Origin of the sequence: Phytoamicus setariae (assembly GCF_016722925.1) — a bacterium.
Lineage (GTDB): Bacteria > Pseudomonadota > Alphaproteobacteria > Rhizobiales > Rhizobiaceae > Rhizobium_E > Rhizobium_E setariae.
In genome coordinates this window covers 230,687-288,357 of record NZ_JAEQNC010000006.1, presented here as the reverse complement: position 1 = coordinate 288,357, position 57,671 = coordinate 230,687, and the positions used below count along the sequence as shown (strand labels likewise).

Genomic DNA, 57,671 nt, shown 5'->3' with positions numbered 1-57,671 from the left:
CGACGTCTGCTCGGTCCGCAATGTCATGACCGCAAACACCGGACAGCTCGTCACCGCCGTAGCGCTGGTGACTGTATCGGGCAAGGTAAACCGCAAGTTCATGCAGGTTTCCGTTCCTCCGGCACGTCTTATCCCTCCGGGCATCCTGATGCAGATCGATGGTGCCAAGGGCCAGAAGCTTGAGTATGGCGTCTGTATGCCGGACCTCTGCATCGCCGAACTGCCACTGACGGATGGCGTTATCGCCAGCCTGAAGAAGGGTAACGAAGTGGTGTTCACGTCGGTGAACTTCCAGCGCATGCCGAACCCGATCAAGATCTCGCTTGAGGGCTTCACCGGCACGTTCGATGGCCCGGCCATGGAGCAGTCCAAGCTGCAGGAGCGCCAGCGCCTGCTGCAGGAAGAAATGCAGAAGAAGGCTGACGAAGCCCGCAAGAAGCTACAGGACGCGCAGAACGCTGCCAAGCAGCAGTAAGCGCGTAGATATTCGATTTAGAAAGGGCCGGGCAGCGATGCTGCCGGGCCCTTTTCATTTAGGACATGTTTTGGCGCTGGGAACTGGCTGGCTTGTGAGGCCAGCCTTGGCAGATCAATGCAGAATCTGGCTGAGGAACAGCTTCGTGCGTTCGTGCTGCGGATTGTCGAAGAACTGGCCCGGTTCGTTCTGCTCGACGATCTGGCCCTGGTCCATGAAGATCACCCGATTCGCCACCTGGCGGGCAAAGCCCATCTCGTGGGTGACGCACAGCATCGTCATGCCTTCTTCGGCAAGCCCGACCATGGTGTCGAGCACTTCCTTGACCATTTCCGGGTCGAGAGCCGATGTCGGTTCGTCAAACAGCATGATCTTCGGACGCATGCATAGGGCGCGGGCAATGGCGACGCGCTGCTGCTGGCCGCCTGAGAGCTGGCCCGGATACTTGTTGGCCTGTTCCGGAATCTTGACGCGTGCGAGGAAATGCATGGCGATCTCCTCGGCCTGCTTCTTCGGCATCTTGCGCACCCAGATCGGCGCCAGCGTGCAGTTCTCCAGAATGGTCAGGTGCGGGAACAGGTTGAAGTGCTGGAACACCATGCCGACCTCGCGGCGCACCTCGTCGATCTTCTTGAGATCATTGGTGAGTTCAATGCCGTCGACGACGATCCGGCCCTTTTGGTGTTCTTCGAGGCGGTTGATGCAGCGGATCATCGTCGACTTGCCGGAACCCGACGGGCCCGCGATGACGATCCGCTCGCCCTTCATGACCTTGAGGTTGATATCCCTCAGCACATGGAATTCGCCGTACCACTTGTTCATCTCGGTGAGTTCGACCGCGACATCCGTCTTGGACACCACCATTTTTTGTGCGGCTGCATTGGCCATGTTGTTTCCCTCTTATCTCTTGTGACCGGTATCGAGACGCCGCTCGATGAATGCTGAATAGCGCGACATGCCGAAGCAGAACAGCCAGAATATGAAGCCTGCAAAAATTAGCCCGGTCAAGGGCGTCACGGGCGTGACCCACTTTGCATTGCCGAAGCTCGCTTTGACCATGCCGAGCAGGTCGTACATGTTGATGATCGACACCAGCGACGTATCCTTGAACATGCCGATGAAGGTGTTGACGATGCCGGGAATAACCAGCTTGATCGCCTGCGGCATGATGATGAACGTCATCTTCTGCGCATAGTTCAGGCCGAGTGCGTCGCCGGCTTCATACTGGCCTTTCGGAATCGCCTGCAGACCGCCGCGAATGACTTCGGCCATGTAGGCAGAGGCGAAAATCGACACACCGACCAGCGCCCGTAGGAACTTGTCGATGTTGTTGCCCGGCGACAGAAACAGCGGCAGAAGCACGCTTGCCATGAAAAGCACGGTGATCAGCGGCACGCCGCGGATCAATTCGATGAAACCGACGCTTGCCATTCTGACGACCGGCATTTTTGAGCGTCGTCCGAGCGCCAACAGGATGCCGAAGGGCAGCGACAGGACGATGCCGATGAAGGACAAGATCAGGGTGACCATCAAGCCACCCCAGTTCGACGTCTCGACATGGGTAAGCCCAAACCGGCCACCAAGCAGCAGGATATAAGCGAGGATCGGCAGGGCGATCAGCAGCAACACGGCATTCAGTCCCTTGCGGGGTACCGAGGGTATCAGGAAAGGGACCAGAAGCCCGACGAACAGGACGGCGATCAAGATGGGACGCCAGAGTTGATCTCGCGGATAGGAGCCAACCATGAACTGGGTAAACCAGTCGCCGACATAGGCCCAGCACGCGCCGCTCCAGCCATCGGGCTGGATTCCGCCCTGGACTTGGGTTGCACAGTAGGTTCGATCAGTCCCGGTCCAGACCGCGGATAGAAACAGCCAATCAATGGAAGACAGGACGAACCAGACCACGATGATGGCTGTCACCACCGTAAGGATGGTGTCGGAGATCGAGGCGAACAGATTCCGCCTGGCCCATCCCCACGCCGAACTGTCGTTGGTCGGTGGCTGGATCGGCGGGAGAAACTGCTTGCGCACATAGGTGATGTTTTCGGTCATCTCAACGCTCCACCAAGGCCATCTTGGCGTTGAACCAGTTCATAAACAGCGATGTCATCAGGCTGATCGACACATAAACCAACATCCAGATCGCAATGATTTCAATGGAGTGGCCGGACTGGTTGAGAATGGTGCCGCCAACAGCCACAAGGTCCGCGTAGCCGATGGCGACCGCGAGCGACGAGTTCTTGGTCAGGTTCAGGTATTGCGAGGTGAGCGGTGGAATGATGATCCGCAGCGCTTGTGGCAGCACCACAAGCCGGGTGGTCAGACGCGGCCGGATGCCGAGTGCATGCGCCGCCTCCGACTGACCGTGGGAGACGCCGCGGATGCCGGCGCGTACGATTTCCGCGATGAAAGCCGCCGTATAGAAGGACAGCGCCATGTAGAGCGACAGGAATTCCGGGCCGACAACCGTGCCGCCCTTCATATTGAACTTGCCGAGGATTGGGGGATCGAAGGAGATCGGCAAACCCGTATTAATGAAGGCAATCAAGGGCAGGCCGATGATCAAGGCGAGATTGATCGCAAGTACCGGAGGGCGCTTTCCAGTTGCCATCTGCTTCTTGTTGGCCCAGCGCGTATAGATAATGGCTCCCACAATGCCAACGGCAAGTGCAATCAGCACAACTCCGAATCCTTCGCTGAAGACGGGCGCCGGCATAAAGATGCCGCGATTGCTGACATAGACCGACAACGGCAACGAAATTGCCTGCTTTACATCAGGAAGCAGCGACAACACGCCCTTGTACCAGAAGAAGATGACGAGCAGCGGCGGGATGTTGCGGAATACCTCGACATAGACGGTCGATAGCCGGGCGATCAGCCAGTTGCTGGAAAGTCTACCCATGCCGACCAGCAAGCCGACCACCGTGGCCGTAGCGATGCCGCAGACCGCGACGATAATGGTATTTACCAGGCCCAGCACCAGAGCTCGAAAATAAGTCGAGTCGCTTGAATAGGCGATCGGCGTCTGGGCGATATCGAAACCGGCGCGGCCATTGAGGAAGCCGAAACCCGCCGTCATGTTCGCCTTGGCAAGGTTCTGCGTCGCGTTGGTCCAGGCGTACCAGACGAGCCAGACGATGAAGACGATAGTCAGCGTCTGGTACACGAACCGACGCAATTCCGGATTGTATAGCAGCGATTGCGCCGGACGGTTTGTACCGCCCCGCTCTGCGGCTCCAATTGCCATGCAAATTCCCCTGTTCCGCAGCCTTTATTTCCAGGCGTTTTTTATCGGAATGAGCGGGAAGGCGGCTGCCGCCTTCCCGTAGTCGTTTCACGCAGAGATCAACGGATCGGCGGTGCGTATTGCAGGCCACCCTTATTCCATTGGGCATTGAGGCCGCGCTGGATCTTCATCGGGCTGCCTTCGCCAACATTGCGCTCGAAGGATTCACCGTAATTGCCTACTGACTTGACGATATTATACGCCCATTTCTCATCGAGGCCGAGGTCCTTGCCGAGCGTCTGGTCTTTTTCTTCACCGAGGAAGCGCTTGATGTCCGGATTTTCCGACTTCACCATTTCATCGAGATTGGCCTGGGTGATGCCGAACTCTTCAGCACTCACCATCGCATAGTGGGCGTATGAGACAACGTCGAACCACTTGGAATCGTTCTGGCGGACGGCCGGACCAAGCGGCTCCTTCGAAATGATCTCAGGCAGAATGATGTGATCGTTGGGGTTGGAAAGCTTCAGACGGATCGAATAGAGGCCGGACTGGTCGGTCGTGTAGACGTCACAACGGCCAGCCTGATAGGCGGCATCGACTTCCTCCTGTTTTTCGAACACAACCGGCTTGTATTCGAGCTTGTTGGCCTTGAAATAGTCGGCAAGGTTCAGTTCAGTGGTGGTGCCGGACTGAACGCAGACGGCGGCGCCAGAGAGTTCGAGCGCCGATTTCACCCCGATGTCCTTGCGGACCATGAAGCCCTGGCCGTCATAATAGTTGACCGCGCGGAAATCGAAGCCGAGTTGGCTGTCGCGGCTGGCGCTCCAGGTCGTGTTGCGCGCCAGCACATCGATTTCACCAGACTGCAGCGCCGGGAAACGGTCCTTGGCGGAAAGAGGCGTATACTTGACTTTGGTCGCGTCACCGAAGACTGCTGCGGCGATTGCCTTGCAGAGGTCAATATCGAGGCCGGACCAGTTGCCGGCGGAATCCTGCGCTCCGAATCCCAGCAGATTGGCGCCGTTGACGCCGCATTGCACGAAACCCTTGGCTTTGACATCATCAAGCGTACCGGCCTGTGCGGAAATCGCGCCGAGCGCGATAACGGCTGCACCGATTGCTCCGGTCAAAAGCTGTTTTGTCATTTTTCCAACCTTTACGTTTGTTGTTGTTCTTCCCCATGGGATTGTCACCGACAATCCCGGCATTTCGTCTGCCCTCCCAGACAGGACGGTGCTGCATTAAGACAGTATTAATTGCGGACTTAGTCAAGACCACCGATCCAGATTGTATGAAAACATGCAGATCTCGGCGCAAAACTCAAAATATGTGCAAATTGATGCGCTGAAATCGCGAAGTTTGACGATGTTTTTTGCTTTTTCCTCGAAAGGCCGCAACGTTCGAGCTTAGGTGCCTTGTTGTGCTTGACCCGGCAATATTGTTGTGGAAAGCCATGAGGCACCACAAACCTACAGGCATGGACATGACTGAAAAACAGCGCGCAAACAACCAGTTCGGCCCCAATACCCGATTGGCACATGATGGCTTCAACCCTCGCGACTATCACGGCTTTGTCAATCCGCCGGTGGTGCATGCTTCCACCGTGCTGTTTCCAGATGCCATGACGATGGACAAGCGCGCGCAGAAATACACCTACGGCACGCGCGGCACACCGACGACCGATGCACTCTGCGAGGCAATTGATGCCCTCGAAGGCTCAGCCGGAACCATTCTGGTGCCCTCTGGGCTTGCAGCCGTCAGCGTGCCATTCCTCGGGCTGGTTTCGGCCGGAGATCATATCCTTGTTGTTGACTCCGTGTATTTTCCGACGCGCCATTTCTGCGACACGATGCTGAAAAAGCTTGGCATCGAGACCGAGTACTACGACCCGGCGATCGGGGCAGGGATCGCGGCTCTGATGCGCCCCAACACCAAGCTCGTACATCTGGAGGCTCCGGGATCGAACACGTTCGAGATGCAGGATGTTCGGGCAATTGCGGACGCGGCACATGCCGGCGGTGCCGCCGTTACCATGGATAACACCTGGGCGACCCCGCTTTACTTCAAGCCGCTCGATTTCGGCGTGGATATATCCATTCACGCAGCCACGAAATACCCATCGGGACATTCCGATATCCTCATGGGCACGGTTTCAGCCAACGAAAAATATTGGCCGATGCTTACCGAGACCACGGTCACGCTCGGCGTTTGCGGTGCTCCTGATGATGCATACCAGATCCTCCGCGGTCTCAGGACAATGGGCATCCGTATGGAAAGGCATCAGGAAAGCGCATTGAAAATCGCGCGCTGGCTAGAAGGCCGGGATGATGTTTTGCAGGTTCTTCACCCCGCACTTGAATCATTTAACGGGCATGAGATCTGGAAACGCGACTTCAAGGGTGCTTCGGGCGTATTCTCGTTCGTGCTGGCCGAGAGCGACCCGGCCAAGTACAAGACAAAGGCGTTCGCATTTCTCGATGCATTGCGGCTTTTCGGCCTTGGCTATTCGTGGGGCGGCTTCGAAAGCCTGGCGCTGATGGTATTGCTGGGCGATCGGACGATCGCCAAGGCGCCGACTGGAGGACCGGTCATCCGGCTGCAAATCGGTCTTGAGGATGTCCCCGATCTTATCGGCGACCTGGAGGCCGGGTTCAAGTCTGCGCGTTCGGCCGTGTCAGGCTGAGCACTCAGTAGAGCCGCTTGAAAGTACTGAACTGAAACTTTTGGATGCTGCCCCACGGCGTAAGATGTTCGTGGCGGCGGCTATCCAACAGGCTCAACCCATCCCCGAGCATTTGTGCCAGACTTTCGGCATCGTGCCGCATGACGGGAAGGCCGCTGCATTTTTCCGGGCCATCAGGCGCGAATGTGCCAATCACAGCGATGCCGCCGACCCGCAAAGCCGCCGAAAGCGTCCGGACGTAAGCCGCTCTTTCCTCCGGCTGGGTAAGAAAATGCAATGCGGCCCGATCATGCCAGATATCGTAAGTCTTTTGGGGCTGCCAGTCAGTGACATCTGCCACGACCCAATCGACAGCATCAGCATTTTCGCCGATGCGCGCTCGAGCTGCCTCAAGCGCGGATTTTGAAAGGTCCAGCACGGTCACCCTGCAGCCGGGCCTTGCAAGCAGCGCGTCAACCAAGCGTGACGCTCCGCCGCCGATGTCGAGCACCGAGGCGGGCGCCGATCCCCAGGCGGCATCGATGACTTCAAGCGAAATCACAGGATTCTCTTCGAACCAGCTGACATCCTTATCGGATTTGGTGGAGTAGACTGTTTCCCAGTGACGCGTTCGCTCAGAAAGATCAGTCATGTTGGTTTTCCCGCTGTCGAGTGCCGGAAGAGGTCTGCCTGTTTTCAGCCTGGCGCCTTGTAGCCGTAGAGCCAATCGAGATCCGCTGCAACATTCTGCGGACCCCGTACCTTCAAGACGAGATCCCGGGCCATTCGCACCGGCCCACGCGCGTGGTAGGCGAATTTGTTGAACGCGCCACGCAAACGGACCCGCGATACCCGCATCTGCCGGTGCCGTTCGAAGAAGTTCAATGCGTCGCCAAGCGAGACGTCGGCGGTGGTGATTCCCGCGAGTTCGTAGGCATCCTCGATTGCCATGGCGGCGCCCTGCGCGGCAAAAGGCGTCATCGCATGGGCTGCATCGCCGATCAGCACCCGCTTTTCGCCATCAGTCCAGCGCCCCTCACTGACACCGAATAGCGGCCACCATGTGGGCCGCGGCGCATAGGCAACAAGGGTACGGATATCCCGGTGCCAGGACGAGAACTGCGACGTCATCTCCGACCGGTTCATCGGATTGCAATCGGCCGCCCAGGTTTCTCCCGGATTCTTGCCGGACGACAGTGCAACGACGTTGAAGGCGCCGGCATCCTGCAGCGGATAGGCGACGATATGCGCCTTGGGTCCGATGAAGGCCGTTACATTGCGGGGATTGAGAAAGGAGGGCGCATCCTTTTCGGGAATGATAAACCGCCAGGCCACCATACCGGAAAACTCTGGCGCACCAGCCTGGGGAATGTGATTTCGGAACTCCGACCAGACGCCGTCGGCGCCAATCATCAGATCGGGTGCCTCACCGGTGATCTGGCGGAAACCGGCTTCGGTGGTAACCCTGGTATCGAGTGAAAGGGTGATCAGCGGCTCCGCGCGCACGGCATCGAGCAGCACCTTCTGCAGCGTTGCCCGGTGGATGGCCGCGTAGGGCGAGCCCCACCGTTCTGTCGAAACCCTGCTTGTCGCAATCGCGCTGATGGGTGCAAGCGTCATACCCGAGACCAGACAGATGTTGTCGGGCTCGCGCCAGAGGGGCCTGAGTGCTTCGGAGAGTCCGAGCTTGTCCAGGACATAGTTCGCATTCGGGGAGAGCTGAAGGCCCGCGCCGACTTCCTGCAAGTGAGCGACGCGCTCGACTACGACGCAACGCACGCCTTTCCTGGCAAAGGCGAGCGCACCAACGAGGCCGGCAATGCCGGCCCCAACAATTGCTACAGATTTCATAGATCCATTCCTCGCTCCCCAGCGGGAAGCTTGAATTCCTTAGGCGGCGCGTTCGGTAAACACGCAGCCGGCCGGTTCGGTCTGGTTGGCCTTCAGGGCTGGGTCGTACTTATAGAGTGTGGAGCAATACGAACAAACTTTCTCGTTGTCGTCACCCATATCGATGAAGATATGCGGATGATCGTAAGGAACCGATGCGCCGGTACACATGAATTCCTTGACCCCGATATTGATCGTCTTGTATCCGCCATCATTCTGAAAGTGCGGGATGCTGTGACCAGCCATTCAAGTCTCCGAAACCGATTATTTTGTGGTGCAACATAGTTATCTTTGGGACGATTGTGTAGGGCCAAAAAGCCGCATATTGCAAGAAGAACTCATGATTTCGAAATGACCGGTGAACAGCATGCATCTCAACGCCCCGCATTACTCGAGTTTCAACCATGATGGGCTCAAGCTTGCCTATTTCGAAGCCGGTGACCCGAATGGCGAACCGGTGCTGCTGATCCATGGCTTTGCATCCTCTTCGGCCTACAACTGGGTGCATCCGGGGTGGCTGCCGACTCTGAGCCAAGCCGGGCGGCGCATCATCGCGATCGACAACCGCGGCCATGGCCGCAGCGACAACCCGCATGATCCGGCTGCGTATCACCCATCATTGATGGCTGGTGATGCCGCTGCGCTACTCAACCATCTCGAAATCGACCGGGCCGATGTGATGGGTTATTCGATGGGCGCCAGAATCTCCGCCTTTCTGACAGTGGAGCACCCTGAGAGGGTTCGATCGCTCGTCTGGGGCGGGCTTGGCATCGGACTGGTCGAGGGCGTGGGGGACTGGGACCCGATTGCCGATGCGCTTCTGGCGCCGTCTCTCGACGACGTGACGCACGAGCGCGGGCGAATGTTCCGAGGGTTTGCCGACAAGACTGGCAGCGATCGTGTCGCCCTGGCGGCATGCATTGCCTCCAACCGCGTGCTGGTCACGGAGGCGGAAATCGCCCGCATTCTCCAGCCGGTGCTGGTCTGTGTCGGCACCAAGGACGACATTGCAGGCAATCCGCATACGCTCGCAGATCTGCTTCCCGACGGTCGCGCAGTCGACATTCCGGGACGCGATCATATGCTCGCTGTCGGCGACAAGGTCTACAAGAAGGCGGTCATCGACTTCTATGAGGATATTGCCGGCTGTTGATGTGGTTCTAGTGGCCCACCAGCCTGTAAATCGCCTATGAGTGACCCCATTTCTAAACCATCGAAAATACCATATATTGTCCTGATATTGTCCTGAGCGAGGACCGAAAAGGAGCGCCGAAAATGGCCGTGAAGCACGAAATCCGATCCAGCGAGCACATCGCATCCGTCGATCCGATCTGGGACAACCTCAGACGCGAAGCGGCGGAAGCGCTGGAGCAGGATTCGGTCCTTGCCACGTTCCTCTACACGACCGTCCTCAATCATCGTCGACTCGAAGACAGCGTAATCTACCGCGTCTGCGAGCGGCTGGACCATCCCGATTTGCCCGCTGTTCTGTTGCAGCAGGCCTTCCAGCAGATGTTGGAAGACGCTCCAGAATGGGGGCAGATTCTGCGCGTAGACATTCAGGCCTATTATGACCGCGACCCGGTTTGCACCCGCTACATCGAGCCGGTTCTGTATTTCAAGGGTTTCCACGCGATACAGACCTATCGCTTGTCGCATTGGCTGATGAACAACGGCCGCAAGGATTTCGCCCTCTATCTGCAGAGCCGTTCGTCGAGCGTATTCCAGACGGATATCAACCCGGCATCGCGGATCGGGCGGGGATTTTTCCTCGACCATGCGACCGGCCTCGTCGTGGGTGAGACCGCCGTCATCGGCGACAACGTTTCGATTCTGCAGGGCGTCACCCTCGGCGGAACCGGCAAGGAAGCCGGAGACCGCCACCCGAAGATCCGTGACGGGGTGCTCATTGGCGCCGGAGCCAAGGTTCTCGGCAATATCGAGATCGGTAGATGCTCGCGCGTCGCAGCCGGCTCGGTGGTGCTGAAACCGGTGCCACCTAAGACCACCGTGGCCGGCGTGCCGGCGCGGGTGGTCGGCGAAGCGGGCTGCTCGGAACCTTCGCGTTCGATGGACCAGATTCTCGCCGCCATGGAGTGATTTTGCATGCATCGGGTTTGGGGTTTACAGCCAACCGCGAGCCATGGCAGAAGCGACCCAATCGGAACCTTGATGGAGAAAACGCGGTGAAACCCGAAGAATTGAAAAAGCTCGACGCCTACCTCAAGCGGACGTTGAACCCCAACATCGTCGTCAAGGCCCGGCCTCGCAAAGACGATTCTGCCGAGGTCTATGCCGGCGACGAGTTTCTTGGCGTCATCTATCGTGACGACGAAGACGGCGACCTGTCCTACAATTTCTCCATGGCGATTCTCGACGTGGATCTCTGATCCGGTGCCATTTTCGCAGACGAACTGACCCTGCCGCGAGGCGGGGTTTTGTTTGCATGCATGTTGCGATGCACACTTCCGCTTGACTTTATTGTGCGCCGCACATATTCATGTCGCATCCGACAAAAGGCAAAAGGGACACGCAAAATGTTCAAATTCGATGATGCCAACCTCGTTGGCAAGGATGCCGTGGATTCGATGCTCAAGAGCTATTCGACCACATCGAAGGGCCTTCAGGCAATCGCGACCGAAACAGCCGATTACACCAAGAAAAGCTTTGAGGCCGGGATCTCCCATGTCGAGAAGCTGATGTCCGCCAAGAGTGTTGAAGCAGCGTTCGAACTGCAGAGCAACTTTGCGAAGGCGGCAATCGAAGGCTACATCACCGAAATGACCAAGCTTGGCGAAATGTACAGTGATCTAGCCAAGGAAGCCTACAAGCCGGTAGAGTCGACCGTCAGCAAGGCGACTGCGACGGTCAAGGCCAACGTCGAAAAGGCAGCTTCAGCAGCAGCCTGATCCGTTCTCCACTTCTGAATTTACGAGCTGGCCGCCCAATGCGGCCGGCTTTTCTTTTGCTCGTAGCTCTGTTCTGTAGGGCTGAATAGCCGAGTATTGCCGGCTTTCTACCTGTTCGACGCTTTCCAAAGCAATCTGTCCATTTCCCGGCAGGTTTGGCGAATTAGTATTGCCGTGCGGCGAAAGGGTCTTAAAATGGCAAAAGACGATACCACATATAGCGCTGGTTAGTGATAAATGAAGCCAAAGACTCGGACATAAATCGGAATTGAAGGCAGACATGAACGACAAGGCATACCGGATGCAGGGTGACGCTGAGCGAAGCGGAGGTTCCGGCAATCGCGGAACGTCCGTGATCACGCGCGTTCAGCCGAAGGTGAAGAAGCCGAGCCTTTACCGGGTGCTGCTGTTGAATGACGACTACACGCCAATGGAATTCGTCATCCACATTCTCGAGCGTTTTTTCCAAAAGGATCGCGAAGGGGCGACCCGGATTATGCTTCAGGTTCATAATCATGGTGTGGGCGAATGCGGTGTCTACACCTATGAGGTGGCGGAAACGAAAGTCATGCAGGTCATGGATTTCGCCAAAGAGCACCAGCATCCGCTTCAATGCGTAATGGAAAAGAAATGAGGTTCTGATCGTGCCCACATTCTCCTCAAGCCTTGAAAAGGCCCTTCATCGGGCACTGACGCTGGCCAACGAGCGCCGGCATGAATATGCAACTCTCGAGCATCTTCTTCTTTCCCTGATCGACGACAATGACGCGGCCGCAGTGATGCGGGCCTGCAACGTCGATCTCGACAAGCTCCGCAAGGCGGTCAACGATTACGTCGACAACGATCTTGCCAATCTCGCGACCGGTTATGACGAGGACTCCAAGCCAACCTCCGGCTTCCAGCGCGTCATCCAGCGGGCGGTAATCCATGTCCAGTCGTCGGGACGCGAGGAGGTCACGGGTGCTAACGTGCTTGTGGCGATTTTCGCCGAGCGCGAAAGCCATGCGGCTTACTTCCTGCAGGAGCAGGACATGACCCGTTACGACGCGGTCAACTATATCTCGCACGGCATTGCCAAGCGTCCTGGCGCTGCGGAAACGCGCGCACCGAAGGGCGTCGAGGAAAGCGAGCAGGAGTCCCGTCCCGCCAAGGATGCCGAAGACGGTCAGAAGAAGCCGCAGGACGCACTGAAAGCCTATTGCGTCAATCTGAACGAGAAGGCCAGGAACGGCCGCATCGATCCGCTGATCGGCCGGCAGGCCGAGGTTAACCGGACGATCCAGATCCTGTGCCGCCGCTCGAAAAACAATCCGCTCTACGTCGGCGATCCCGGCGTCGGCAAGACGGCAATCGCCGAGGGCCTGGCCAAGCGCATCGTTGAGAAACAGGTCCCCGAAGCCTTGCTCGACGCGACGATATTCTCGCTCGACATGGGCACGCTGCTCGCGGGCACTCGCTATCGTGGCGATTTCGAGGAGCGCTTGAAGCAGGTCGTCAAGGAACTCGAGGATTTTCCGGGCGCTGTGCTGTTCATCGATGAAATCCACACGGTCATTGGCGCGGGTGCAACTTCCGGCGGTGCCATGGATGCTTCCAACCTGCTGAAGCCAGCTCTCTCGTCCGGGGCAATCCGCTGCATTGGCTCCACGACCTACAAGGAATACCGGCAGTTCTTCGAGAAGGATCGAGCCCTTGTCCGCCGGTTCCAGAAGATCGACGTCAACGAACCGAATATCGACGACGCTATCGAAATCATGAAGGGCCTGAAGCCCTATTTCGAGGAGTTCCACCACCTGCGCTATTCCAACGAGGCCATCAAGGCTGCAGTGGAATTGTCCGCACGCTATATCACCGACCGCAAACTGCCGGACAAGGCTATCGACGTCATTGACGAGACCGGTGCTTCGCAGATGCTGCTGCCGGTTTCAAAACGCCGCAAGCTGATCACCGAAAAGGAGATCGAGGCGACGATCGCGACAATGGCGAGGATCCCACCAAAGACGATTTCGCGCGACGACGAGGAGCTTCTTGCAAATCTGGAGCAGGAACTCAGGGCTGTTGTCTATGGCCAGGAACTGGCTATCGAGGCGCTCACGTCTTCGATCAAGCTGGCGCGTGCCGGACTGCGCGAACCGAACAAGCCGATCGGCTCCTACTTGTTCTCCGGCCCTACCGGCGTCGGCAAGACAGAAGCGGCCAAGCAGCTTGCATCGTCGCTTGGTGTGGAACTGCTACGTTTCGACATGTCGGAATACATGGAACGCCACACGGTCTCGCGGCTGATCGGCGCACCTCCCGGCTATGTCGGCTTCGACCAGGGCGGCCTGCTGTCGGATCAGGTAGACCAGCATCCTTACTGCGTGCTGCTGCTGGACGAAATCGAAAAGGCCCATCCGGATATCTACAACATCCTGCTGCAGGTGATGGACAACGGCACCCTGACTGACAACAACGGCAAGAAAATCGACTTCCGTAACGTCATCCTGATCATGACCACCAATGCCGGTGCTTCCGACATGGCTAGGGCCGCGATCGGCTTCGGCTCATCCAAGCGCGAAGGTGACGATCTCGAAGCGATCAACAAGCTGTTCACGCCGGAATTCCGCAACCGGCTCGACGCGATCATTCCGTTCTCGTCGCTGCCGATGGCGGTCGTCCACAAGGTCGTGCAGAAATTCGTGATGCAGCTGGAAACCCAGCTCGCCGAGCGGCATGTGACTTTCGAACTGACTGAAGAAGCCACAACCTGGCTTGCCGAGAAAGGCTATGACGACAAGATGGGCGCGCGGCCATTGGCACGCGTGATCCAGGAAAACATCAAGAAGCCGCTGGCTGAGGAAATCCTCTTCGGCAAGCTCAAGAAGGGCGGAATCGTACGTGTGTCCGTGGGCAAGAAGGATGACGGTAAAACCGGCATCATTCTGGAGGCGATGTCGGAAAATGCACCAGTGAGGCCGAGGGATGAGGTGGAGGTGGCGGCAACCGTCGCGCCGACGAAATCCAGAAAGGCCAAGCCGGAACCCGTCGAAACGGCCATCGCGTCGGATTCCGCCGCCGACGGCGGTGCGCCGGTGACCAAGCCGACGAAGCGGGCTCCCAAGAAGGAAAAGTAAGGCTCAGACTTCCGCCGAAAAAAAGCCGGGCATCGCGTCCCGGCTTTTTTGTTGGCCAGAGTTTTGGTGTTTGGGCTGGCGGACAGCTGAAAACCAATGTATCGAAAGCGGGCTGTGACACAGAGAACTTGGTGCCAGGGCGGGGGCGAGATGAGAATTTTCAGCTATCTTTTCAACTACAAAGCCGTGCCCTATGCGGAAATTCGGGCTTTTGCGGTCCACCTCCTGACTGCCTCGGGCTCGTTTCTGGCGTTTCTCGGTGTGGTAGCCGCATCCGAACATCGTTTCGTTGATATGTTCTGGTGGTTGGGTCTTGCGCTTCTCGTGGACGGCATCGACGGGCCGATCGCACGCAAGGTCAGGGTCAAGGAAGTTTTGCCCAACTGGTCGGGCGATACGCTCGATAACATCATTGATTACGTCACGTACGTCCTGCTGCCGGCCTTTGCCCTTTACCAGAGCGGCATGATCGGGGAATCCTGGTCATTCGTTGCCGCGGGGCTGATCGTGGTGTCCTCGGCCATCTACTATGCCGACATGGGCATGAAAACTGATGAGTACTTCTTCTCCGGCTTTCCAGTCGTCTGGAACATGGTGATCTTCACGCTGTTTGTGATCGATGCAAGCGAAACGACGGCGTTTGCTGTCGTGCTGGTTTCGGTTGTCCTGACGTTCTTTCCGATTCATTTCCTGCACCCTGTCCGGGTCAAGCGCCTGCGAAACCTCAATTTGGCTGTGTTTGCCATCTGGTCGGTGCTGGGCGGCGTTTCGCTGCTGATGCATTTCAAGTCGCCGCAGTGGGTGGTCTGGGGTGTCGTGGCTGCCGGAATCTATCTTTACTGCATTGGATTCGTGCTGCAGATTTTCCAGAGTTTGGGTCGCAAGGAGTAATTTCGTGAAGAGCAAGGTCATACTCATCCGCCAACATGGCGGTCCGGACGTGATGGAATTCATCGAGATCGACGTTGCGCCGCCCGCCACAGGCGAAGTGCAGCTCAGGCACCACGCGATCGGCGTGAATTTTATCGATACCTATTTTCGTACCGGCCTTTATCCAGCGCCCGGTGGACTTCCCTATATCGCGGGCGAGGAGGGCGCGGGCGAGATCATCGCAGTTGGCGCGGGTGTGACGGATTTCAATGTCGGCGATCGCGTCGCCTATCCCTCATCGAGTGGAGCCTATTCGCAGATCCGCAACATCGCGGCTTCCGAACTGGTCAGAATTCCGGACGACATCTCCTATGAAACCGCCGCCGGAATGATGATGAAGGGCATGACGACCGAGTATCTCCTCAACCGGACCTACAAGGTGGGGCCGGAAACCGTGCTGCTCTTTCATGCTGCAGCCGGCGGAGTGGGACTAATCGCTGGCCAATGGGCCAAGGCGCTCGGCGCCACGGTCATCGGAACTGCCGGCAGCGCCGACAAAGTCGAACTCGCGCTAAAGAATGGCTACGATCACGTCATCAATTACCGCACCGAGAATTTCGTTGAACGCGTCAAGGAACTGACGGGCGGGCAGGGCGTCGACGTGGTCTACGACTCCGTCGGCCGCGACACCTATCCCGCTTCACTGGATTGCATCAAGCCGCGCGGAATGTGGGTGAGTTTTGGCCAGTCCTCAGGCGCGCTGGAACCGATGAAACTGGCGATCCTTGCCCAGAAGGGCTCGCTCTTCGCCACCCGGCCGACGCTCGGTTCGTACATTCGCACTCGGCAGGAGCTCGATGCCTGTGCGAATGCGCTTTTTGCGGTTGTGCAGCGAAACAAAGTGGTTATCAATATCAATCAAAGCTATCCGTTGGCGGACGCCGCTTTGGCGCACCGCGACCTTGAAGATAGAAAAACGAGTGGAACAACGCTTTTAATTCCCTGAATGTTATAAACGGGGCAAATTGATAAGACTGGGGTGGTTCGTGGCCAACACGGATACAAAGGGCTCAATACCTCTCCTCGAAGTGCGTAAAATTACGAAACTGTTTGGCTCGTTTGCAGCATGCAGCGAGATCGACATTTCGATTGCACCGGGTGAGATACACGCATTGCTGGGAGAAAACGGCGCTGGAAAATCGACGCTGGTGAAAATGCTGTTCGGCGTGCTTGCGCCGACTTCGGGACAGATCCTGTGGCAGCGGCAGCCGGTGCAGATCGGCAGCCCCGGCGAAGCCCGGAAAACCGGCATAGGCATGGTGTTTCAGCACTTTTCGCTCTTCGAGGCGCTGACTGTTGCCGAGAATATCGCCCTGTCGCTGGATCGAAACGTGCCGTTGGCAAAAATTGCCGATGAAGCTGCGACGCTCTCCAAGGCCTACGGATTGCCGCTCGATCCATACGCCCACGTTGCTGACCTTTCGGTTGGGGAACGCCAGCGCATCGAGATCGTCCGGACGCTGCTGCAAAATCCCAAGCTCATCATTCTCGATGAGCCGACCTCCGTTCTCACTCCGCAGGAAGCCGACAAGCTGTTCGAGACGCTTGAGAAGCTGAAGGCGGAAGGCCGTTCTGTGCTCTATATCAGCCATCGACTGGAGGAGGTGCAGCGCATATGCGACCGCGCCACAGTACTGCGACATGGCAAGGTGACCGGGGCCTGCGATCCCAGAAAGGAAACCCCGGCGTCACTGGCACGCATGATGGTTGGAAACGATGTTGCCGCAGTCGAGAAAGTATCAGCTGATGCAGCCGGCGCGGTTCTACTGGAGGCCTACGCGCTCTGCGCCGCGGCGAGGACACCGTTTGCGGTATCGCTGAAGAATATTTCCCTCAAGGTGCGGGCAGGAGAAATCCTCGCGATCGCCGGGGTCGCCGGAAACGGCCAGGGCGAACTTTTCGATGTACTTTCCGGCGAGTATCTGTCGCCGCGCGATGGAGACGTCGCGATCCGGGGCAAGGCGTCGGGACGTTCCGGGATCTCAAAGCGGCGCCTGATGGGGGCAGCCTTCGTACCCGAGGAGCGCCATGGTCATGGAGCCGTGACCACCATGAGCCTGTCGGAAAATCTTATCCTGTCGCGCAATGTGTCGGATCGAAAGGCTTTCCTGGGCGCGGGCGTGCTGAAGGTTATTCGCGGTTCGGCCATCAAGGCGGCGACACAACGCATCTGTGCCGCCATGGACGTACGCAAGAGCGGCGAGGACCCGGCGGCTGGTTCGCTATCGGGCGGAAACCTGCAGAAGTTCATCGTCGGTCGTGAGCTGGACCGTCAGCCATCGGTCATGGTGGTGAACCAGCCGACCTGGGGGGTCGATGCCGGGGCAGCGAGCCATATCCGTCAGGCGCTCGTCGATCTTGCCAAGGCAGGCTCTGCCGTGCTGGTCATCAGCCAGGATCTGGACGAGATTTTCGAAGTGGCGACGCATATAGCTGCAATTTCCGACGGAAAACTCTCGGATATCCACCCGGCATCCGAGATGAACCGTGAAAAGATTGGTCTGCTGATGGGCGGCATGCACAAGCAGTCAAGTGAGGCCGGACATGCGCATTGAGCTCGAAAAACGCGCCAATGCGTCCAGGTTCTATGCCTTCGTGTCGCCGTTCATCGCGCTGCTGTTGACGCTGATCTGCGGCGCAATCCTGTTTGCCGCACTCGGCAAGGATCCGCTGCAGGCGCTCTATCTGTTCTTCATCGACCCGCTGCGGGAAGAATGGTCACTGCACGAACTCGCCATCAAGGCCGGGCCGCTGATCCTGATCGGAGCTGGCCTTTCTATTTGTTATCGTGCTGGCAACTGGAACATCGGCGCGGAAGGCCAATTCATTTTCGGCGGCATATTCGGATCGTTCCTGCCGGTGGTCTTCCACGATTGGAGTTCACCGCTCCTGCTGCCGTTGATGCTGATCTTCGGTGCCGTCGGCGGTGCATTTTACGCAGCGATTCCGGCGCTTCTCAAGACACGGTTCAATACCAACGAAATCCTGACAAGCCTGATGCTGGTCTACATCGCCCAGCTTTTCCTCGACTGGCTGGTGCGCGGCCCCTGGAGAAATCCGGAAGGGCAGAATTTTCCGGAAACCCGGATGTTCGATGCATCGGCCCTCTTGCCACCGATCTGGGAGGAATCCGGCCGGGCGCATTGGGGTATTGTCTTCGCCCTCGTCGCGGCCATTCTGCTCTGGTTCATGATGGAATTCATGCTCAAGGGCTATCAGGTCAAGGTGCTCGGCCAGTCAGCCCGGGCAGGGCGATTTGCAGGATTTTCCGCCTCTGGCATGGTCTGGTTCTCGATGTTGCTATCCGGCGCGCTTGCCGGACTTGCCGGGATTGCCGAGGTATCGGGCGCCATCGGCCAGCTCCGTCCATCGATTTCCCCGGGCTATGGCTTTACGGCTATCATAGTCGCCTTCCTTGGCCGGCTCAATCCGCTTGGCATCGTGGTATCCGGCCTGGTGCTCGCGCTGACATATCTGGGCGGAGAGGCCGCACAGCTTTCGCTCGGCGTCTCCGACAAGGTGACGCGCCTGTTTCAAGGGCTGCTGCTGTTCTTCGTGCTGTCCTGTGACACCCTGATTTCCTACAAGATCCGTATTGTCTGGTCCCGATTGACCGGCGCCGAGAGAGGGGCCTGATCATGTCACCAGCCGAATCCATCCTGATCACCGTCATCACAGCTTCTACCCCGCTGGTTATCGCATCGGTCGGTGAACTCGTAACCGAGCGCTCCGGCGTGCTCAATCTCGGTGTCGAGGGCATGATGGTCATGGGCGCAGTCAGCGCGTTTGCGGTCACGCAGATGACTGGCTCGCCGGTGATCGGCATGTTCGCAGGAATCGCTGTGGGCGTGCTGATGTCATTGCTCTTCGGCTTTCTGACGCTCACGCTGGTGGCCAATCAGGTCGCCACGGGTCTTGCACTGACCATTCTCGGGCTCGGCTTGTCGGGCATGATCGGCGAGTCCTTCGTTGGCGTTCAGGGCATCAAGCTGCCGGAAATCGCCATTCCCGGACTGTCCTCGATCCCGTTTCTGGGCGAGGTGCTCTTCAAACAGGACATCATCTTCTACATCTCCGTCGCGCTGATCATCGGTCTGCAATGGTTCCTGTTCCGGACCAAGGGCGGGCTGGTTTTGCGCTCGATCGGCGACAATCATGCTTCGGCGCATGCGCTGGGGCTCAATGTCATCGGCATCCGCTATCTTGCAGTGATGTTTGGTGGCGCGTGCTCGGGGCTGGCGGGTGCATACCTATCGCTCGTCTATACCCCGCAATGGGTGGAGAACATGACCGCCGGACGCGGATGGATCGCGCTCGCGCTGGTGGTGTTTGCCTCCTGGCGACCGCTCAGGCTGCTTGCGGGCGGCTACCTGTTTGGTGCAGTCTCGATCGGACAGCTGCACGCGCAAGCTTTCGGCATTGCCATTCCATCGCAGTTCCTGTCAGCGCTTCCATATCTGGCGACAGTCATCGTACTGATCGTCATATCGCAGAACAGGCGTTTGACGTTGATCAACACACCAGCATCTCTCGGGAAATCGTTCGTTCCCGACCGTTGAAGACAAAAAGAGTTCATCCAAAACGATAGGGGTAATCATGAAAAAACTCATACTTTCGCTTACAGCCACCGCAGCAATGATCGGCATTGCGGCTTCAGCCCACGCCGAAGACAAGCTCAAGGTGTGCTTCATGTATGTCGGTTCCAAGACCGATGGCGGCTGGACGCAGGCACATGATCATGGCCGTCAGTTGTTGGAAAAGGAACTCGGCGACAAGATCGAAACCCAGTATCTCGAAAATGTGCCTGAAGGTCCGGATGCCGAACGCGCGCTCGAGCGTTTCGCCCGCTCAGGCTGCGGCTTGGTGTTCTCGACCTCCTTCGGCTTCATGGACCAGACCGTAAAGGTTGCGGCCAAGTTCCCCAAGGTGAAGTTCGAGCACGCGACCGGCTACAAGACGGCTGATAACCTGACCGCCTACAATGCGCGCTTCTATGAAGGTCGCTACATCCTCGGTCAGATCGCTGCCAAGATGTCTAAGACCGGCACGGCCGCCTATATCGGCTCGTTCCCGATCCCCGAAGTGGTGCAGGGCGTCGATTCCTTCATCATTGGCGCACGCTCGATAAACCCGGACTTCAAGCTGAAGGTCATCTGGGTCAACAGCTGGTTTGACGCCGGCAAGGAAGCCGATGCCGCCAAGGCTGCGATCGACCAGGGCGTCGATATCATCACTCAGCATACGGACTCCACTGCACCGATGCAGGTTGCCGCTGAGCGCAAGATCCACGCATTCGGCCAGGCTTCCGACATGATCAAGGCCGGTCCGGAGACGCAATTGACCGCGATCGTCGACAACTGGGGCGCCTACTACGTCACACGCGTCAAGGCGGCTCTCGACGGCACCTGGAAGTCGCAGCATAGCTGGGATGGTCTGGCACAGAACATTCTGTTCATGGCGCCCTACACGAACATGCCAGACGACGTGAAGAAGATGGCTGAAGAGACCGAAGCCAAGATCAAGTCGGGCGAACTCAAGCCCTTCACCGGCCCGATCAACAAGCAGGACGGCTCCGTATGGCTCAAGGCAGGCGAAACCGCCGGCGACGACCAGATCGGCCCGCTCAATTTCTTCGTCGAAGGTGTCGAAGGCGAACTGCCGAAGTAACGGCCGGACATCGGCATGAAACAAGAAACCCCGCTGGCGACAGCGGGGTTTTTCTATGCCTCGTTGCGCAAAAGCCGATGTGGACTAAGCCAGTACCGGCCGCGACCTCTGAAAGCGACCCGCGACCTGGCGGCCGAGTGCGATGCCGGGCAATTCGATCGATCTGTATGCGACCCACGACAGCCCGTAGGTGATCGATGCCGTTAATACCAGCGCCGCCCAGAACCGCGGAAAGGCGGCCCAATCGGGAAACCTGTTGGCAAGCCAGCCGCAGACGGGCAGCATCACCATGAGATGGATGAGATAGGCGCCGTAGGAGAGGTCTCCAATCAACCGGCTGGCCGGATTGGAAAAAACGACGTCGAGCAGGCCGACTGCGCGCTTGAGTATCCCTGGCAGCGCATCCTTGTACAATAATGCGAAGAACCCGCAGACGATGCCGATCTTGATCGCCCGATGGAAGAGGTCTCGACCGCCACCGAGTGGTACGAAAATAACGGCGATGGCAGCGAGCAGGAATAGCCATTTCCGCGTGCCTTCAACGCGCACTGACATGGCGATCAGCATGCCGGCGGCAAACAGATGGAACTTCATCGCCAGGATGGAGTAGGCACCGACTACAAAACCGTTTCGCTCCAGCCAGCGTCCAAGGATCCACGCGAACCCCACCAGCAGCGCCATGCCGAGGAACCAGCGAAGCCTCAGGATAACCAGCATCAGGAACGGCAAGAACAGGTAGAACTGCATTTCGAGGCCGATCGACCAATCAGGCAATGCAGTCCGGAAATTATGCGTGGACGTCATGCCGAAAAGAAAGCTGACATGCATAAGAATGTTGGTCAGCGACTGGTCGAGGTAACGGTCGGCATAGCGGGCGGTTTCGGCAACGCCGCCCGACATGACAGCCGCGCCATCCAGCCGCGCCTGCCAGAGATCCGGTCCGAACCAGATCGCCGCCGCTAGACACACATAGTAGAGCGGCGCGATACGGAAAAACCGCCGGATCCAGAAGACCTTCCATGTCGAAGGGTCGGTCCAGGGTTCTCGCTCTTCCCGAAGCTGATAGTGATACACCATCAGGAATCCGGAGATAATGATGAACAGATCGACAGCCATATCGGGCTGGGCAAACAGCCCTACCTTGTATCCTGTCAGGAACATGGCGTGGCCGATCAACACCCAAAGGGATGCAAAGCCGCGCAAGCCGTCCAGGAACGCCAGTTGGTGGCGATTGTCAGTCATACGTCCGGTCCCAACTCGTCTGTATCAGGCCTTGTTAGCTAGGAACCACTGATAGACAGCGGCAATTCCCTGCTTGAGGTCGATCCTCGGCGCCCAACCCGTTGCACGCAGCTTGTCGGCGCTCATCAGCTTGCGGGGCGTGCCGTCGGGTTTGGACAGATCGTGGACGATCTTGCCTTCGAAGCCGACCGCTTCGCACACCATCTGCGTCAGCTCCAGTATCGTCACGTCGTCACCGGAACCGATGTTTACATGGCCAGGCGCCGAATGAGTCTTCATAAGGTGGACGCAGGCATCGGCGCAGTCGTCCACATGCAGGAACTCGCGGCGCGGCGTGCCGGTTCCCCATATGGTGATCTCGGCGGCGCCGGAGACCTTCGCCTCATGTGCCTTGCGGATCAGCGCCGGCATGACATGGCTGGAATTCAGGTCGAAATTGTCACCCGGACCATAAAGGTTCGTCGGCATCCCGGAGATGAAATCGGCGCCATGCTGCTTGCGATAAGCGTCCGCAAGCTTGATACCGGCGATCTTGGCGATCGCATACCATTCGTTGGTCGGCTCCAGCGTCCCGGTCAGAAGCGCATCTTCCGTTATCGGCTGCGTCGCGAATTTCGGATAGATACAGGACGAGCCAAGAAACATCAGTTTCTCCACGCCGGCCTTGTGCGCGCCGTGGATGATGTTGGCCTCGATCATCAGGTTGTCGTAGAGGAAATCGGCCGGATAGGTGTCGTTGGCAAGGATGCCGCCGACCTTTGCCGCAGCCAGGAATACAGCGTCCGGCCTGGTCTTCTCGATCCAGGCCGTCGTTGCCGCCTGATCGCGCAGATCGGCATCAGCGCGCGACGCAGTGACTATCTCGCAGCCCTCCTGTGCAAGCCTGCGCACGATTGCCGAACCCACCATGCCTCGATGCCCGGCGACCCAGACCTTCTTGCCCGTGAGAGAATACATCGATCAGGCTTCTTTCATCACGGTGGCTGTCTGCATGACCTTGAGGTCTTCGTTGACCATCTCGCGGCAAAGATCGCGAACGGACGTTTCGTGCTTCCAGCCGAGCTTTTCATGCGCCTTGGTTGGGTCGCCGATCAGCAGTTCGACCTCGGTCGGGCGGAAATAGCGGGGGTCGATCTCGACCACGACCTTGCCCGACAAGATGTCATAGCCCTTTTCATCTACGCCTTTGCCGCGCCATTCCAGATTGATGCCGACATCTTCGAAGGCCCAGGTGATGAACTGGCGAACTTCGGTGGTTTCTCCAGTGGCGAGCACGTAATCGTCTGCCTGGTCCTGCTGCAGCATCAACCACATGCCGCGCACATATTCGCGCGCATGGCCCCAGTCGCGCTTGGCATCGATATTGCCGACAAAGAGCTTTTCCTGCTTGCCGAGGCGGATGGCGGCAGCAGCGCGGGTGATCTTGCGGGTGACGAATGTTTCGCCGCGCAGCGGACTTTCATGATTGAAGAGAATGCCGTTCGACGCGTGCAGGCCATAGGCTTCGCGGTAGTTCACAACGATCCAATATGAGTAGAGCTTCGCAGCCGCATAGGGTGAACGCGGATAGAACGGGGTCGTTTCGCGCTGCGGCACTTCCTGAACGAGGCCATACAGCTCAGAGGTCGAGGCCTGATAGAAACGGGTCTTCTTTTCCAACCCGAGGATGCGGATGGCTTCGAGCAGACGCAGGGTGCCGATGCCGTCTGCATTGGCCGTATATTCCGGCGTCTCGAAGGAGACGCGCACGTGGCTCTGTGCCGCGAGATTGTAAATCTCGTCCGGCTGGCATTCCTGTACGATGCGGATCAGGTTGGTGGAATCGGTCATATCCCCGTAGTGGAGAATGAAGCGCTGATCTTCCTCGTGCGGATCCTGGTAGATGTGCTCTATGCGGCCCGTATTGAAGGACGAGGAACGGCGCTTGAGACCGTGGACAATGTAGCCCTTGCTCAGCAGCAGTTCGGCGAGATAGGCGCCATCCTGGCCAGTAATGCCGGTTACAAGCGCTACCTTCTTGTCATTTTTGCTCAATGCAGTCTCCTGTCGCATACAATTGGATCGGGCAAGCCATCCATACCGACAATCGCGCTAAGTGCCGATTTAGGCGGTAAAATGTCCAATCTCGCGGAAACCGCAGTCAACCCACCGACAGAGTAACATCTACCGGTGCTAACCACAAAAAATCTTCAAGAAATTGCCAGCCCCATGCCAGATGCATTAGCGGAGGTGCGGCGAAACCGCAATCGTCTGTTCCATCCAAGGTAAACGCGTCCGAAGAGCTTGCGGACGCGACCAACTGCAAATGATATCTGCCTAGTGATAGCGGCGGATCAGGCCCACCAACTTACCCTGGATCTTCACCCGATCCGGTCCGAAAATACGGGTTTCATAGGCTGGGTTTGCCGCTTCAAGGGCAATGGATGCGCCCTTGCGACGAAACCGCTTGAGAGTAGCTTCTTCGTCATCGACAAGCGCAACCACGATGTCGCCAGGGCTGGCGTTGCTACCGTTTCGAATAATGACCGTGTCTCCGTCAAGAATGCCTGCCTCGATCATCGAGTCGCCCTTGACTTCGAGCGCATAGTGCTCGCCGCTGCCGATCATCCCGGCCGGCACTGAGATGTCGTGGGTATTGTTCTGGATAGCGGAAATCGGCACGCCGGCTGCAATCCGCCCCATGACAGGAATTGCAACGGAATCGGAGTGTTCGTCATTTGCCGGCGGGCGGACAGCCGGGGCAGGCGGCGCCTTGCCAAGCGAGCCTTCGATCACACTGGGCGAAAAGCCCTTGACCTGTGGCTTTAGGCTCGACGCATAGGCTTCGGGAAGCTTGATGACCTCCAGCGCACGGGCCCGGTTCGGCAGGCGGCGAATGAAGCCACGCTCCTCCAAAGCTGTAATCAGGCGGTGAATGCCCGATTTGGACGCAAGATCCAGCGCATCCTTCATTTCATCGAAGGAGGGCGGCACGCCTGACTCCTTCATCCGTTCATGAATGAAAAGGAGTAGTTCTTGTTGCTTTCTTGTCAGCATCACAGCCCTCGCAGAATCGCGAAACAAATCTGGAACAAACACTATATGTTCCATTTATGTTCCGCAAGGGCTTTATATTAGGTTAATGTTGCTCAAAATGTTGCGGGCATCGAACCTAGCTCACGAGCAGCACGATTATGCTGCCGAAGGTCGTCAGTATGATGTTGCCGAGAGCATAGGGGACCGTAAATCCGATGACAGGCGCCTGGCTCTTGGCGCGCTCCTGGACGGCAACCATCGCAGCGGTCATGGTTTGGGCACCGGACACTGCGCCCAGAAGCAGAACCGGGTTCATTCGCAAGATATACTTGCCGAACAGCATTCCGATGGTGGGCGGGACGCATGTGCAGAAAATGCCTGCGATAAACAGCGGAATGCCAACGTCCTTCAGGCCAGCTATGAAGCCAGGACCAGCATGAAGGCCGGTAATTGCGACGAAACCCGCCAGACCAAAATTTATAAGGAATAGACGGGTGGGCTCCGGTATGTTTCCGACCATCCACGGGCGCTTACTATGAAGCCAGCCCAGGAACAGACCGGCGAGCAAAGTGCCGACCGAGGTGGACAAGGCCAGTTTGACGCCGCCGATATAGAGTGCGGGGAGGCCGATAAGGCATCCAACCACAATGCCGACGCCCAGCGTAAACATGTTTGTCAAGATAGAGGGACGCTCCCAGTAGCCGAGATCGTCCGCAGCCTTGGCCAGGGATGCGGAGTTTCCGACGAGCGAAATGCCGTCTCCCTGTTGCAGCCGGGTTTTCAGCGATATCGGGATATCCTGTTCACCGCGGCGTAGCCTTGTAATGAAAATTCCGCGGGTGTAGTCGCGCGTGGCGGCTATCTCGCCCAACGTTTCTTTTTCGATAGCTGCATTCGTGATGATGATGTTGGCAGAGTCGAAGGGGATGTCGAGAAGCACCGCGTCGTCTTCCTCGCGTCCAATTTTGCTGGTGAAATCGACAATCCAGGATCGTCGGCCGGCCAATGCAACAACGTCGCCAATCTTGAGAGCCGTGGAGGGCGTGGCATCAATGATGTGGTCGCCATGCCTTACCCGCAACACGGTCAGCCGCTGACCTGCGGCTGCGGCTTCCGCTTCCAGATCGGCGACGGTCCGAAATCGGTCCGTTTCAATTAGAACCCCACGCGCTGCCTGAACCGAATAGGCGGAACGCACGCTCGTTTCCTCTTTGATTCCCAGTTTCGCATCAAGCGCCTTGGCTTCCTTCTCCAAGTCGATACCCAGCAATTTCGGCAGGACCGCCGCAACGAATATGACCTCGCCCCAGAAGCCGAATAGGTAGCAGACAGCGTCGGCGATCGGGATCTGGTTCACCAACGCCAACCTTTCCTGCTCCGGCAAAGGAAGAGCCATGATCGCTTCGCTCGCGGTACCCATCGCCGAAGACTGGGTGAGGGCACCCGAAAGCAACCCTGCTGTATAGCCAGTGGACAGCCCCATCAATCTTGAGGTTAGCCAGACCATCAACAGACCGGAAAAACATACGACCAGGGTCAGCACGAGAGGCCCAAATCCATCCTGCCGCAGGGCTCGAAAGAACTGCGGCCCAGCGCCGTAGCCATTGGCGAACAGAAACAGCAGCAGAAAAATAATCTTGAGTTCGTTGCTAACTTCGATTGCCAACTGGCCCATCAGAAGGCCGGCAAAGAGGGCGCCGGTCACAAGACCGAGCGCGTGCCCCCCCAAGCGAACCTTCCCAATGAGATAGCCAAGCGCCAGCGTCAGAAACAGCGCAATTTCAGGATGAGAGCGCAGGATATCTACGACCACGGTAAGCATGGCTTTCACCGTCCCGATATGGATTGCTTCTATTGACAGTTAGTATCAGAGTGCGAAGTCAAAGCTCGCGGCTGCCTAGGCCAGAAGCAGCACGAGCACCATTCCCCAGATTGTCAGCAGCGTGTTTCCGACGGCATAGGTCACCGTGTAGCCGAGCCCGGGTATCTGGCTCTTGGCACGATCGTTTATCATCCCCAGGGAGGCCGTCGTGGTGCGCGCACCTGAGCAGCAACCCAGCAGGATGGCCGGATGAAATCGGAATACGTATTTGCCGACATACATTGCAAGCACCAGAGGTATGGTCGTCACCGCAATGCCCCAAAGGAAGAGGCTGAAGCCGAGTTGCTGGAGACCGGCGACGAAGCCGGGCCCTGATGAAATACCGACGACCGCGATAAATACGTTGAGGCCGACGGAGTTCATAAACCACACCGTTGAGGACGGAATGCGTCCGAAAGTCGGATGCACGGACCGCAGCCAACCGAAGAACAGGCCCGAGATCAACGCACCGCCAGAGGTGGACAGGGTCAGCGGGATGCTGCCTATCTTGTAAACAATCGCGCCAACAAGAGCCCCGATGGCGATTGCTGCGCCAATGAACGCGACATCGGCAATATCAGTCTGCTTGTCCGCACGGCCGATTGCATTCGTAGCTGCGGCAAGGTCCTGATTGCGACCCACCAGAGTGAGGATGTCGCCTCGATGCACCTTCGTGTTGGGCAGGATTGGAATGTCAGTGGCGGTCGCGCCGCGGACAATCTTACGAAGGAAAACACCGCGAGACGCAGGCATGGATGCCAATTCCGCCAACGTTTTTCCATTGATATCTTTCGACGTGACATAGACGTCCACGCCACCGGCGGGAACGGCCAGCAATTCGCGGTCATCCACCTCTTCGGCAGCATGGCCGATCAGGTCCACCAACACTTCGCGCCGGCCGGCTACTGCGACGATGTCGCCAGCCTGGACGACCGTATCGCCGGTCGCCTCGATGAGTTGGCTGCCCCGACGAATCCGTTCCACAAACACCCGTTCGCTCGGAAGCAAGCGTTCCGCGTCCGTGACCTTCAGTCCTGCGATCTTGCCGCCCTCCTTTACACGATAGGCGCGCAACTCATAATTGTGCCACGCAGTACCAGCTCCGCCGGCCGCGCTCTTGCCTCCATGTTCCTCCTCGTAGCGCTTGCACTCCGCTTCGAGATCGATGTTGAGCAAGGCCGGTCCGATCAACGCAAGCACGATGGCAGAACCCACAGTACCGAATATGTAGGTAACCGCGTAGGCGACTGGCATCGCATCCAGCATTGTCTTGGTCTGATCTGCCGGTAGCCCCAGGCGATTGATGGCATCGGTAGCCAGCCCCATGGAAGCAGAAATGGTCTGCGAACCAGCGTATAGGCCGATGGCGGAGCCAACGTCATAGCCCGCGAATATGGCGCCGAAATAGGCGGATCCCAGGCAGAACAGGCAGACCACCACTGCAAAGATTGCTTGCGGGATACCGTCTTTGGCAATGCCCCGCACGAATTGCGGCCCAACGCCGTAGCCGATCGCAAAAAGAAACATCAGAAAAAATGTCGCTTTGAGCGGAGGTGAAATAGTGATGCCGAGCTGCCCGATAATGACGGCAGCTATCAGCGTCGCCGTTACCGCACCGAGCCCGAGTCCCCTGAAGGTGAATGAACCGAAGTAATATCCCAGAGCAAGGGATAAGAAGATTGCAATTTCCGGATAGGCGCGGAGTGTGTTCGCGAACCACTCAAACATAAAAGGCCCCCTAGCGCTTCAGCTCGGCAGGCGCCTCGCGCGCTTAACCGGCTGCAATTGGACAGTTAAATGCTGCTCAAGTAATGCGAATAGGCAAATCCGATTGCAACGATACACTCTTGCGCGGGCGTTTCAAGTATGTATTATCGAGACACACTAGCGTAAATTGAATTAGCTCACTCTACTGTAGGTGAGTTCAATCATTCATTGTCTCTGCGGTTGAGAAGAATACGCCTATCCATCCTTTGCCAGACAAGAGGAGTAGGATAGGACGCGAAATTCCTCTGCAAACGCCGTGTGCAATGGCCTGCACAGCATTGCTGTTTTGGCAGGTTCGACTGTAAAATGGATCCTGCCTTGACGGCGTCTGCGCCGGCTATGTCTAGCCCCGCTGCAGACCTTTCTTTCAATTGCTGCATCCAACCCGCCTCTCGCAACCCGCGGATGCAGTTCTTCCGGAGGAGTGCATCATGGCCGAAATCGACTATCGCGAATACGAAAAAATGAGCCCGTTCGAAATCAAGGACGGATTGATCAAGCTGGCGAAGCGCAGTGCCCAGAAAGCCACGCATGCGCTGCTTAATGCCGGTCGTGGTAATCCAAACTGGATCGCCACCGCGCCACGCGAAGGCTTTTTTCTGTTCGGCCAGTTCGCGCTGAGCGAATGCCGCCGCACCATGGACAATCCCGTCGCGGGGCTTGCCGGCATGCCGCAAATGAATGGCATTGCCGCCAGGTTCGAAGCGTGGCTCGACAGGCATGCTGACGAGGCGGGCGCCAACTTTCTTTCCGCCATGGTTGAGCATGCCGTGAAAATGTTTGGCTTTAACGCCGATGCTTTTGTTTTTGAACTCACGGACTCGATCATCGGCGATAACTATCCGGTTCCTGACCGGATGCTGATCCATACCGAACAGGTCGTACACCGCTATCTGATGTGGGCTATGGGTGGTGAAGGCGCAAAGCCCGGAAAATTTGATCTCTTTGCGGTCGAGGGCGGCACGGCTGCCATGTGCTACATCTTCAAATCGCTGATGGCGAACCGCATACTGAAGAAAGGCGATACGATCGCGCTCGGTACGCCCATTTTCACACCCTATCTGGAGATCGCAGAACTCGAGGACTATGCTTTCAAGACAGTCCACATCAGAGCGGCGCAGGAACATCGTTTCCAGTATTCGGATGAAGAGATCAAGAAACTCGAAGACCCGAAGATCAAGGCTTTCTTCGTCGTCAATCCGGGCAATCCGACATCGATGGCAATAGATGCGCCGACTGTGAAGAAGCTCGTCGATCTGGTCAAGACCAAGCGTCCGGACCTGCTCTTGCTGACAGATGACGTTTACGGCACTTTCGTGCCGAACTTCCTGTCGCTTCTGACCGAGCTGCCGTACAACACGATCGGCGTCTACTCCTTTTCGAAATACTTCGGCTGCACCGGCTGGCGCCTCGGCGTCATTGCCATGAACGAAAAGAATTTGGTCGATGACATGATCGCCAAATTGCCTGCCAAGGAGCTCGAGGCGCTCGATAAGCGATATATCTCGATTACGCTTGAGCCCCGCAAACTCAAGATGATCGACAGGCTCGTCGCCGACAGCCGTGACGTCGCCTTGAACCACACCGCGGGCCTGTCATTGCCACAGCAAGTGATGATGACGATGCTGTCCATGAGCGAACTCATGGATAGCAAAAAGGTTTACCAGAAGGCGTGCATGGAGATTTGCCAAAATCGCGTCTCAAGCCTGCTTGAAGGTTTGCCGCTGGACGTCCAGCCCAATCCCAACTTCGCATATTATTACGGCACGATCGACTTCGAGTTCTGGCTGCGTCGCTATATCGGCGACGAGATGGTCGCCTGGCTGAAGCAGAACGTGCATCCGCTCGATCTCGTCTATCGATTGGCAGAAGATCATTCGATCGTATTGCTGAATGGTGGCGGTTTCGATGCGCCGAACTGGAGTGTTCGTGTCTCCTTCGCAAACCTCAACGATGACGTCTATGACGATATCGGTCGCGCGGTTCGCGCGGTAGCACGCGGCTATGTGGACTCGTACCGGGCCTCGCAGAAGAAGTAGAAAGCCCGAAGCGGGCAGGGGCTGATTGCCCCGCAGCCATCCGGCCCTATGGAGCTGGATGGCTGTTCCTGGCGTCTGGCCCTTTTGCCACGCCAAGATCGACTCCCACGCGGGTAGGTGGCTTATTCTTCGCTCTTTCCCTCGACATAAGCGGCCAACGCGTGGACTTCCGACCATTGGAGTAGAGACGTGCCTGTCGCATCCGGTGGCATTTTCCAGCCCGGATCGATGCCTTTCATGTCAGGCAATTCATGTGCAATGCCCTTGTGGCAGTCTATGCAGGTCGCCTTGCCGGGCAACAGGTATTTCGTGTGGATGTCAGCGGCGCGTTGAGTCTGCCTAGACAGGTCCATCGCGATGGAGGAATGGCAGTTGCGGCATTCCAGGCTGTCATTGGCCTTCAGCCGTGCCCACTCATGCTGGGCGAGTTCAAGGCGGTGAGCCAGGAATTTCTCGCGCGTGTCGATGGTGCCGAATATCTTGCCCCAGACCTCCTTGGACGCTTGCATCTTGCGGGCGATCTTATGTGTCCATTCATGCGGCACATGGCAATCAGGACAGCTGGCCCGCACCCCCGATCGATTGGAAAAATGCACCGTGCGGCCGAGCTCCTCGAACACGTTATCCCGCATCTCGTGACAGGAGATGCAGAAGGCTTCTGTATTGGTGAGCTCCAGCGCAGTATTGAACGCACCCCAGAACATCACGCCACCAATGAAGCCGCCGAGCGTCAGAAAACCAAGCCCGAGCGTTGCTGCCGGCTTGGTCAGGACGCCCCATCCCCAGCGGAAGATAGCTTTTGCCCACCCGATCATTGCTCGCTTCCCGCCGGCTTGAAGCCAAGTTCGCTCATGTCCTTGAACGTGTTGTCGACCAATGGCTTCGTATCAGCCTGGGGAACGTGGCATGTCGTGCAGAAGTAACGCCTCGGGGACACGTCGGCGAGCATCTGGGCACCGCGGGTCATGTAGTGCGTGACGCTGATCATCGGCGCCCCCGAGCCTTCCGTGAACTCTCGTTTGTGACAGGAGAGGCAGCGGTTGGCGTTGAGCGTCACCTGATAGCCATCAATCGAATGCGGTATAGTCGGCGGCTGCTCCGGATAGGCCCGCATGCGACGCCGGTCATCGACGACCCATTTTGGAAAGTAGCCGGGGTCGATGTTGAGCATCGGATCGGCACTGCCCGAGAGCTGGGGTACACGTCGTTCCACCATCTGGGCGACCGCGATGGTGGTTGTCAGCAGCAATAGGGCGACGGCGACGACGCCCCAGACCTGATGCCGTATCAGGTGACGGGAAGAATCTTGACCGCGCATTTTTTGAAATCCGTCTGTTTGGAGATGGGATCGGTAGCGTCGAGTGTCACCTTGTTGATCAATTGGCTGGCGTCGAACCAAGGCACGAAGATCACGCCCGACGGCATTTTGTTGCGGCCGCGTATGTCGATCCGAGAGCGGATTTCTCCGCGTCGCGAGACGATCCGCACCTCCGCCCCCTGGTTGATGCCGCGTTTGCGTGCATCCTCGGGATTCATGAAGCAGCGCGCACCGGGGAAAGCCTTGTAAAGTTCGGGAACCCGCATTGTCATCGAGCCGGAATGCCAGTGCTCAAGCACCCGGCCAGTCACCAGCCAATAGTCGAATTCGGCGTCGGGTGATTCCGCTGGCGGCTCGTATGGCACGGCAAGGATGACCGCCCTTCCGTCTTTCTGGCCGTAGAAATTCAATCCTTCACCGGGCTTCACATAGGGATCGTAGCCCTCCCGATATCGCCATCGCGTCTCCTTGCCGTCGACGACCGGCCAGCGCAGGCCGCGCTCGGTATGATAGCGGTCATAAGGCGCCAGATCGTGGCCATGGCCGCGCCCGAAGGTCGCATATTCCTCGAACAGGCCTTTCTGGATATAAAAACCAAATTCCTTTGCTTCGAGGTTTTCATAATCCGGCGACAACTCGCTCAGAGCAAAGCGATCGACATTTCCATTCTGGAACAGAACCTCAAAGAGCGTCTTGCCTTTGTAGGCAGGATTGGCGTCGAGAATGTCCTGCGTCCAGACTTCATCGGTGGTGAAGCGCTTTGAAAACTCTACCAGTTGCCAGAGGTCCGAACGGGCAACGCCCGGCGCATCGACCAGTTGGTGCCACACATGCGTGCGGCGCTCCGCATTGCCATAGGCGCCTTCCTTCTCCACCCACATCGCCGCTGGTAGGATCAAGTCGGCGCTCAACGCCGTCACCGTTGGATAGGCATCCGAAACGACGATGAAGTTATCCGGATTGCGGTAACCCGGGTAGGTTTCGTTGCTTGCATTGGGCGCTGCCTGGACGTTGTTATTGACCTGTACCCAATAGAAATTGAGCTTTCCGTCGTGCAGCATTCGGTCCTGCAGGACCGCATGATAGCCGGGTTTGTCCGGTAACAACCCGTGGGGCAATTTCCAGATTTCCTCGGCGTGCTTGCGGTGTTCCGGGTTCGTGACCACCATGTCAGCGGGCAGGCGATGGGCGAAGGTGCCGACTTCGCGGGCGGTGCCGCAGGCAGACGGCTGCCCGGTGAGCGAGAATGGACTATTGCCCGGCTCGGATATTTTTCCTGTCAGCAGGTGAAGGTTATAGACCATCTGATTGGCCCAGACGCCGCGGACGTGCTGGTTGAACCCCATGGTCCACAGCGACATGACCTTGACTTTCGGGTCGGCATAGAGTTCGGCCAATTCCTCAAGGAAGCCCTTGTCGGCACCGGTCAGTTCGGCTGTTTTTTCCAGCGTGTATTCGGACACGAGCGCCTTGAAGGCCTCGAAGTCGATCGGCGTCATCTTGTCTGCTGTGGCAGCCCCTGTCGCTTTCACTTCCAGCGGATTGTCGGGTCTGAGACCGTAGCCGATATCGGTAGTGCCGGCCATGAACTTCGTGTGCTTGTCGACGAAGTCCTGGTTCACCTTGCCGTTCTCGATGATGTAGTTGGCAATATAGTTCAGGATTGCCAGATCTGTGCCCGGTTTGAAGATGACCGGGATGTCGGCGAGATCCATACTGCGGTGGGTAAAGGTTGAAAGCACCGCCACCTTAACATGTTCGTGCCCCAGCCGCCGGTCAGCGACCCGGGTCCAAAGGATCGGATGCATCTCCGCCATGTTCGACCCCCAGAGCACGAATGCGTCTGCGTGTTCGAAATCGTCGTAGCAACCCATCGGCTCGTCCATGCCGAAGGTCCGCATGAAAGCCACCGCGGCAGACGCCATGCAGTGCCGGGCGTTCGGGTCGAGATTGTTGGAGCGAAAGCCCGCACGCATCAGCTTTGTGGCTGCATAACCTTCGAAGATTGTCCATTGGCCGGAGCCGAACATACCGACTGCAGTCGGTCCTTTTTCCTTGAGGACCTTCTTGCACTGCTGGGCCATCACGTCGAAGGCTTCATCCCAGCTGACTGGCTCGAACTCGCCTTGCTTGTCGTAGACTCCATTGGTCTTGCGTAGCAACGGAACAGTCAGGCGATCCTTGCCGTACATGATTTTGGACAGGAAATAGCCCTTTACGCAGTTGAGGCCGCGATTGACCTCGGCCTCCATGTCGCCATGGGTGGCGACAACCTGACCCGCCTTGACACCGACCATGACGCCACAGCCCGTGCCACAGAAGCGGCACGGCGCCTTCGACCACTTGATCTCGACCGTCCCGACGCCGCCGGGGATCGACTGGGCCGCAGCCGGCAATACGATACCCGCTGTAGACGCGGCGATTGCGGCGGCATGCGCCTTGAGCAACTGGCGACGTGTCAGCTCGGTGGTCATGGCGTATTCTCCTGTGGCATCGTCTGTTCGAAAACCATATTTGCGGACACAACTCCCGCCAGCGCCGAAATCTCGATCAGCCTGTCTCCCAGTGCCCCCAACCGCTCGCCCTCAATCACGATGACGATCTTACTGCCACTGACGGCATGCACTTCGACATCGGGAAAGCGGGCGATCGTAGCGGCCACCTCCACGGCGCGGGCCGGATGGGCCACGACGACGGCACTTGAAATATGCCAGACTGCCGGTGCATCAACCATGTTGGGCCTCGGCCTGTTGGTGTGACAGTCCTATCGCCTGGACAGGACAAACCGAGAGGCAGGCGCCGCATCCGGAGCAACGGGCGGCATCAAGCGTCGGCTGGAATGGCTTTCCCCGGGCGGGAACAAACCGGATCGCCATCTCGGGGCAGACGTCCCTGCAGGACTGACAGTCCACGGAATTCAACGCCAGACAATGATCTTCTATTCTTGCGACATGATCGAAGCGCATCGCGTGGGCCGTGACGAACACGGCCTCGGGACATCGGGCACCGCATTCGCCGCAGAAGTTGCATTCGCCGAGTGAGAAATCGACCGTTGGAGCACCATTGTCCATCCTGATAATTCGCTGGGGACAGCCTGCAGCGCATTCGCCGCAACCCGAGCAGAGCCCGATACTTTCGCGCGTAGCGCCGGGTGGGAGAGGGCCACTGGGTCTGGCGCGGCCCAAGCCGAAAAGAAGACTGCGTCTTGTCTCGACTGAATCCAACATGCGCTAACCGCCATGCGGGCCTGGGGGCCCGTAGATCATCTGGTAGAACCATACTAGAAAACCGTATCCGCCAACGACACCAATCGCCACAATTGGCCAGATACCGAATGCAAGCGCGAAAAAAGCCGCCAACTCGCGAAGCCGGCGCTTTCGGAAGTCGATCGGCCTTTGTGTTGCGATCTCGTCTTCCACCTTGCCCTCCCAGACACTCAACCGATAGTTAGCACCATGGTGTGAACCCGTAAAGGACGATTTTCCGGTGACGGGTCAGGAGGCAGATCGGCTGCACAAGACTGCTGTCGCTACTTGCAACCAATCATCGTTCACGTGGTTGAACACCTTTCAAAGCACCGCTGGACGCCCGTCTGCCGAGGTTTGCGTAAAGGCATCGACCGCGTCATCCAGATCGGCGAAAATCATGGAGCTTTCAACGTTGTCGACGACGCCAGCACGTTTCAAAATTTCAAGCGGCTCGCTGTGAAGCTCGACAATCGCAAACCTCATACCTCTGTTTACAGCAAGTTTCCGGATGTCATCAACCAGCACGGCAGCGGTGCTGTCGATCTGGGTAACGGCACCTGCATCGAAGATGAATTCCCTGGTATCCGGCGCCAGATTTGCAAAAATTTCTTCGATCCTGCCTCTAACGTGTTCTACATTGAAGAACTGCAGGTTTCCCTGGAGAAGGTAGATCACCATGCCGGGAATCGGCTTGGCCTGCGGATGACGATGCAGTTTGTAAAATCCATCTCGACCCGGAATGCGACCCAACAAAGCGTCTCGCGGCATCATTTCTTTCATCAGTACATAGAACAATGTCGCGCACACAGCGACGACTACCCCCTTCAGGACACCAAGGCCGAGAGCACCCGCAATACTGATGAGCGCAAAAGAGAACTCTATGCGGCTGATCTGCCATAGCTCACGCAGGGTTTTCAGATCGATGAGGCTAATTGCAGCCGACGCGAGTACAGCCCCCAGCACCGGCGTGGGTAGTATTGCCAGCGCGTCGGTGAGGAACAGAACCGTGAGAGTAAGGGCGGCGGCTGAAACAACAGCGGCCAACTGTGTTTTCCCGCCCATCATGTCATTGATTGCGGTGCGCGAATCCGAAGATGTCACAGCGAAGCCGCCGAATAGTCCCGAGGCCAAGTTTGCCGCACCAAATCCCAAGAGCTCTTTATTTGCATCGACGGGATATTTGTTTTTCGCCCCAAAGCTGCGGGCCGTCACGATACCGGAGCCGAAACTCACGACCAGCACCGCAGCTGCCCCCAGAATGAGATCAGGTATGCTCACGCCATGAGGGATCGGGATCGTTGGCGATGGCAGTTCCGAAGGGACGGCGCCGACAACGCGAATTCCCATTTCCTTAAAATTGAAGACGTAGGATAACGCGGTCCCGAGTGCCACCGCAACGAGGGGTCCTGGAATCGATGGTCGCCACGCACCCAACAACCGGAGCAACAGGAACATAGCGATACCCAGCACAAGCGAAGGCCAGTGGATCAGGTCCGCTTTTGAAACGATTTCCAGAAGGGGCTGGAACAGCCCGTCACTTTCAATCTTGACACCGGTGAAGCGGCCGATCTGGCCAATGAGGATCGACAGCGAAATGCCAGTCATAAAGCCGGTCAAGATCGGACGTGAGAGGAGGTTGGCGATGAAGCCAAGGCGAAGGAAGCTTGCCAGAAAGCAAAGGAAACCGACAATCACGGCGATCGCCGCAGAAGCCAGTACATTTTCGGCTGTCGAGGATAGGCCGAAAGAAACGAGGACGGCCGCAAGCACCGTCACCGTACCGGCGTCCGGCCCCACGATGAGTTGTCGTGAGGAGCCTAACAGGGCATAGCCGAGAACCGACATGATGCTGGCATATATGCCGATTTCCGGCGGCAGGCCGGCAAGTGCAGGGTAGGCGATCGCGCTTGGCAATCCAACAGCGGCGATAGCCAGTCCAGACGTCACATCGTATCGAAGCCACTCGGGCCGATACTCCTTCATGCTGGAAATGAATGGAAGCGTGAACATCAGATCAAACATCCGCATCAGAAGCAGCAGGCGCTGTCCCAAAACCCATCGAACGGCAGGAACGATCGGGTTGGCGCAACCCGCCTGAATTGACTGGAAATTCAGGCGCAATGGCGGGTGCATTTATGGTTTAAAATGCACCCGCGTTATTGACTGTTCAATGCGGTGTCGGGCGATGCCAGCCGAGGAAAAAGCCGACATCACCAGGCATTCCATGTGGCCATTCCACGATCATGGCCGTGAGGCTGTAGCCGGCCGGCTTCAGACGATCGCGCCAAACTTCATAAGCCTGCCTCGGAACACCGGTCAAAGTTTCGGGCCAATCGGGTTCATTGTTATTGATGGCGCGACCGGAGTCTGTGCAAAGCTCGACGGGGAACTGCAGCACTTTCAATTCGTTTAGCCCTTCGGCCGCCGCCTTCTTGACCCGGTTAAGGACGCTTTGCCGCATTTCCTCGGTAACCGCGACCGGTTTTGACAGTTTGTCCATCAATTCCTTTCGCGCATTTTCCGCAGTGCCCATGGCATTGAAGGCGGCCTTTGCGCGCGCCGAGTCGATCTTGTCGGCATAATCCAACAATTCTTCTGCGGTCATGAACAGATCGTCAGCGCGGGTTGGCTCGTTTTGGTTGTTCTGACTCATCTTGACTTCCCCCTAAGTTCACACATTGCCACTACCTGCCATTGCGTTTTGGGTTGCCGTTGCAAAGCACCGCCTGAGGTTGAATTTAGTTTGCGCATGTGGATTTTCCGGTGAATAATGGTATCATAATTTAGAACAAAGCAATAGATATTAGCTAAACGAAGAGCGCTGGCCATTGGCTCAACGCGCGGGGAGGGTGCACATGAAAACTGATGTGGACTTTGACAAGAAGCGAAAGATCTCGGTTGGTGAGAGTGGCAACGTCCGGTTTCGCATCCGGGATTTTGTCGCAGAACCCGGTAAGTCATTGAACCTAAAGAAAGATTTCGACCCGGATTTTACCGGCGGATTTGATGACAAGGAAGGCGCGCTGGAGCAGGTGGCTGCGAATGTGGAGAACCTGTCGGACATGCAGGAAATGCTCTATGCGCAGGATACCTATTCCCTGCTCATCATCTTTCAAGCCATGGATGCCGCAGGCAAGGACGGGGCGATACGTCACGTCATGTCAGGGATAAATCCACAGGGCTGCCACGTGACAAGCTTCAAGTCGCCTTCGGCCGAGGATCTGGATCACGACTACCTCTGGCGGACTTCCAAGGCGCTGCCGGGACGCGGCATGATCGGGATTTTCAACCGCTCCTATTATGAAGAAGTCCTGGTGGTGAGGGTGCATCCCGAGTTTCTCGCAAAGCAAAGAATACCTCCGGCAACCAGACAAGGCGATATCTGGAAAGGCCGCTTCAAGGAAATAAATAATTTCGAAAAGTATCTTCGCCACAACGGCACGATCATATTGAAATTCTTTCTCAATATTTCCAAGGAGGAGCAGAAGCGCCGGTTCATCGCGCGGATCGATGAACCCGAGAAGAACTGGAAATTTTCGACGGCGGACTACGAGGAGCGGAAATATTGGGACGACTATCAAAGTGCTTTTGAGGACATGCTGGAAAATACAAGCACGGAGTGGGCACCTTGGTTTGTCATTCCTGCAGACAACAAGTGGTTTGCCCGTCTTGCCGTATCGCAAGTGGTGTCTTCTGCCCTTGAGCGGCTAGATCTGAGCATGCCGGTCGTCGATGACAAGAAAAAAGCGGAATTGATGGAAATCCGCAAGCAACTGATGGCGGAAGATTGACGGCTTCCAGTTTGCAAATTCTACTCTGAACGAAGCCCGATTGTCGCTTCTTGGATTCTGGCGTCTGCAAATGACACCGCCCCAGGACTTCGACCGTGGATCGTTGGGATATGATCTCAAGACGTCAAATATCGGCGAGTAAGGGGATTGTAGCTAGACTAGCTCGTTTACACCGAAGATCTGTGCGTCTGGAGTTACCCGAGCATTTGCACTTCGGCTCATTGAAGTGGCCGCCGCCATCGCCCGATTGGAGTAATTTGGGTCGCCCGTTATCTCCTTGCCGAGCCAGGGGGGATGTGGGTTCCTCACACTCTCGTTTTCAAGTTCGATCTCAGCAATAACGAGCCCCTCATAGGGACCATTGTAGACATCGATTTGCCAGCAATAGCCGCAACAATCGACCTCGTAACGGGTCTTCTCCACCAAAGCTGTAGAATGCGAAGCCATCTCCAGCGCATCGAGATACGGAATCTCGTATTCGAACTCTTCTCGCCTCAAAGCGCTTGTCCGGAACTTGATAGCCAGAAATGCTCGCGCGTTGTCGATGATCCGGATACGGACAAAACGGCTCTTCCTTGCCATGAGGTAAGTTTGGCAGAAGACGGATCCGATGGAAGCGTTCTTCCGCCAACTATCGTCCAATACCAGATATTTTCGCTCGATCTCCGCAGCCATTCCGTGACTCCCTACAGTTTCAAGCAAAAATCAAATGTGCGGTCAGCATTTGCTCGCATGCCATCACGATCATTGAACAATCGCGGCAGACGGAGAATTCTATCGCATTGTCGCCGTCATACCGGCTCCCGGCGGCCACCAAGACACACCTGCCTGAGCAAAGGCCTCACCTCACCGTGGGATGCACATTAGCGAGGTCTAAACAAGTTGGCAAACTGGTTTTGCCAAATTCCAGCCAGGTCGAATTACTTCGACTTTGGATGTGCCGCGGTCCATCTCCCGATTGCCAGCTGAACGAAGGCAACGAAGAGGGCAGTGGTTATCCCGAACATCATCAGCCCATTGGCAGCTTGCAGCGGCGCAAGCATGCGGACGCGGCCATCCAGGACCACATCCCCATAGCCGAGTGACGTGAAGGTTACGCCTGAAAAATACATGGCAGTCTGGAAGTCGTCGAAGGCGCCGAGTGCTCCATAGAGCCATGCCCAGAATGCAACCTGCACAATGTTGCCCAACATGAGCAGGGACATCATCGTCGAAAATTGTAAAAACACGGACAGCCAACGTCTCCGTCCCGTCGACTGCTTCATGGCGCGGACGAAATAGCGGACGGCCAGCACCGAGGCCAGTGCTTGAAATGCCAAGCAAGCTGCCATTGCAAGCAGGCCCACACCGATAACGACAATCATGGCGCAGGTTCTCCAATATGGAGGTGCGTATCGTCAGTTGACGGATAAAGCCACTCTATCAGCAACACATAACCGACTGCCAGCAGCACGGGGCCGATGAACAGGCCAAGCAGTCCGTCAGCTATCATGCCGCCGATAACGCCGATCAGGATCACCGGCATCGGCACATCCAACCCGCGGCCGAGCATGATCGGCTTGAGGACATTGTCGCTAAGACCGGCAACAACAGTCCAGACCGTGAAGACCATGGCCGGCGTTGTTGCTTCAGTCGCAAGAACATAGCCAATGATCGGTATGGTGACCAGAAGCGCGGGTATCTGCACGACGGCTACCAGAAAAGTGATGAGCGTCAAAGCACCGGCCGCAGGGATGCCGATGGCAAAGAAACCGATTCCGATGAGCAGTGTCTGGATTAACGCAACACCGACGACGCCCAGCGCGACGCCGCGGATCGTAGCGGCCGTCAGCTTGACAAGTCGAGCCCCCCGAGCCTCGTCGTTGGTTATAGTACTCATCAGTCGCCGGACAAATCCAGTCGCACCTTCGGCATAGGCAACAATCAACGCGGCAATACCTATCGAAAGAACGAAGGATAATCCGCCGGTAGCGAGTCCACCGGCGAACGATGCCAACCAGGCGGCCGACTTACTGAGCATTGGACCATATTTGGCGAGAGCCATCGGCATGTTGGTCGCGACGAGAGACCAACCGTCTGCCAATTTCTTGCCAATCACCGGCAAGTCGGCGAGCCGTGGGGGCGGGGCCGGAATCGTCAGGCTGTGGTTCTGAAGACCCGACACCAGCGCGTATATCGAGGATCCAAGCGATGTGACCACCATGAGCATCGGAACCAGCATGACCGCGACGCCAACCAGTCCGATGATCGTTGCAGACCAACGATTTCCCACACGTGCCCTTAAATGCAAATGCAGGGGATAAAGCATCGCGGCCAGTATGACCGACCAAAGCAGAATGCCGATAAATGGCAATGCAATCCGACTGCAAGCGTAGACGAGGAGGGCGACCAACGCAATTTGCAGCGCCGCGTGAAGGACAGGCGGCCTCGATGGAGCAAAGACAGGGTCAGACACTTTGGGATCCATTGTCGCCTCCTGGGCTACGGCCACCAAAATATTTGCTAAACTGGATGTCCTGTCATTCGAGCGAGGCTGCCTTCTGGTCAGCGCCTCTCGGCTCAGCCATCTCAGCCGAAATTGGAATGCCCGAGGTGTTCTGTTTCAGCGATCAATTTCATGATGCGCCAAGGCTGATCGTCAAACGCACTGCGCGCGTTCAATGCGCTGTGCTTTTAGCGATTATACCCAGGCCGCCAAGTCCGCTCACGAAAAGCTGGACAGCAACGGCGGTCAGGAGAATTCCAAAGACGACTTCAGATATGACAAGACTTGCCGGCTTCATGTGTTTCGCCAACGCGTCGATATTGGTAAACACAACATAATCAAAGGCCGCAACCAGCAAGACCAGCGCTACAACGAGCGCCGCACTTGCAATCGATACGACTTCGCCAGACGCGATTATCAGTATCGTGATGCCAACGGGATTGAGCATATAGGGTACGGCCAGTGGAAAGACCGCGATTTTCGCGGGATCTACAAGGGCTCCCAAATCCTCATCATGCTTTTCGATCGGCCCTGCTGCCATCTTGAGTGCGAGGAGTGCGAGAACAATGCCACCTGCGACTGCAACCGCTCCGCCGGTGATATGCAGAAGTCGCATTAGAATTGCACCGCTCGCAAACAGGATCAGCGCCGTCACGACACCCGTCAGGACCATCTGGCGGCCTATCTTCGCTTTCGTCTCGGCATCGAATTTCTGGGTCATTTCCAGGAATGGCACCAAGGCGATCTTTGGTCCCATTCCTATCAACAGCAACAGCAGAAGCTTGGCCACAAGGCCAACGTCGATAACTGTGAAATCCACTAGACAATCCCCTCAAAGAACTTTGCCCTGCAAGGAACTATCGAACACTTCCGAGGGATTGTCTACCAATTGGCTGGAGCTCGGCAGAGAAATGCTTACTGACGCCGATTGTTGATGTGCCGTGAAACATTCGCGGCTTGAATCATTGCGGCCGCGCGCGCCATCAGAACATTAGGGCGTCCGTATGTAATGAGATTGGAAGGAATGCAATCCCAACTCGAACAGAGCATAATATCCTGTCACATTTGGTGGGAAAACCAGAGGCAGGACATCTGCCTTTGGTTACATTAGCACTTCCGCTGCAAATTGGATGCTCGAATGTTGAGGTGATAATTGTGTCCTCGAAGGATTCCGGGGCAACAAAGGTTGCCCGCTTATCAAGGCGACCTGGGACGGCGGCGTGATTTCGCTGCCAAATTGTCCCGAGATCGTGAAAACGATCCGATATAGAAGCCCCAACTGAAGTCATCCTTCTCCTTTTCAATCAACTCCACGACGCGCTCCTCGGCTTGGGTCGTGGCGATCTGCGACGTGCGGTCAGGCATTTCCGGATTGGCGCGCAGCCTCGCGCCATGGCGTAGCCTAAAAATCCAGTGAACAGCCCGACGAAATCGATGCCGCGTGTAGGCGAATGTGCAAATTGCGACCTTCAGCGCTTGTCTTTCCGACATCCTGAATATATAACCATATAACAATATCTTTATGTGTATATGGAGTGCGCGATGTCACGCGATCTGGATGAGCTTTTCGAAAACGCCGGAAACAAGGAAATCATGAGCGCCCGCGATGCCCTGATGGCAGCGGCCCGCGAACGCATCCTGATTCTCGATGGCGCGATGGGCACCCAGATCCAGGGGCTGGGTTTCGACGAAGGGCATTTCCGGGGCAATCGATTCGGCGGCTGCGCCTGCCATCAGCAGGGCAACAACGATCTGCTGATCCTCACGCAGCCGGCGGCAATCGAGGAAATCCATTTCCAGTATGCCATGGCTGGTGCCGATATCATCGAAACCAACACCTTCTCGTCGACGTCCATCGCCCAGGCCGACTACGGCATGGAAGACATGATCTATGAGCTTAACCGCGACGGTGCGCGACTCGTTCGCCGTGCCGCGAAACGCGCCGAGGCGATGGACGGCAAGCGCCGCTTCGTCGCCGGTGCGCTCGGGCCAACAAATCGCACCGCCTCGATCTCACCTGACGTTAACAACCCTGGATATCGTGCTGTAACTTTTGACGATTTGCGCATTGCCTATGGCGAGCAGCTTCGAGGCCTGATCGACGGCGGTGCCGACCTCATCCTGATCGAGACAATCTTCGACACGCTGAACGCCAAGGCGGCGATCTTCGCCTGCAAGGAGATCTTTGCGGAGAAGGGCGTCGATCTGCCTGTCATGATCTCGGGTACGATCACCGATTTGTCCGGACGTACGCTTTCAGGGCAGACGCCCACAGCGTTCTGGCACTCGGTACGGCACGCGGACCCCTTCACCATCGGGCTGAATTGCGCTCTGGGGGCAAATGCCATGCGCGCCCATCTCGATGAATTGTCCGGGGTCGCCGACACTTTCACCTGTGCTTATCCGAACGCCGGCCTGCCAAACGCCTTCGGCCAGTATGACGAGAGCCCGGAGTTCATGGCCGAACAGGTCGAGGCCTTCGCACGCGACGGTCTGGTCAACATCGTCGGCGGTTGCTGTGGCTCCACACCGGATCACATCCGCGCCATTGCGGCAGCTGTTGCCAAATATCCGCCGCGCCAGATACCGGAACACGTTCCCCTGATGCGCCTGTCTGGCCTAGAGCCGTTCACGCTCACCAGGGACATTCCCTTCGTCAATGTCGGCGAGCGCACCAACGTCACCGGCTCGGCAAAATTCCGCAAGCTGATCACGGCGGGCGACTATGCGGCCGCATTGGAAATTGCCCGCGATCAGGTGGTCAACGGCGCCCAGATCATCGATATCAACATGGACGAAGGCCTGATCGATTCCAGGGCAGTGATGGTCGAGTATCTCAACCTGATTGCCGCCGAACCCGACATTGCCGTCGTGCCGGTCATGATCGACAGCTCCAAATGGGAGGTGATCGAGGCCGGGCTGAAATGCGTCCAGGGCAAGCCTCTGGTTAACTCGATCTCGATGAAGGAGGGCGAGGAGGCATTCCTCAAGCACGCAAAACTTGTCCGCGCCTATGGCGCCGCCGTCGTTGTCATGGCCTTTGACGAAAAGGGACAGGCCGATACCCATGCCCGCAAGGTGGAAATCTGCACGCACGCCTACAAACTTCTCACCGAGCAGGCCGGTTTTCCGCCCGAGGACATCATTTTCGACCCAAACATTTTTGCTGTCGCCACCGGCATCGAGGAGCACAACAATTACGGCGTCGATTTCATCGACGCGACGCGCGATATCATCCAGACCCTGCCGCACGTCCATGTTTCAGGCGGCGTATCGAACCTCTCCTTCTCGTTCCGTGGCAATGAGCCAGTGCGCGAGGCGATGCATGCCGTCTTCCTCTATCACGCCATCCAGGCGGGTATGGACATGGGCATCGTCAATGCCGGCCAGCTCGCGGTCTATGAATCGATCGACCCGGAACTGCGCGAGGCCTGCGAAGATGTGGTGCTCAACCGTACGTCGGAGGCCACCGAGCGCATGCTGGAGATCGCCGAGCGCTACAAGGGCACTGCCGGCAAGGAAGCCAGGGAACGCGATCTCAAATGGCGCGACTGGCCGGTCGAAAAGCGTATGGAACACGCGCTGGTCAATGGCATCAACGAATTCATCGACATCGATACCGAAGAAGCGCGTCTCAACGTCGAGCGGCCGCTGCATGTCATCGAAGGCCCACTGATGGCCGGGATGAATGTCGTTGGTGATCTGTTCGGCGCGGGCAAGATGTTCCTGCCGCAGGTGGTCAAATCCGCGCGCGTGATGAAACAGGCCGTGGCGCTGCTTCTGCCCTATATGGAGGCTGAAAAAGCTGCCAATGCCGCCAACGGCATCAGGGGTGAACGAGAGACCGCCGGCAAGATATTGATGGCCACGGTCAAGGGCGACGTCCACGACATCGGCAAGAACATCGTCGGCGTCGTTCTGGCCTGTAACAATTACGAGATCATCGATCTCGGCGTCATGGTGCCCGCCACCAAGATCCTCGAAACAGCCAAGGCCGAGAAGGTCGATATCATCGGGCTGTCCGGTCTGATCACGCCCTCACTGGATGAAATGGTGCACGTCGCCTCGGAGATGGAGCGGCAGGGTTTTGATATTCCCTTGCTGATCGGTGGCGCAACCACCAGCCGCGTACATACCGCGGTCAAGATCCACCCACGCTACGAGGCCGGTCAGGCCGTCTATGTGACCGATGCCTCACGCGCGGTCGGCGTCGTCTCCAGCCTGCTGAGCGGCGAGATGAAACCCGACTATATCGAGACGCTGCAGGCGGAATACCGCAAAGTCGCCGACCAGCATGCCAGGGCGGAATCGGCAAAGCAACGCGTCTCGCTTGCCGCAGCACGCGCCAATTCCCACAAGATCGATTGGGCGAACTATACACCGCCCACGCCATCCTTCCTCGGCACGAAGGTTTTTGACACCTGGGATCTGGCCGAACTTGCCGGCTATATCGACTGGACGCCATTCTTCCAGACCTGGGAGTTGAAGGGCCGCTATCCTGCTATCCTCGATGACGAGAAACAGGGCGTTGCTGCCCGTCAGCTGTTCGAGGACGCACAGGCGATGCTGAAGAAAATCATTGCCGAGAAGTGGTTCGCGCCCCGAGCGGTGATCGGCTTCTGGCCAGCCAGCGCGGTGGGTGACGATATCAGGCTGTTTGCCGATGAGAGACGCAGTGATGAGCTCGCGACGTTCTTCACGCTTCGCCAGCAGCTGACCAAACGCGACGGCAAGGCTAATGTCGCGCTGTCGGATTTCATCGCGCCGCACGCGTCGGGAAAGCCCGATTATGTCGGTGGTTTTGTGGTTACGGCGGGTATTGAGGAAGTGGCGATTGCCGAACGCTTCGAACGCGCCAATGACGACTATTCCTCGATCCTTGTCAAAGCGCTGGCCGACCGTTTCGCTGAGGCATTCGCCGAACGCATGCATGAGAAGGTCCGCAAGGAGTTCTGGGGCTATGCTGCTGACGAAACCTACAAACCGGACGAGCTCATCGGCGAACCCTATCAGGGGATCCGTCCCGCGCCCGGCTACCCGGCACAGCCGGATCACACGGAAAAGGCAACGCTGTTCGAACTTCTGGATGCGGAAAATGGCGCCGGCGTCAGCCTGACGGAGAGCTATGCGATGTGGCCGGGTTCATCGGTATCAGGGATCTATCTCAGCCATCCGGAGAGCTACTATTTCGGCGTCGCCAAGGTCGAGCGCGACCAGGTCGAGGACTACGCTCAGCGCAAAGACATGCCTGTCAGGGATGTCGAACGTTGGCTGGGGCCGGTGCTGAATTATGTGCCGGCGCCATTGGTACAGGCGGCGGAGTGATGTAGGTTTGGCAGGTATACCCATGTTTGCCGGCTGGTTTCAGTTTTGCCTCTCACCCTAACCCTCTCCCCGTAAGAACGGGGAGAGGGGACGATATGGGCGAAGTCGGTGCCACAAGTCCCTTCTCCCCGGTTTATCGGGGAAGAAGGCGGCGGCAGCCGGATGAGGGCTACAGCACCACTAAGCGCCTGTTTGCGAACATTCTCAGCCGAGTTTTGCGTCGAGGTTCACCTGGATGGCGCCGAGCGCGCGCGATACCGGGCAACCGGCCTTGGCCTTGTCGGCAAGTTCCTTGAACTTTGCCTCGTCGATGCCCGGCACGGTGCCGACCAGCGTGATGTTGCTCGAGCTGATGGACATGCCGCCATCTGCATCGGGTTCCAAGCTGACAGTCGCTGTCGCATCGAGCTTGGTCGCGGGCGTTCCGTTTTCGGCAAGAAAGTGCGAAAGCTGCATGGCAAAGCAGCCAGCATGCGCCGCTGCAATCAATTCTTCCGGGTTGGTGCCCGACTTGCCGGACTCATCGACAAAGCGTCCTTTGAACGAATAGGGCAGACCGGCAAGTGCCCCGCTCTGCGAGCTGAGATTGCCAGAACCTTCCGTGAGTGTTCCCTGCCAGATGGCCTGAGCGGTTCTTTTCATGACGTCCTCCTTCGATTGTATTTGGCTAGCGCCAATGCGAACATAACGCATAAGCCGTTATTTTGGTTAGGTGCTTGCACCGCAATTTTTGCATTTCAGTATTTTGTTTTCACGACGCCATGACGATGTCGCAAACGCACCTCGATGTCGCAATGTCTATGGGCATATTAGCGTCATCGAGGTGCCGGTCGGGTTGGATCCGATCGGAGAATTGGGAAGCCGGTGACAAATCCGGCGCTGCCCCCGCAACGGTGGTGAAGTGTGATTGCGATGGGAGTCCACTGGGTTTTTACCCGGGAAGGAGTCGCAATGGTCCGGCCGGACCACTTCGGAGCCCGGAAACCAGCCTCGGGAACTATTATTCGACTGATCGCGGTGGGCGCTCAGGAGGTGGATACTTGCGGCTTCCGGGCTACCAATCCGGCCGTTGCGATGACTATTCCCTCCCTGTCCATCTACGCTCAGTTCCTGATATGACGAGGACAGGACATGGACGTCGGACACGATATGCTTTCGCGGCTCAGAAGCCGCAAACCGGGCTACAGCCTTGACCAACCCTTCTACATCGATCCGGCGTTTCACCAGCTCGATCTCGAGCACATCTGGTACAAGGACTGGCTGTTTGTCGGCCACGACTGCGAATTGCCCAATCCCGGCAACTACATGACCGTCCAGGTCGGCGCCTATCCTGTCGTCATCGTTCGCGACAACGATGGAAAAATCAACGCACTTCACAATTCCTGTCGCCACCGTGGCTCGCGTGTCTGCAACCAGCACAAGGGCACATCGGCCAAGCTCGTCTGCCCTTACCACCAGTGGACATATGAACTCGACGGCACGCTGCTCTATGCCCGCCAGATGGGCGACACCTTCGACACTGCGAATTTCAGCCTGAAGCCCGTCGCCTGCGAGATCGCCGGTGGCTACATTTTCATCTGCCTAGCCGACGAGCCGATGGATTTTGCGCCGTTCCGGGCCATGATGGAGCCCTATTTTCTGCCGCACCGGCTGCGCGACGCCAAGATCGCCTTCGAGAGCACGATCATCGAGAAGGGCAACTGGAAGCTCGTCTGGGAAAACAACCGCGAATGCTACCATTGCGCGGGCAACCATCCCGAACTCTGCAAAACCTTTCCGGAGGCGCCGAGCGTCACCGGCGTCAATGGCGCCGCTGAGGATCCAGAAATCGCGGCGCACTGGGAAAAGTGCGAGGCCGCCGGCCTTCCGAGCGCTTTCGTGATCGATGATCGTGGCCAGTACCGCACGACGCGCGTCCCGCTGCTGCGCGATGCAATCAGCTATACGATCTCGGGCCGCAAGGCCGTGCAGATGCGCCTCTCCGACCAGGTCAACATGGACCGCATCGGCTCGCTGTTGCTTTATCACTATCCCACGACATGGAACCACGTGCTGAGCGACCATGCGGTTACCTTCCGCGTCCTGCCTATCAGTCCGACCGAAACGGCTGTCACCACCAAGTGGCTCGTTCACAAGGATGCGGTAGAAGGGATCGATTACCGTCTCGACGAACTAACTCATGTCTGGACGGAGACCAACGATCAGGATCGCCAGATCGTCGAGGAAAACGCCTTCGGCATTCATTCGCCGGCTTACGAACCCGGTCCATATTCCGAGGTGCATGAAGGTGGCGTCGCTCAATTTGTCGAGTGGTATGCCGGCTTCATGGAAGAGCGTCTTTCCGGCCTCGGCAAACCCGCCCTACGTTCCGTCGCCTGAGGGAGAGGTCGCGATGAGCATGATGAACGTTATGGGTATGGTGCCGGCAGCGCTTCACCTCGATGAACTGAGGCCCTGGAATTCGGCGCGCCAGATGCTGGTCTGCACGGCAGTCATTGACGAGGCGCCAGACGTCAAGACCTTCACTTTCGCGGTGGAGGGGGGCGGCTGGTTCCGCTATGTTCCCGGCCAGTTCATCACGGTCGAACTCAGGGCCAAGGGCGGCGACCTGCATCGTACCTACACGATCTCGTCCTCGCCTTCGCGGCCCTATGCCATCGCCATCACCATCAAGGCGCAGCCAAACAGCGTCGGCACGCGATGGATGTTCGACAATGTAAAGCCAGGCAGCCGCATCCGTGCCTACGGCCCTTCGGGGCATTTCACGCTCGGCCGCAATCTTGCAAAGAAGTATCTCTTCATCTCCGCGGGTTCTGGCATCACGCCCGGCATGTCGATGCTGCGCTGGCTGGCCGATTGCGCGCCGGGGACCGATGTCACCTTCATCAATTCTTCGCGCCGGCCGGAAGAGATCGTCTTCCGCGAGGAACTGGAACTTTTGGGCACTCGAATGCCGAACCTGAAGCTCGGCTTTATCCCGGAATCGCGTTCAGGCAGTTCACCATGGGCTGGGCTGATGGGGCGTATCGATATCCAGAAGCTGTCCATGCTCGCGCCGGATTTCATCAGCCGGGAGATTTTCTGTTGCGGCCCTGACCCGTTCATGAAAGCGGTGAGCAACATCGTTCGCGCCGAAGGCTTCGACATGGGCCGCTACCATCAGGAAAGCTTCGGTGCGACAGCACTGACCGAAATCGCGCAGACACCTGCAAATGACGACGCCGTTGCCGGCAGGGCCGATGGCGTAAAGCATGCCGTCAGTTTCCTGGGGTCGGGCGAGGAAGCCCTTTGCATCGAGGGGCAGACGGTGCTGCAGACCGCCCGGACCGTGGGTGTACGCATCCCGGCGGCTTGCGAATCCGGCCTCTGCGGCACCTGCAAGGTCAAGAAACGCTCGGGCGAGGTGGAGATGAAGCACAATGGCGGTATCGCCGGTCATGAGATCGAAGAAGGCTATATTCTCGCCTGCTGTTCGCGGCCTTTGACCGCAGTCGAAATCGAGGCCTGAGCAAAGGCCGGCAAGCGCCCCAGCCCCTAACTGATATGTGGAATCTAAGGAGTTTTTGATGCCGAATCTATTTGCGGCATCAAAGTCGAGGACAGTTATCTTGCCGCAAATATCTCCGTGAAGCATTCTTCGCATTGAACTGTCGCAGAATGTCCTTCTTTCGGAGTCGTTAGGTCAGTCGCATTGCGGAGCCAGTTCTCGCCTCCAAGTTACAACAGCGAACATCGGCGCATTCTGTTGGGGCATATTCAGAGGTGCACTTGTAAGCGTCAGGCTGTCGCCAGATAAGTCGAAGTATCTGACTTGCTCGCCCCCGACCCAGGGCTCAAACCACGCGATGTCGACGGTGGTAACGAGTCGGTTAGGCGGCTCGACCCTGTATCGACCCGAGTAAGCCAGCATCGAACGGAAAGCTGCTGCCTCATCGGCTTCGGTCTTTGGGTGTGATCGACCACCAGGTGTGATTAGGGCAGACATGCGGCCCTCGGGATTAAATATCACCATTCCAGACAGGCGCTCGCCCCAAGGCTGCGTCCGCTTTCCTGTTGCGCGGTCCTCAATTTGAAAGGAATCGATGATCCAGATACCGACCAAATCTTCAGCGTGCATCGGGTAGTCCTTTAGTTCACCGTTGCAATGCGAAATCTCGAACAAGGGCATTCCTTGTGAAAATCCTAACTGTCGGAGCTAAAATGCCTGCAGTGAACTCTGTCGCAAGTATCCGCCGAAACTCCGACTTTTGCGAGTGGTTTTTGCGACGGATGTTTGCGACAGAGAGCATTCCACATTTACGTTAGTGGCTGGGGCAAGCGCCGGCCTTCTTCTATTCTGCCACCGTTTCGGGGACCCTGACGCCGGCAATGGCCAGCAACGCCGACACGAACCGTTCGCCGGCGCTCTCAAGCGACGTGCTGTTGTCGATTGCGACGATCTCGCAATCGGTTTCCCAGGCGTCGGCGGCGCGATTGAGGCGCCGCTCGATTTCCTCGGCGGTTTCGCGGCCTCTCGCCATCAATCGCTTGGCGATGACCGCGCGATCGGCGGTTATCGAGACGACGACTAGGTTTGGATAGACCTTCCTGAATTCCGGTATCGCAATGCGCGAACCGTTGGCGATGAGCGTCCGGCCACGCTGAACCTCTTCCAGCGATTGCGCGGGGATACCATAAAACAGTTCGTGCGCGCCCCAGGACACCGCGAACCTACCTTGCCGGCGCATGTCCTCGAATTCATCGATGGTCACCGGCTGGTGATCCTCGCCGCCCGCAGCGCTGTCACGGGTGATGCAACGCTGCACGAATTGGTATGCGTCGTTGTCCCGCAGCCGCTGCCGGGCATAGTCCATCAGACTGTCCTTGCCGGCGCCACTCGGCCCGACGACGACGACCATCGTACCGGCGGCGCTTGTATCATCGCTGTTCATATCACCCGGTGCCCTTCACGCCAGACCGAACGCACCACCGGCACGCCATCCTTGCGATGGATGCGGACGAGGTCGGCGCGAAGGCCATCGGCAATCCGGCCGCGATCGTCAAGGCCCACTGTGCGGGCAGGGGTCGCCGTGACCATGGCGATGGCTTTCGGCAACGCCATGCCGTCATCTCCGTCGCTCAGAACGAACGGCGCATGCACGAGGCTGAGCGGCACATAGTCCGACGACAACACATCTAGGATGCCGGCATCTGACAGGTCACGGGCGGAAATGTTGCCCGAATGCGACTTGCCGCGAACGATGTTTGGAGCGCCCATCAACACGCTGAGACCCGCTTCGTGGGATGCGCGCGCAGCTTCCAGGCTGGTCGGGAATTCCGCAAGCCGCACGCCGTAGCCGATGGATTCGTTGACATGCTCGATTGTTGCATCATCGTGCGAAGCCACCGTGATGCCGCGACCTGCGCATGCATCGACGATCGCATCGCGGTGCTTCTTGGCATAGAGGGCGGATGCTTCCTGTCGGCGGGCGACAAACGTGGCGAAGGCTTCGTCCGACATGCCGCGCTTGGTCTGGTAGTAGAGCGTGTACTGCTCCATGGTCTGGAACTGCCGCTGGCCGGGCGCATGGTCCATCAGCGAGACCAGCCGGACCTGAGCATCGTCTTCGAAGCATTCGAAGTGGTCCATCACGTCGGCGGACGAGACCTCGCAGCGCAAATGGATCAGATGCTCGGCCTTCAGCCGATTGTCGCGAGCCGCAGCGGCAAGCGCATCGGCCATGTCACGCATCTCACCCTTTTCGAACCCGCCATCCTCGTCTGAGCCCATTCTGAGGCAGTCGAACACCGTTGTAATGCCTGACGCCGCGACCTGGGCGTCATGGGCCTGAATAGCTGCCGTTTTCATCCAGCGGACGCCAGGGCGGGGCGAATAGTGCGACTCCAGATGATCGGTGTGCAACTCGATCAGGCCCGGGATCAGGTAGTCGCCTTCGAAATCTTCGCCGACCGTGTTCGGGCCGGTATCGATGTCGGCGATCCGTCCATCCTCGATGACGATGGACCCGGTCACCATTTCATCTTCGAGAACGATCCGGGCATTCCTGAATACTGTTTGCTTGGTCATGTCATGCAGTCCTTTTTTCACGGGCGGCCCTGAGAGGCTTGATCCTCTTGAGATAGAAGGGCGCTCCCCGTTCGGGTTCGGCGAATAGTGCGAGATGGGAGATATCGAGAGGCTTGCCGATGAAGGAGGCAAAGCGGGCTTCCAGCGCAGAACGAACGGCATCCTGTGCCTCGGCGGGAACCTGCCCCGTCAACGTCATGTGGAAACGGAAATCCTCGAACACGTAGGGGTAGCCCCAGGTTTCGAGATTGTGCAACTGGCTCGCGCTCAACGTGTCGGGCTTCCTGCGCTGGATATCCGCCGCCGATATCGGCGCCCGGAACGGTTCGAAATGGCGCACGCATTCTGCGGCAAAGGCTTCGAGCTCGTTGCTCCATTGACCGGGAACGAGCGCAAAGAACGAGCCCAGTTGCCCAAGTGACAAGGAGTTGATTTCGATCGCCGACATTGCCTCGGCGAACGCGTCGAAAGCGGAAAGCAACGCGTCTTCGTCAGCATTATCAGCCAGTTCGAACGGCGCCTTGAGCGTGGCGTGAAAGCCATAACGCCGCGGCTCTGCCGTCAGGGCCGATATCTCGGCTGCGGAGAATCCGTCCGCTTCTGTTTCGCCGACCGGGAAAATGCTGCCGGGATCACGGCCTAGCCAGGCGGAGGCGGCAACGGCGAGCCGATCGCCTTCCGGGGGCGTGAAATAGATTGCGTAGCGCATGGTGTTTCCTGTGAGACTCGGAGCGGTCATCGCCGCAGCCGAGTTGGTGCCTTAGCGAGTTTATGTGACACTAGCGTGAAACCGGTCCGATCAGTTTTGAACGCAGGACATTCGACAACGTGTCGAAGATGTAGACCACGATAAGGATCAGGATCACCATATAGGCCACATTCTCCCAGTCCGAATTGGTGCGCATCGCTTCCCAGAGCTTGAGGCCGATGCCCCCCGCGCCAACCGCGCCGATGATCGTGGCCGAACGGGTGTTGGATTCCCAGAAATAGAGGGCCTGGCTGACGAAAACCGGCAGAACCTGAGGGATGATGGCGAACCGATGGACGGCGGGCGCCGCGGCCCCCACCGAGCGAATACCCTCGCGCGGCTTGTTGTCGATGTTCTCCAGCGCTTCACTGTAAAGCTTGCCGAGCGTGCCGGTATCGGTGAAGAAAATCGCCGACATGCCGGCGAGCGGTCCCGGACCGAACGCGCGAGTGAAGAACAGCGCCCAGATCAGCATGTCGACTGATCGAAGGAAATCGAAGCACCGCTTCGCCACCTGATTGGCAATCCTGCTGCGGGTGATGTTGCGGGCAGCGACGAATGCCAGCGGGAAGGAAAGGGCGGCTGCAAACAGCGTGCCGACAAAGGCCATGACAATCGTCTGCAACAGCTTGGTCCAGACATCCAGATGCTGCCACGATGGATTGTAAAGGACGTCGTTGAGCGCCAGCGATGCATTGCTCTGGCCCGGATCCAGCCTCGGACCGGACGCGATCAGCGAAACTACCTCGCCAGTGGTGCGGCCAAAGAAGCGCGAATTTGTGTCGAAGATGAAATTCGCCCAACCGAGAAAGCGCTTGCGGATCTTGACGCGATCCGGCTCGACTTCCATCCAGCCCGGCAAGCCCAGGCTGACGATAACTTTACCGCCGGCATAGGGCTGTGACGCCCAGTCGGGCAGAGGGGCGACCGGTTGGATGTCCGCTCCGCCAAGCGGCAGCGTGAGGGTGTCGCCACCATTGCGAATTTCAACGCGCGTTGCTGTTATGTCGGCAGAAATCGAACCGCTGAATCGCACGCTAGCGCGGGTAACGACGGTCTCATCGATTGTTTTGACCATCTTGTTGACCGGTTGATCCGGCGTCGCCACCGCTGCAGGATCCGGGGCCATGAAGTTGAAAGTCGACGATTTTTCAGCCGGCGCCGCTTTGGCTGCAGCTTGCACCTCAACTGCGCGGGTAATCGTTGCCGTGTCCTTCGTCAGCCAGTCCGGGTGGGGATCGGCACCAAGCGAGGAATTGTTCGGAAAGACCACGCGCATTGCGCCGTCGGCTTCGATGCGGATGTCGGGTCGCTCTTCATAGCTGACCCAATCCGCCAGATATGCGCCGGCGATGCCCCAATTGGCTGTCGAGAAGACTTGGGCGAACGAGAAGAACCAGAAGCTGAAGAGAAGATAGAGGGTGGTGACGGTGAGGACTACCGGTATCCTCAGCCGCTGCCATCCTGGTCGTGTGACAAGCGCCGGATACCTGGCGGCGACCATTTCCATGTCGATTGCATTCATTGCCAGACTCCGGCTCAATGTAGGGTTTGAAAAGCGTGGTCGCCGGCAAGTTTGCGCCGCAGCCAGGCCGAGAATTGATCGACGGCAATGATTGTGGCGAGCAGCAGCATGATGATCGCCAGCGTCTTTGCCTCATGGCCCTGGCTGATCGAGAGCCTGAGCAACTCGCCGATGCCGCCGCCGCCCACCGCACCGATGATGGTGGAGGCGCGGACGTTGATCTCCAGGCGCAGCAGCGCATAGGAGACGAAGTTGGGCATCACCTGCGGCACCATGCCGAACCAGACGCGCTCAAACCAGTTTCCACCGGCCGCGCGGAGCCCTTCATCGGGTTTCATGTCGGCATTTTCGACCACCTCGTAGAACATCTTGCCCAGCGCGCCGATCGTATGGATCGTCACCGCGATAATGGCCGGCACAGGTCCGAGCGACAGGATCGCCAGGAAAAATCCTGCGATGACGACTTCGGGAAATGCCCGCAGAATTTCCATGATCCGTCGTACCGGTGCGCGGACCCAGCGGCTTGGCATCATGTTTTTCGCGGCGAGAAAGCTGAGGATGAAGCCGAACGTCATGCCGATCAGCGTCGAGAATATCGCGATATTGACCGTCTCGAGCATCTTGTAGACATATTCGGGGATGTAGAGGCTACTGGTGACGTAGTAGCGGCCCTCCACGTAGTTGTATTTGAAACTGCCGTCGTCATAGGGGGATCGCAGGTCCAGCAGCGCCCTGAAGACCTCCCAGGGATCGCGGGGTATCAACTCTTCGACAAAATCGAAAAGATGCGGCAGCCGGTCGAAGAACTTGCCGGAATTGCTGTCATTGGCAAACCAGAGCGAAGCGCCGAGCGCCAGCGCCAGCAACAGCAATCCGATCGCAGAGTAGGTCCGGCGCCGGGCTGACATTTCGCGCCAATGGCGCTCAATCAACTTTCCGTTTTCGCCAAGTGTGGGAGTGGCCGTTGTGCTGTGCATCTTGTTCTTTCTTTGCCGCAGGAAAACGCCGCCGGAAGAGGGCTTCCGGCGGCGATGTTCCGTTCAGCTATCAGCCGCCGATGGTCGCCTTGCGGGCATCGATGATCGGCTTGTAGAAATCGACACCGACTTCGGTATAGCTCTTGAAGTCGCCGCCCTGGATGGCGGAGAAGCAGGCCGGGTCCGTTTCCGGAAGCTTGACCATGAAGTCCTTGAACTTCGTCTTCATGTCGGCGTCGAGCGAGGTACGAACGACGATCGGGCCGTTCGGGATCAGCGGAGAGCGCCACAGTTCAACCAGATCGTCCATATTGAGGATGCCCTTTTCGACCATCTTGCGGAGATTGCCGGAGGTGTAGCCGTCCTTGAATTCACCGACACCCGAACCCCATGTCGTGCCGGCATCGAACGTGCCCTTGACGACTTCGAGGACGAGGTTCTCATGGCCGCCGCCGAAACCGGTTTCTGCAAAATATTCCTTAACCGGCGCGCCGATTTTCTCAGGCAGCGTGACGAGCGGAACGAGGTAGCCCGAGGTAGAGTCCGGATCGGCGAAGCCGAGCTTCTTGCCCTTCAGGTCGGCGAGCGACTTGTAGCCCTTGTCCTTGCGCGCAACCATGATCGAGTAGTAGCCGTGCGAGCCATCGGTCTGGACCGTGGTCAGGATCGGTTCGACGGCATTGGCGTTTGCGAGGTAGATCTTGGCATAGCCCGAAGCACCAAGCTCGGCATAGTCGAGGGTGCCGCCCAGCAGGCCCTGGACAACGCCGTCATAGTCGGCGGCCGGAAACAGCGATACCTTTTCAACGCCGAGCACGGACGGCAGCTTTTCGACCATGCACTGGAAGGACTTCAGGCGATCGGCCTCGTTTTCGCCGCCGATGATGCCGATACGGAATTCCTTGAGGTTCTCGGCATGTGCCGCGCCCGCCAGTGCCATGAGCGCGGTGGCTGCAAGAAGGGTTTTCTTAAGCATAGGTCTATCTCCAGTCAGTCCGGCCAGGCCGGAACTTGGGGTCAATGCGGATACTAGATGCCTTTGACGCGGGCGGGCGATCTCCGGGGCGCTCAGGCGCCGTGCAAGGCCAGCGGGCTTATGGAACCTGCAGGCTGCATTTTCATCGCGGCGACCGGAACGTTGATGCTGGTCGACGTGATCGTTTCATCGAGTTCGGCGCCGCCGGCGGCGCCGTAGATCCTGTGCACGGCCTCGGAAGTCAGTTCGTCGGCGGATCCGTCGAACACGACCCGGCCGGCGGCCATGCCGATGATGCGCTGGCAATAGGCACGCGCAGTGTCGAGCGTGTGAAGGTTGGTGATGACGGTGATGCCATCGCGTTCATTGATGCTCTTGAGTGCATCCATGACGATCTTGGCGTTCAGGG

At 57.8% G+C, this 57,671-nt stretch carries 53 protein-coding genes and 1 riboswitch (2 of these 54 running past the window's edge); of the genes, 19 read left to right on the top strand and 34 right to left on the bottom strand.

Features of this window, described 5'->3' with window-relative positions; translation table 11 throughout:
* Nucleotides 1–475, top strand: partial view of an invasion associated locus B family protein gene (locus JJB09_RS13145; RefSeq protein WP_201658600.1) — the 3' portion only. It extends 158 nt beyond the left edge of the window; 475 of the gene's 633 nt are visible here — the last part of the coding sequence; the start codon falls outside the window, past its left edge; the stop codon is at nt 473–475.
* A gap of 114 nt (nt 476–589) precedes the next feature.
* On the opposite strand, the gene JJB09_RS13140 is transcribed toward JJB09_RS13145, so the two are convergent.
* The 4 genes from JJB09_RS13140 to JJB09_RS13125 all read right to left on the bottom strand — a co-directional run bounded on the left by JJB09_RS13140 (nt 590) and on the right by JJB09_RS13125 (nt 4,852).
* Nucleotides 590–1,363: an amino acid ABC transporter ATP-binding protein gene (locus tag JJB09_RS13140; RefSeq protein WP_201658597.1), complete on the bottom strand. Its 774-nt coding sequence runs from the start codon at nt 1,361–1,363 to the stop codon at nt 590–592.
* Between the two features lie 12 nt (nt 1,364–1,375).
* Nucleotides 1,376–2,530 (bottom strand): amino acid ABC transporter permease, encoded by a 1,155-nt coding sequence (locus JJB09_RS13135; protein WP_201658594.1) that lies wholly within the window; start codon nt 2,528–2,530, stop codon nt 1,376–1,378.
* Between the two features lies 1 nt (nt 2,531).
* Complete coding sequence (locus JJB09_RS13130) at nt 2,532–3,725, bottom strand: amino acid ABC transporter permease (protein WP_201658591.1); 1,194 nt, start codon at nt 3,723–3,725, stop codon at nt 2,532–2,534.
* A 98-nt stretch (nt 3,726–3,823) separates the two neighbouring features.
* Nucleotides 3,824–4,852, bottom strand: coding sequence for an amino acid ABC transporter substrate-binding protein (locus JJB09_RS13125; RefSeq protein ID WP_201658588.1), 1,029 nt, complete (start codon nt 4,850–4,852; stop codon nt 3,824–3,826).
* 338 nt (nt 4,853–5,190) lie between these two features.
* Between JJB09_RS13125 and JJB09_RS13120 the strand changes: the two genes are divergently transcribed.
* Entirely contained in the window at nt 5,191–6,390 is a 1,200-nt protein-coding gene (locus JJB09_RS13120) for a cystathionine beta-lyase (RefSeq protein WP_201658586.1), read from the top strand.
* 4 nt (nt 6,391–6,394) lie between these two features.
* Here the strand turns inward: JJB09_RS13120 and JJB09_RS13115 are convergent, their stop codons facing one another.
* The 3 genes from JJB09_RS13115 to JJB09_RS13105 are packed head-to-tail and all read right to left on the bottom strand — an operon-like array spanning nt 6,395 to nt 8,505.
* A complete protein-coding gene (locus JJB09_RS13115) occupies nt 6,395–7,021 on the bottom strand; it encodes a class I SAM-dependent methyltransferase (protein ID WP_201658584.1) in 627 nt (208 codons plus the stop codon).
* Nucleotides 7,022–7,065: 44 nt separating this feature from the next.
* Nucleotides 7,066–8,220 (bottom strand): FAD-dependent monooxygenase, encoded by a 1,155-nt coding sequence (locus JJB09_RS13110; protein WP_201658582.1) that lies wholly within the window; start codon nt 8,218–8,220, stop codon nt 7,066–7,068.
* A 39-nt stretch (nt 8,221–8,259) separates the two neighbouring features.
* Nucleotides 8,260–8,505 (bottom strand): zinc-finger domain-containing protein, encoded by a 246-nt coding sequence (locus JJB09_RS13105; RefSeq protein ID WP_201658580.1) that lies wholly within the window; start codon nt 8,503–8,505, stop codon nt 8,260–8,262.
* A 121-nt stretch (nt 8,506–8,626) separates the two neighbouring features.
* On the opposite strand from JJB09_RS13105, the gene JJB09_RS13100 reads away from it, so the two are divergent.
* The 12 genes from JJB09_RS13100 (at nt 8,627) to JJB09_RS13045 (ending at nt 20,878) form a co-directional block, all read left to right on the top strand.
* Nucleotides 8,627–9,412 (top strand): alpha/beta fold hydrolase, encoded by a 786-nt coding sequence (locus JJB09_RS13100; RefSeq protein ID WP_201658578.1) that lies wholly within the window; start codon nt 8,627–8,629, stop codon nt 9,410–9,412.
* Between the two features lie 122 nt (nt 9,413–9,534).
* Nucleotides 9,535–10,359, top strand: coding sequence for a serine O-acetyltransferase (cysE, locus tag JJB09_RS13095; protein ID WP_201658576.1), 825 nt, complete (start codon nt 9,535–9,537; stop codon nt 10,357–10,359).
* Between the two features lie 86 nt (nt 10,360–10,445).
* Complete coding sequence (locus tag JJB09_RS13090; protein ID WP_201658574.1) at nt 10,446–10,649, top strand: DUF3126 family protein; 204 nt, start codon at nt 10,446–10,448, stop codon at nt 10,647–10,649.
* Nucleotides 10,650–10,796: 147 nt separating this feature from the next.
* Nucleotides 10,797–11,168 carry a phasin family protein gene (locus JJB09_RS13085; RefSeq protein WP_201658572.1) on the top strand — a complete coding sequence of 124 codons (372 nt, stop codon included), beginning with the start codon at nt 10,797–10,799 and terminating at the stop codon, nt 11,166–11,168.
* A gap of 280 nt (nt 11,169–11,448) precedes the next feature.
* A complete protein-coding gene (gene clpS / locus JJB09_RS13080) occupies nt 11,449–11,802 on the top strand; it encodes an ATP-dependent Clp protease adapter ClpS (protein WP_201658569.1) in 354 nt (117 codons plus the stop codon).
* Nucleotides 11,803–11,812: 10 nt separating this feature from the next.
* Nucleotides 11,813–14,281 carry an ATP-dependent Clp protease ATP-binding subunit ClpA gene (clpA, locus tag JJB09_RS13075; RefSeq protein WP_201658566.1) on the top strand — a complete coding sequence of 823 codons (2,469 nt, stop codon included), beginning with the start codon at nt 11,813–11,815 and terminating at the stop codon, nt 14,279–14,281.
* Nucleotides 14,282–14,431: 150 nt separating this feature from the next.
* Nucleotides 14,432–15,172, top strand: coding sequence for a phosphatidylcholine synthase (gene pcsA, locus JJB09_RS13070; protein WP_201658563.1), 741 nt, complete (start codon nt 14,432–14,434; stop codon nt 15,170–15,172).
* Between the two features lie 4 nt (nt 15,173–15,176).
* Nucleotides 15,177–16,157 (top strand): quinone oxidoreductase family protein, encoded by a 981-nt coding sequence (locus tag JJB09_RS13065; RefSeq protein WP_343229021.1) that lies wholly within the window; start codon nt 15,177–15,179, stop codon nt 16,155–16,157.
* Between the two features lie 40 nt (nt 16,158–16,197).
* Complete coding sequence (locus JJB09_RS13060; protein WP_343229020.1) at nt 16,198–17,766, top strand: ABC transporter ATP-binding protein; 1,569 nt, start codon at nt 16,198–16,200, stop codon at nt 17,764–17,766.
* Complete coding sequence (locus tag JJB09_RS13055) at nt 17,756–18,847, top strand: ABC transporter permease (protein WP_201658560.1); 1,092 nt, start codon at nt 17,756–17,758, stop codon at nt 18,845–18,847. Before JJB09_RS13060 ends, JJB09_RS13055 begins: the two co-directional genes overlap by 11 nt.
* A gap of 2 nt (nt 18,848–18,849) precedes the next feature.
* On the top strand, nt 18,850–19,770 hold the full coding sequence (locus JJB09_RS13050; protein ID WP_201658558.1) for an ABC transporter permease: 921 nt from the start codon (nt 18,850–18,852) through the stop codon (nt 19,768–19,770).
* A gap of 37 nt (nt 19,771–19,807) precedes the next feature.
* Nucleotides 19,808–20,878 carry a BMP family ABC transporter substrate-binding protein gene (locus JJB09_RS13045; RefSeq protein WP_201658555.1) on the top strand — a complete coding sequence of 357 codons (1,071 nt, stop codon included), beginning with the start codon at nt 19,808–19,810 and terminating at the stop codon, nt 20,876–20,878.
* Between the two features lie 84 nt (nt 20,879–20,962).
* Here JJB09_RS13045 and JJB09_RS13040 read toward each other — a convergent pair whose 3' ends face one another.
* From JJB09_RS13040 to aspT, 6 genes are all read right to left on the bottom strand, one after another.
* Nucleotides 20,963–22,120 carry an acyltransferase family protein gene (locus JJB09_RS13040; protein ID WP_201658552.1) on the bottom strand — a complete coding sequence of 386 codons (1,158 nt, stop codon included), beginning with the start codon at nt 22,118–22,120 and terminating at the stop codon, nt 20,963–20,965.
* 24 nt (nt 22,121–22,144) lie between these two features.
* On the bottom strand, nt 22,145–23,077 hold the full coding sequence (fcl, locus tag JJB09_RS13035; RefSeq protein ID WP_201658549.1) for a GDP-L-fucose synthase: 933 nt from the start codon (nt 23,075–23,077) through the stop codon (nt 22,145–22,147).
* Between the two features lie 3 nt (nt 23,078–23,080).
* Nucleotides 23,081–24,154, bottom strand: coding sequence for a GDP-mannose 4,6-dehydratase (gene gmd, locus JJB09_RS13030; protein WP_425523723.1), 1,074 nt, complete (start codon nt 24,152–24,154; stop codon nt 23,081–23,083).
* A 282-nt stretch (nt 24,155–24,436) separates the two neighbouring features.
* Nucleotides 24,437–25,156 carry a transcriptional repressor LexA gene (gene lexA, locus JJB09_RS13025; protein WP_201658543.1) on the bottom strand — a complete coding sequence of 240 codons (720 nt, stop codon included), beginning with the start codon at nt 25,154–25,156 and terminating at the stop codon, nt 24,437–24,439.
* Between the two features lie 115 nt (nt 25,157–25,271).
* The gene (locus JJB09_RS13020; protein ID WP_201658540.1) at nt 25,272–26,957 is read right to left on the bottom strand and encodes an aspartate:alanine exchanger family transporter; all 1,686 of its coding nucleotides are present in this window, start codon (nt 26,955–26,957) and stop codon (nt 25,272–25,274) included.
* Nucleotides 26,958–27,032: 75 nt separating this feature from the next.
* Nucleotides 27,033–28,724 (bottom strand): aspartate-alanine antiporter, encoded by a 1,692-nt coding sequence (gene aspT / locus JJB09_RS13015; RefSeq protein ID WP_201658537.1) that lies wholly within the window; start codon nt 28,722–28,724, stop codon nt 27,033–27,035.
* 470 nt (nt 28,725–29,194) lie between these two features.
* Between aspT and JJB09_RS13010 the strand changes: the two genes are divergently transcribed.
* Nucleotides 29,195–30,802, top strand: coding sequence for a bifunctional aspartate transaminase/aspartate 4-decarboxylase (locus JJB09_RS13010; RefSeq protein WP_201658534.1), 1,608 nt, complete (start codon nt 29,195–29,197; stop codon nt 30,800–30,802).
* A gap of 122 nt (nt 30,803–30,924) precedes the next feature.
* On the opposite strand, the gene JJB09_RS13005 is transcribed toward JJB09_RS13010, so the two are convergent.
* The 8 genes from JJB09_RS13005 to JJB09_RS12970 form a co-directional block, all read right to left on the bottom strand.
* Nucleotides 30,925–31,617 carry a NapC/NirT family cytochrome c gene (locus JJB09_RS13005; RefSeq protein WP_201658531.1) on the bottom strand — a complete coding sequence of 231 codons (693 nt, stop codon included), beginning with the start codon at nt 31,615–31,617 and terminating at the stop codon, nt 30,925–30,927.
* The gene (locus tag JJB09_RS13000; protein ID WP_201658528.1) at nt 31,614–32,120 is read right to left on the bottom strand and encodes a nitrate reductase cytochrome c-type subunit; all 507 of its coding nucleotides are present in this window, start codon (nt 32,118–32,120) and stop codon (nt 31,614–31,616) included. The genes JJB09_RS13005 and JJB09_RS13000 overlap by 4 nt, the downstream gene beginning before the upstream one ends.
* The gene (gene napA / locus JJB09_RS12995; RefSeq protein WP_201658525.1) at nt 32,090–34,594 is read right to left on the bottom strand and encodes a periplasmic nitrate reductase subunit alpha; all 2,505 of its coding nucleotides are present in this window, start codon (nt 34,592–34,594) and stop codon (nt 32,090–32,092) included. The genes JJB09_RS13000 and napA overlap by 31 nt, the downstream gene beginning before the upstream one ends.
* The gene (locus JJB09_RS12990; protein ID WP_201658522.1) at nt 34,591–34,854 is read right to left on the bottom strand and encodes a chaperone NapD; all 264 of its coding nucleotides are present in this window, start codon (nt 34,852–34,854) and stop codon (nt 34,591–34,593) included. The genes napA and JJB09_RS12990 overlap by 4 nt, the downstream gene beginning before the upstream one ends.
* Nucleotides 34,847–35,347 (bottom strand): ferredoxin-type protein NapF, encoded by a 501-nt coding sequence (locus JJB09_RS12985; RefSeq protein ID WP_201658519.1) that lies wholly within the window; start codon nt 35,345–35,347, stop codon nt 34,847–34,849. Before JJB09_RS12985 ends, JJB09_RS12990 begins: the two co-directional genes overlap by 8 nt.
* A 3-nt stretch (nt 35,348–35,350) precedes the next feature.
* Nucleotides 35,351–35,527, bottom strand: coding sequence for a periplasmic nitrate reductase, NapE protein (napE, locus tag JJB09_RS26925; RefSeq protein ID WP_201658923.1), 177 nt, complete (start codon nt 35,525–35,527; stop codon nt 35,351–35,353).
* Between the two features lie 162 nt (nt 35,528–35,689).
* Nucleotides 35,690–37,390, bottom strand: coding sequence for a SulP family inorganic anion transporter (locus JJB09_RS12975; protein ID WP_425523726.1), 1,701 nt, complete (start codon nt 37,388–37,390; stop codon nt 35,690–35,692).
* 145 nt (nt 37,391–37,535) lie between these two features.
* On the bottom strand, nt 37,536–38,021 hold the full coding sequence (locus JJB09_RS12970) for a hypothetical protein (protein ID WP_246748698.1): 486 nt from the start codon (nt 38,019–38,021) through the stop codon (nt 37,536–37,538).
* A gap of 202 nt (nt 38,022–38,223) precedes the next feature.
* Here JJB09_RS12970 and JJB09_RS12965 point away from each other — a divergent pair, with 202 nt between their 5' ends.
* Nucleotides 38,224–39,159, top strand: coding sequence for a polyphosphate kinase 2 family protein (locus JJB09_RS12965; protein ID WP_201658516.1), 936 nt, complete (start codon nt 38,224–38,226; stop codon nt 39,157–39,159).
* Between the two features lie 153 nt (nt 39,160–39,312).
* Here the strand turns inward: JJB09_RS12965 and JJB09_RS12960 are convergent, their stop codons facing one another.
* The 4 genes from JJB09_RS12960 to JJB09_RS12945 form a co-directional block, all read right to left on the bottom strand.
* Complete coding sequence (locus JJB09_RS12960; RefSeq protein WP_201658513.1) at nt 39,313–39,834, bottom strand: CYTH domain-containing protein; 522 nt, start codon at nt 39,832–39,834, stop codon at nt 39,313–39,315.
* Between the two features lie 245 nt (nt 39,835–40,079).
* On the bottom strand, nt 40,080–40,523 hold the full coding sequence (locus JJB09_RS12955; RefSeq protein ID WP_201658509.1) for a potassium channel family protein: 444 nt from the start codon (nt 40,521–40,523) through the stop codon (nt 40,080–40,082).
* Nucleotides 40,520–41,626 carry an AI-2E family transporter gene (locus JJB09_RS12950; protein ID WP_201658506.1) on the bottom strand — a complete coding sequence of 369 codons (1,107 nt, stop codon included), beginning with the start codon at nt 41,624–41,626 and terminating at the stop codon, nt 40,520–40,522. The genes JJB09_RS12955 and JJB09_RS12950 overlap by 4 nt, the downstream gene beginning before the upstream one ends.
* Nucleotides 41,627–41,816: 190 nt before the next feature.
* Complete coding sequence (locus JJB09_RS12945; protein ID WP_201658503.1) at nt 41,817–42,464, bottom strand: MarC family protein; 648 nt, start codon at nt 42,462–42,464, stop codon at nt 41,817–41,819.
* A gap of 722 nt (nt 42,465–43,186) precedes the next feature.
* Here JJB09_RS12945 and metH point away from each other — a divergent pair.
* Nucleotides 43,187–46,969 (top strand): methionine synthase, encoded by a 3,783-nt coding sequence (metH, locus tag JJB09_RS12940; protein ID WP_201658500.1) that lies wholly within the window; start codon nt 43,187–43,189, stop codon nt 46,967–46,969.
* A gap of 204 nt (nt 46,970–47,173) precedes the next feature.
* Here the strand turns inward: metH and JJB09_RS12935 are convergent, their stop codons facing one another.
* The gene (locus tag JJB09_RS12935) at nt 47,174–47,611 is read right to left on the bottom strand and encodes an OsmC family protein (protein ID WP_201658497.1); all 438 of its coding nucleotides are present in this window, start codon (nt 47,609–47,611) and stop codon (nt 47,174–47,176) included.
* Between the two features lie 162 nt (nt 47,612–47,773).
* Nucleotides 47,774–47,976, top strand: a riboswitch (cobalamin riboswitch).
* 124 nt (nt 47,977–48,100) lie between these two features.
* On the opposite strand from JJB09_RS12935, the gene JJB09_RS12930 reads away from it, so the two are divergent.
* Together JJB09_RS12930 and JJB09_RS12925 are read left to right on the top strand one after the other, a co-directional pair.
* Complete coding sequence (locus JJB09_RS12930) at nt 48,101–49,348, top strand: aromatic ring-hydroxylating oxygenase subunit alpha (RefSeq protein WP_201658495.1); 1,248 nt, start codon at nt 48,101–48,103, stop codon at nt 49,346–49,348.
* A 22-nt stretch (nt 49,349–49,370) separates the two neighbouring features.
* Nucleotides 49,371–50,477 (top strand): FAD-binding oxidoreductase, encoded by a 1,107-nt coding sequence (locus JJB09_RS12925; RefSeq protein WP_246748712.1) that lies wholly within the window; start codon nt 49,371–49,373, stop codon nt 50,475–50,477.
* Between the two features lie 174 nt (nt 50,478–50,651).
* On the opposite strand, the gene JJB09_RS12920 is transcribed toward JJB09_RS12925, so the two are convergent.
* From JJB09_RS12920 to phnC, 8 genes are all read right to left on the bottom strand, one after another.
* Entirely contained in the window at nt 50,652–51,131 is a 480-nt protein-coding gene (locus JJB09_RS12920) for a lipocalin-like domain-containing protein (protein ID WP_201658492.1), read from the bottom strand.
* A gap of 169 nt (nt 51,132–51,300) precedes the next feature.
* On the bottom strand, nt 51,301–51,900 hold the full coding sequence (gene phnN, locus JJB09_RS12915; protein ID WP_201658489.1) for a phosphonate metabolism protein/1,5-bisphosphokinase (PRPP-forming) PhnN: 600 nt from the start codon (nt 51,898–51,900) through the stop codon (nt 51,301–51,303).
* Nucleotides 51,897–53,036, bottom strand: a complete 1,140-nt coding sequence (locus JJB09_RS12910) for an alpha-D-ribose 1-methylphosphonate 5-triphosphate diphosphatase (protein WP_201658486.1) — start codon at nt 53,034–53,036, stop codon at nt 51,897–51,899. The genes phnN and JJB09_RS12910 overlap by 4 nt, the downstream gene beginning before the upstream one ends.
* 1 nt (nt 53,037) lies before the next feature.
* Nucleotides 53,038–53,745, bottom strand: a complete 708-nt coding sequence (locus JJB09_RS12905; RefSeq protein ID WP_201658483.1) for a DUF1045 domain-containing protein — start codon at nt 53,743–53,745, stop codon at nt 53,038–53,040.
* 70 nt (nt 53,746–53,815) lie between these two features.
* On the bottom strand, nt 53,816–55,327 hold the full coding sequence (gene phnE, locus JJB09_RS12900) for a phosphonate ABC transporter, permease protein PhnE (RefSeq protein ID WP_425523722.1): 1,512 nt from the start codon (nt 55,325–55,327) through the stop codon (nt 53,816–53,818).
* Complete coding sequence (phnE, locus tag JJB09_RS12895; protein ID WP_201658477.1) at nt 55,324–56,286, bottom strand: phosphonate ABC transporter, permease protein PhnE; 963 nt, start codon at nt 56,284–56,286, stop codon at nt 55,324–55,326. The genes phnE (JJB09_RS12900) and phnE (JJB09_RS12895) overlap by 4 nt, the downstream gene beginning before the upstream one ends.
* Before the next feature lie 70 nt (nt 56,287–56,356).
* On the bottom strand, nt 56,357–57,262 hold the full coding sequence (gene phnD, locus JJB09_RS12890) for a phosphonate ABC transporter substrate-binding protein (protein WP_201658474.1): 906 nt from the start codon (nt 57,260–57,262) through the stop codon (nt 56,357–56,359).
* A 92-nt stretch (nt 57,263–57,354) separates the two neighbouring features.
* Nucleotides 57,355–57,671 carry the 3' portion of a phosphonate ABC transporter ATP-binding protein gene (gene phnC / locus JJB09_RS12885; protein ID WP_201658471.1) on the bottom strand. 529 nt of this gene lie beyond the right edge of the window, so the window shows 317 of its 846 coding nt (coding positions 530–846); its start codon lies off the right edge, out of view; the stop codon is at nt 57,355–57,357.

Excerpts from the sequence above, each read along its gene's own strand:
- JJB09_RS13000 (WP_201658528.1), bottom strand. The coding sequence starts at position 32,120 with ATGCGCGGTCAAGATTCTTCCCGTCACCTGATACGGCATCAGGTCTGG.
- JJB09_RS12970 (WP_246748698.1), bottom strand. The coding sequence starts at position 38,021 with ATGAGTCAGAACAACCAAAACGAGCCAACCCGCGCTGACGATCTGTTC.
- JJB09_RS13020 (WP_201658540.1), bottom strand. The coding sequence starts at position 26,957 with ATGCTTACCGTGGTCGTAGATATCCTGCGCTCTCATCCTGAAATTGCG.
- phnE (WP_201658477.1), bottom strand. The coding sequence starts at position 56,286 with ATGCACAGCACAACGGCCACTCCCACACTTGGCGAAAACGGAAAGTTG.
- JJB09_RS12935 (WP_201658497.1), bottom strand. The coding sequence starts at position 47,611 with ATGAAAAGAACCGCTCAGGCCATCTGGCAGGGAACACTCACGGAAGGT.
- phnD (WP_201658474.1), bottom strand. The coding sequence starts at position 57,262 with ATGCTTAAGAAAACCCTTCTTGCAGCCACCGCGCTCATGGCACTGGCG.
- JJB09_RS13130 (WP_201658591.1), bottom strand. The coding sequence starts at position 3,725 with ATGGCAATTGGAGCCGCAGAGCGGGGCGGTACAAACCGTCCGGCGCAA.
- JJB09_RS12950 (WP_201658506.1), bottom strand. The coding sequence starts at position 41,626 with ATGGATCCCAAAGTGTCTGACCCTGTCTTTGCTCCATCGAGGCCGCCT.
- clpS (WP_201658569.1), top strand. The coding sequence starts at position 11,449 with ATGAACGACAAGGCATACCGGATGCAGGGTGACGCTGAGCGAAGCGGA.
- JJB09_RS13110 (WP_201658582.1), bottom strand. The coding sequence starts at position 8,220 with ATGAAATCTGTAGCAATTGTTGGGGCCGGCATTGCCGGCCTCGTTGGT.
- pcsA (WP_201658563.1), top strand. The coding sequence starts at position 14,432 with ATGAGAATTTTCAGCTATCTTTTCAACTACAAAGCCGTGCCCTATGCG.
- JJB09_RS12925 (WP_246748712.1), top strand. The coding sequence starts at position 49,371 with ATGAACGTTATGGGTATGGTGCCGGCAGCGCTTCACCTCGATGAACTG.
- JJB09_RS12960 (WP_201658513.1), bottom strand. The coding sequence starts at position 39,834 with ATGGCTGCGGAGATCGAGCGAAAATATCTGGTATTGGACGATAGTTGG.
- cysE (WP_201658576.1), top strand. The coding sequence starts at position 9,535 with ATGGCCGTGAAGCACGAAATCCGATCCAGCGAGCACATCGCATCCGTC.
- JJB09_RS13115 (WP_201658584.1), bottom strand. The coding sequence starts at position 7,021 with ATGACTGATCTTTCTGAGCGAACGCGTCACTGGGAAACAGTCTACTCC.
- JJB09_RS12910 (WP_201658486.1), bottom strand. The coding sequence starts at position 53,036 with ATGACCAAGCAAACAGTATTCAGGAATGCCCGGATCGTTCTCGAAGAT.
- JJB09_RS12930 (WP_201658495.1), top strand. The coding sequence starts at position 48,101 with ATGGACGTCGGACACGATATGCTTTCGCGGCTCAGAAGCCGCAAACCG.
- JJB09_RS13050 (WP_201658558.1), top strand. The coding sequence starts at position 18,850 with ATGTCACCAGCCGAATCCATCCTGATCACCGTCATCACAGCTTCTACC.
- JJB09_RS13085 (WP_201658572.1), top strand. The coding sequence starts at position 10,797 with ATGTTCAAATTCGATGATGCCAACCTCGTTGGCAAGGATGCCGTGGAT.
- JJB09_RS12990 (WP_201658522.1), bottom strand. The coding sequence starts at position 34,854 with ATGGTTGATGCACCGGCAGTCTGGCATATTTCAAGTGCCGTCGTCGTG.
- JJB09_RS13100 (WP_201658578.1), top strand. The coding sequence starts at position 8,627 with ATGCATCTCAACGCCCCGCATTACTCGAGTTTCAACCATGATGGGCTC.
- JJB09_RS13010 (WP_201658534.1), top strand. The coding sequence starts at position 29,195 with ATGGCCGAAATCGACTATCGCGAATACGAAAAAATGAGCCCGTTCGAA.
- JJB09_RS13105 (WP_201658580.1), bottom strand. The coding sequence starts at position 8,505 with ATGGCTGGTCACAGCATCCCGCACTTTCAGAATGATGGCGGATACAAG.
- fcl (WP_201658549.1), bottom strand. The coding sequence starts at position 23,077 with ATGTATTCTCTCACGGGCAAGAAGGTCTGGGTCGCCGGGCATCGAGGC.
- phnN (WP_201658489.1), bottom strand. The coding sequence starts at position 51,900 with ATGAACAGCGATGATACAAGCGCCGCCGGTACGATGGTCGTCGTCGTC.
- JJB09_RS12905 (WP_201658483.1), bottom strand. The coding sequence starts at position 53,745 with ATGCGCTACGCAATCTATTTCACGCCCCCGGAAGGCGATCGGCTCGCC.
- JJB09_RS12955 (WP_201658509.1), bottom strand. The coding sequence starts at position 40,523 with ATGATTGTCGTTATCGGTGTGGGCCTGCTTGCAATGGCAGCTTGCTTG.
- lexA (WP_201658543.1), bottom strand. The coding sequence starts at position 25,156 with ATGCTGACAAGAAAGCAACAAGAACTACTCCTTTTCATTCATGAACGG.
- JJB09_RS13005 (WP_201658531.1), bottom strand. The coding sequence starts at position 31,617 with ATGATCGGGTGGGCAAAAGCTATCTTCCGCTGGGGATGGGGCGTCCTG.
- JJB09_RS13125 (WP_201658588.1), bottom strand. The coding sequence starts at position 4,852 with ATGACAAAACAGCTTTTGACCGGAGCAATCGGTGCAGCCGTTATCGCG.
- JJB09_RS13055 (WP_201658560.1), top strand. The coding sequence starts at position 17,756 with ATGCGCATTGAGCTCGAAAAACGCGCCAATGCGTCCAGGTTCTATGCC.
- aspT (WP_201658537.1), bottom strand. The coding sequence starts at position 28,724 with ATGTTTGAGTGGTTCGCGAACACACTCCGCGCCTATCCGGAAATTGCA.
- JJB09_RS13140 (WP_201658597.1), bottom strand. The coding sequence starts at position 1,363 with ATGGCCAATGCAGCCGCACAAAAAATGGTGGTGTCCAAGACGGATGTC.
- metH (WP_201658500.1), top strand. The coding sequence starts at position 43,187 with ATGTCACGCGATCTGGATGAGCTTTTCGAAAACGCCGGAAACAAGGAA.
- JJB09_RS13045 (WP_201658555.1), top strand. The coding sequence starts at position 19,808 with ATGAAAAAACTCATACTTTCGCTTACAGCCACCGCAGCAATGATCGGC.
- JJB09_RS13120 (WP_201658586.1), top strand. The coding sequence starts at position 5,191 with ATGACTGAAAAACAGCGCGCAAACAACCAGTTCGGCCCCAATACCCGA.
- JJB09_RS13135 (WP_201658594.1), bottom strand. The coding sequence starts at position 2,530 with ATGACCGAAAACATCACCTATGTGCGCAAGCAGTTTCTCCCGCCGATC.
- JJB09_RS13040 (WP_201658552.1), bottom strand. The coding sequence starts at position 22,120 with ATGACTGACAATCGCCACCAACTGGCGTTCCTGGACGGCTTGCGCGGC.
- napA (WP_201658525.1), bottom strand. The coding sequence starts at position 34,594 with ATGACCACCGAGCTGACACGTCGCCAGTTGCTCAAGGCGCATGCCGCC.
- JJB09_RS12965 (WP_201658516.1), top strand. The coding sequence starts at position 38,224 with ATGAAAACTGATGTGGACTTTGACAAGAAGCGAAAGATCTCGGTTGGT.
- JJB09_RS12975 (WP_425523726.1), bottom strand. The coding sequence starts at position 37,390 with ATGTTTGATCTGATGTTCACGCTTCCATTCATTTCCAGCATGAAGGAG.
- JJB09_RS12985 (WP_201658519.1), bottom strand. The coding sequence starts at position 35,347 with ATGTTGGATTCAGTCGAGACAAGACGCAGTCTTCTTTTCGGCTTGGGC.